Origin of the sequence: Allohoeflea poritis, from assembly GCF_027889715.1 — a bacterium.
GTDB lineage: Bacteria > Pseudomonadota > Alphaproteobacteria > Rhizobiales > Rhizobiaceae > Hoeflea_A > Hoeflea_A poritis.
Genome location: NZ_JAPJZH010000023.1, coordinates 1 through 56,497, shown reverse-complemented (window position 1 = coordinate 56,497; position 56,497 = coordinate 1). Strand labels below are relative to the sequence as shown.

At 60.8% G+C, this 56,497-nt stretch carries 53 protein-coding genes and 1 pseudogene (1 of these 54 cut by a window edge); 28 read left to right on the top strand and 26 right to left on the bottom strand.

Going from position 1 to position 56,497, the window contains the following annotated elements:
• Both OOZ53_RS24165 and OOZ53_RS24160 read right to left on the bottom strand, forming a co-directional pair.
• On the bottom strand, positions 1–54 hold the beginning of the coding sequence (locus tag OOZ53_RS24165; RefSeq protein WP_271092345.1) for an APC family permease. 1,194 nt of this gene lie to the left of the window's left edge; 54 of the gene's 1,248 nt are visible here — the first part of the coding sequence; it begins with the start codon at positions 52–54; its stop codon lies beyond the left edge, outside the window.
• 109 nt (positions 55–163) lie between these two features.
• Positions 164–1,813: an MFS transporter gene (locus OOZ53_RS24160; RefSeq protein ID WP_271092344.1), complete on the bottom strand. Its 1,650-nt coding sequence runs from the start codon at positions 1,811–1,813 to the stop codon at positions 164–166.
• Positions 1,814–2,052: 239 nt separating this feature from the next.
• Between OOZ53_RS24160 and OOZ53_RS24155 the strand changes: the two genes are divergently transcribed.
• Positions 2,053–3,702 (top strand): S1 family peptidase, encoded by a 1,650-nt coding sequence (locus OOZ53_RS24155; protein ID WP_271092343.1) that lies wholly within the window; start codon positions 2,053–2,055, stop codon positions 3,700–3,702.
• A 96-nt stretch (positions 3,703–3,798) separates the two neighbouring features.
• On the opposite strand, the gene OOZ53_RS24150 is transcribed toward OOZ53_RS24155, so the two are convergent.
• Positions 3,799–4,431 carry a cell wall hydrolase gene (locus tag OOZ53_RS24150; protein WP_271092342.1) on the bottom strand — a complete coding sequence of 211 codons (633 nt, stop codon included), beginning with the start codon at positions 4,429–4,431 and terminating at the stop codon, positions 3,799–3,801.
• Between the two features lie 286 nt (positions 4,432–4,717).
• On the opposite strand from OOZ53_RS24150, the gene OOZ53_RS24145 reads away from it, so the two are divergent.
• Entirely contained in the window at positions 4,718–5,467 is a 750-nt protein-coding gene (locus OOZ53_RS24145; protein ID WP_271092341.1) for a class I SAM-dependent methyltransferase, read from the top strand.
• Positions 5,468–5,541: 74 nt separating this feature from the next.
• The gene (locus OOZ53_RS24140; RefSeq protein ID WP_271092340.1) at positions 5,542–6,249 is read left to right on the top strand and encodes an NAD-dependent deacylase; all 708 of its coding nucleotides are present in this window, start codon (positions 5,542–5,544) and stop codon (positions 6,247–6,249) included.
• 60 nt (positions 6,250–6,309) lie between these two features.
• Here OOZ53_RS24140 and OOZ53_RS24135 read toward each other — a convergent pair whose 3' ends face one another.
• Together OOZ53_RS24135 and OOZ53_RS24130 are read right to left on the bottom strand one after the other, a co-directional pair.
• A complete protein-coding gene (locus tag OOZ53_RS24135; protein WP_271092339.1) occupies positions 6,310–7,794 on the bottom strand; it encodes a glycosyl hydrolase 108 family protein in 1,485 nt (494 codons plus the stop codon).
• Positions 7,795–8,028: 234 nt separating this feature from the next.
• Positions 8,029–8,814 (bottom strand): helix-turn-helix transcriptional regulator, encoded by a 786-nt coding sequence (locus OOZ53_RS24130; RefSeq protein ID WP_271092338.1) that lies wholly within the window; start codon positions 8,812–8,814, stop codon positions 8,029–8,031.
• 140 nt (positions 8,815–8,954) lie between these two features.
• Here OOZ53_RS24130 and OOZ53_RS24125 point away from each other — a divergent pair, with 140 nt between their 5' ends.
• Complete coding sequence (locus OOZ53_RS24125) at positions 8,955–9,389, top strand: hypothetical protein (RefSeq protein WP_271092337.1); 435 nt, start codon at positions 8,955–8,957, stop codon at positions 9,387–9,389.
• Here OOZ53_RS24125 and OOZ53_RS24120 read toward each other — a convergent pair.
• Positions 9,386–9,949: a TetR/AcrR family transcriptional regulator gene (locus OOZ53_RS24120; RefSeq protein WP_271092336.1), complete on the bottom strand. Its 564-nt coding sequence runs from the start codon at positions 9,947–9,949 to the stop codon at positions 9,386–9,388. The two genes, OOZ53_RS24125 and OOZ53_RS24120, sit on opposite strands and share 4 nt — an antisense overlap.
• Before the next feature lie 152 nt (positions 9,950–10,101).
• On the opposite strand from OOZ53_RS24120, the gene OOZ53_RS24115 reads away from it, so the two are divergent.
• The 4 genes from OOZ53_RS24115 to OOZ53_RS24100 are packed head-to-tail and all read left to right on the top strand — an operon-like array spanning position 10,102 to position 13,801.
• Positions 10,102–10,560, top strand: a complete 459-nt coding sequence (locus OOZ53_RS24115; protein WP_271092335.1) for a (2Fe-2S)-binding protein — start codon at positions 10,102–10,104, stop codon at positions 10,558–10,560.
• 1 nt (position 10,561) lies between these two features.
• Positions 10,562–12,802, top strand: coding sequence for a xanthine dehydrogenase family protein molybdopterin-binding subunit (locus OOZ53_RS24110; protein ID WP_271092334.1), 2,241 nt, complete (start codon positions 10,562–10,564; stop codon positions 12,800–12,802).
• Positions 12,803–12,813: 11 nt separating this feature from the next.
• The gene (locus tag OOZ53_RS24105) at positions 12,814–13,449 is read left to right on the top strand and encodes a hypothetical protein (protein WP_271092333.1); all 636 of its coding nucleotides are present in this window, start codon (positions 12,814–12,816) and stop codon (positions 13,447–13,449) included.
• Positions 13,450–13,459: 10 nt separating this feature from the next.
• A complete protein-coding gene (locus OOZ53_RS24100) occupies positions 13,460–13,801 on the top strand; it encodes a hypothetical protein (protein WP_271092332.1) in 342 nt (113 codons plus the stop codon).
• An 80-nt stretch (positions 13,802–13,881) separates the two neighbouring features.
• On the opposite strand, the gene OOZ53_RS24095 is transcribed toward OOZ53_RS24100, so the two are convergent.
• Positions 13,882–15,147, bottom strand: coding sequence for an SH3 domain-containing protein (locus tag OOZ53_RS24095; RefSeq protein ID WP_271092331.1), 1,266 nt, complete (start codon positions 15,145–15,147; stop codon positions 13,882–13,884).
• Positions 15,148–15,525: 378 nt separating this feature from the next.
• Here OOZ53_RS24095 and OOZ53_RS24090 point away from each other — a divergent pair, with 378 nt between their 5' ends.
• Complete coding sequence (locus OOZ53_RS24090) at positions 15,526–16,569, top strand: aldo/keto reductase (protein ID WP_271092330.1); 1,044 nt, start codon at positions 15,526–15,528, stop codon at positions 16,567–16,569.
• A 312-nt stretch (positions 16,570–16,881) separates the two neighbouring features.
• Here OOZ53_RS24090 and OOZ53_RS24085 read toward each other — a convergent pair whose 3' ends face one another.
• Positions 16,882–20,022 carry an efflux RND transporter permease subunit gene (locus OOZ53_RS24085; protein ID WP_271092329.1) on the bottom strand — a complete coding sequence of 1,047 codons (3,141 nt, stop codon included), beginning with the start codon at positions 20,020–20,022 and terminating at the stop codon, positions 16,882–16,884.
• 15 nt (positions 20,023–20,037) lie between these two features.
• A complete protein-coding gene (locus OOZ53_RS24080) occupies positions 20,038–21,141 on the bottom strand; it encodes an efflux RND transporter periplasmic adaptor subunit (protein ID WP_271092328.1) in 1,104 nt (367 codons plus the stop codon).
• Between the two features lie 308 nt (positions 21,142–21,449).
• Here OOZ53_RS24080 and pstB point away from each other — a divergent pair, with 308 nt between their 5' ends.
• Positions 21,450–22,286, top strand: coding sequence for a phosphate ABC transporter ATP-binding protein PstB (gene pstB / locus OOZ53_RS24075; protein ID WP_271092327.1), 837 nt, complete (start codon positions 21,450–21,452; stop codon positions 22,284–22,286).
• Positions 22,287–22,324: 38 nt separating this feature from the next.
• Here pstB and OOZ53_RS24070 read toward each other — a convergent pair whose 3' ends face one another.
• The 5 genes from OOZ53_RS24070 to OOZ53_RS24050 form a co-directional block, all read right to left on the bottom strand.
• Positions 22,325–23,878 (bottom strand): CYTH and CHAD domain-containing protein, encoded by a 1,554-nt coding sequence (locus OOZ53_RS24070; protein WP_271092326.1) that lies wholly within the window; start codon positions 23,876–23,878, stop codon positions 22,325–22,327.
• Positions 23,879–24,068: 190 nt separating this feature from the next.
• Positions 24,069–25,382 carry a TRAP transporter large permease gene (locus OOZ53_RS24065; RefSeq protein ID WP_271092325.1) on the bottom strand — a complete coding sequence of 438 codons (1,314 nt, stop codon included), beginning with the start codon at positions 25,380–25,382 and terminating at the stop codon, positions 24,069–24,071.
• A 4-nt stretch (positions 25,383–25,386) separates the two neighbouring features.
• Entirely contained in the window at positions 25,387–25,920 is a 534-nt protein-coding gene (locus tag OOZ53_RS24060; protein WP_271092324.1) for a TRAP transporter small permease, read from the bottom strand.
• A gap of 123 nt (positions 25,921–26,043) precedes the next feature.
• Positions 26,044–27,033: a TRAP transporter substrate-binding protein gene (locus tag OOZ53_RS24055; RefSeq protein ID WP_271092323.1), complete on the bottom strand. Its 990-nt coding sequence runs from the start codon at positions 27,031–27,033 to the stop codon at positions 26,044–26,046.
• A gap of 33 nt (positions 27,034–27,066) precedes the next feature.
• The gene (locus OOZ53_RS24050; protein ID WP_271092322.1) at positions 27,067–28,308 is read right to left on the bottom strand and encodes an NAD(P)/FAD-dependent oxidoreductase; all 1,242 of its coding nucleotides are present in this window, start codon (positions 28,306–28,308) and stop codon (positions 27,067–27,069) included.
• A 148-nt stretch (positions 28,309–28,456) separates the two neighbouring features.
• Between OOZ53_RS24050 and OOZ53_RS24045 the strand changes: the two genes are divergently transcribed.
• Complete coding sequence (locus OOZ53_RS24045) at positions 28,457–29,362, top strand: LysR family transcriptional regulator (RefSeq protein ID WP_271092321.1); 906 nt, start codon at positions 28,457–28,459, stop codon at positions 29,360–29,362.
• Positions 29,363–29,400: 38 nt separating this feature from the next.
• Here the strand turns inward: OOZ53_RS24045 and OOZ53_RS24040 are convergent, their stop codons facing one another.
• Positions 29,401–31,092: a thiamine pyrophosphate-binding protein gene (locus OOZ53_RS24040; RefSeq protein WP_271092320.1), complete on the bottom strand. Its 1,692-nt coding sequence runs from the start codon at positions 31,090–31,092 to the stop codon at positions 29,401–29,403.
• Between the two features lie 178 nt (positions 31,093–31,270).
• On the opposite strand from OOZ53_RS24040, the gene OOZ53_RS24035 reads away from it, so the two are divergent.
• Both OOZ53_RS24035 and OOZ53_RS24030 read left to right on the top strand, forming a co-directional pair.
• Entirely contained in the window at positions 31,271–31,969 is a 699-nt protein-coding gene (locus OOZ53_RS24035) for a GntR family transcriptional regulator (protein ID WP_271092319.1), read from the top strand.
• Between the two features lie 24 nt (positions 31,970–31,993).
• Positions 31,994–32,761: an aspartate/glutamate racemase family protein gene (locus OOZ53_RS24030; protein WP_271092318.1), complete on the top strand. Its 768-nt coding sequence runs from the start codon at positions 31,994–31,996 to the stop codon at positions 32,759–32,761.
• A 284-nt stretch (positions 32,762–33,045) separates the two neighbouring features.
• On the opposite strand, the gene denD is transcribed toward OOZ53_RS24030, so the two are convergent.
• Complete coding sequence (gene denD / locus OOZ53_RS24025) at positions 33,046–34,017, bottom strand: D-erythronate dehydrogenase (RefSeq protein WP_271092317.1); 972 nt, start codon at positions 34,015–34,017, stop codon at positions 33,046–33,048.
• Between the two features lie 81 nt (positions 34,018–34,098).
• Between denD and OOZ53_RS24020 the strand changes: the two genes are divergently transcribed.
• From OOZ53_RS24020 to OOZ53_RS24005, 4 genes are all read left to right on the top strand, one after another.
• Positions 34,099–34,632, top strand: a complete 534-nt coding sequence (locus OOZ53_RS24020; RefSeq protein WP_271092316.1) for a TlpA family protein disulfide reductase — start codon at positions 34,099–34,101, stop codon at positions 34,630–34,632.
• A 378-nt stretch (positions 34,633–35,010) separates the two neighbouring features.
• A complete protein-coding gene (gene rsgA / locus OOZ53_RS24015) occupies positions 35,011–36,108 on the top strand; it encodes a ribosome small subunit-dependent GTPase A (protein WP_271092315.1) in 1,098 nt (365 codons plus the stop codon).
• On the top strand, positions 36,098–36,871 hold the full coding sequence (locus OOZ53_RS24010; protein ID WP_271092314.1) for a VOC family protein: 774 nt from the start codon (positions 36,098–36,100) through the stop codon (positions 36,869–36,871). The genes rsgA and OOZ53_RS24010 overlap by 11 nt, the downstream gene beginning before the upstream one ends.
• Before the next feature lie 338 nt (positions 36,872–37,209).
• Positions 37,210–38,304, top strand: coding sequence for a CaiB/BaiF CoA transferase family protein (locus OOZ53_RS24005; protein ID WP_271092365.1), 1,095 nt, complete (start codon positions 37,210–37,212; stop codon positions 38,302–38,304).
• A gap of 62 nt (positions 38,305–38,366) precedes the next feature.
• On the opposite strand, the pseudogene OOZ53_RS24000 reads toward OOZ53_RS24005, so the two are convergent.
• A pseudogene (locus OOZ53_RS24000) lies at positions 38,367–38,909 on the bottom strand (cysteine hydrolase family protein); the annotation flags it as partial.
• 140 nt (positions 38,910–39,049) lie between these two features.
• Here OOZ53_RS24000 and OOZ53_RS23995 point away from each other — a divergent pair.
• Genes OOZ53_RS23995 through OOZ53_RS23970 form a run of 6 tightly spaced genes read left to right on the top strand, consistent with a single transcriptional unit; the run spans position 39,050 to position 43,627 of the window.
• Positions 39,050–40,108 (top strand): C4-dicarboxylate TRAP transporter substrate-binding protein, encoded by a 1,059-nt coding sequence (locus OOZ53_RS23995; protein ID WP_271092313.1) that lies wholly within the window; start codon positions 39,050–39,052, stop codon positions 40,106–40,108.
• A 48-nt stretch (positions 40,109–40,156) separates the two neighbouring features.
• Complete coding sequence (locus OOZ53_RS23990; RefSeq protein WP_271092312.1) at positions 40,157–40,630, top strand: OsmC family protein; 474 nt, start codon at positions 40,157–40,159, stop codon at positions 40,628–40,630.
• Positions 40,627–41,154, top strand: coding sequence for a TRAP transporter small permease subunit (locus OOZ53_RS23985; RefSeq protein WP_271092311.1), 528 nt, complete (start codon positions 40,627–40,629; stop codon positions 41,152–41,154). Before OOZ53_RS23990 ends, OOZ53_RS23985 begins: the two co-directional genes overlap by 4 nt.
• Positions 41,151–42,464: a TRAP transporter large permease gene (locus tag OOZ53_RS23980; protein WP_271092310.1), complete on the top strand. Its 1,314-nt coding sequence runs from the start codon at positions 41,151–41,153 to the stop codon at positions 42,462–42,464. Before OOZ53_RS23985 ends, OOZ53_RS23980 begins: the two co-directional genes overlap by 4 nt.
• Positions 42,461–42,859 carry a cupin domain-containing protein gene (locus OOZ53_RS23975; protein WP_271092309.1) on the top strand — a complete coding sequence of 133 codons (399 nt, stop codon included), beginning with the start codon at positions 42,461–42,463 and terminating at the stop codon, positions 42,857–42,859. Before OOZ53_RS23980 ends, OOZ53_RS23975 begins: the two co-directional genes overlap by 4 nt.
• A 3-nt stretch (positions 42,860–42,862) precedes the next feature.
• Positions 42,863–43,627, top strand: a complete 765-nt coding sequence (locus OOZ53_RS23970; protein WP_271092308.1) for an IclR family transcriptional regulator domain-containing protein — start codon at positions 42,863–42,865, stop codon at positions 43,625–43,627.
• A gap of 74 nt (positions 43,628–43,701) precedes the next feature.
• Here the strand turns inward: OOZ53_RS23970 and OOZ53_RS23965 are convergent, their stop codons facing one another.
• The 7 genes from OOZ53_RS23965 to OOZ53_RS23935 all read right to left on the bottom strand — a co-directional run bounded on the left by OOZ53_RS23965 (position 43,702) and on the right by OOZ53_RS23935 (position 48,150).
• On the bottom strand, positions 43,702–44,211 hold the full coding sequence (locus OOZ53_RS23965) for a helix-turn-helix transcriptional regulator (protein ID WP_271092307.1): 510 nt from the start codon (positions 44,209–44,211) through the stop codon (positions 43,702–43,704).
• 63 nt (positions 44,212–44,274) lie between these two features.
• Positions 44,275–44,553, bottom strand: a complete 279-nt coding sequence (locus tag OOZ53_RS23960; RefSeq protein WP_271092306.1) for a PepSY domain-containing protein — start codon at positions 44,551–44,553, stop codon at positions 44,275–44,277.
• A gap of 259 nt (positions 44,554–44,812) precedes the next feature.
• Positions 44,813–45,190, bottom strand: a complete 378-nt coding sequence (locus OOZ53_RS23955; protein ID WP_271092305.1) for a YybH family protein — start codon at positions 45,188–45,190, stop codon at positions 44,813–44,815.
• Positions 45,191–45,225: 35 nt separating this feature from the next.
• Positions 45,226–45,732: a nuclear transport factor 2 family protein gene (locus OOZ53_RS23950; RefSeq protein WP_271092304.1), complete on the bottom strand. Its 507-nt coding sequence runs from the start codon at positions 45,730–45,732 to the stop codon at positions 45,226–45,228.
• 65 nt (positions 45,733–45,797) lie between these two features.
• Positions 45,798–46,292 carry a nuclear transport factor 2 family protein gene (locus tag OOZ53_RS23945; RefSeq protein WP_271092303.1) on the bottom strand — a complete coding sequence of 165 codons (495 nt, stop codon included), beginning with the start codon at positions 46,290–46,292 and terminating at the stop codon, positions 45,798–45,800.
• On the bottom strand, positions 46,289–47,248 hold the full coding sequence (locus OOZ53_RS23940; RefSeq protein WP_271092302.1) for an alpha/beta hydrolase: 960 nt from the start codon (positions 47,246–47,248) through the stop codon (positions 46,289–46,291). Before OOZ53_RS23940 ends, OOZ53_RS23945 begins: the two co-directional genes overlap by 4 nt.
• Before the next feature lie 143 nt (positions 47,249–47,391).
• On the bottom strand, positions 47,392–48,150 hold the full coding sequence (locus OOZ53_RS23935; RefSeq protein WP_271092301.1) for a helix-turn-helix domain-containing protein: 759 nt from the start codon (positions 48,148–48,150) through the stop codon (positions 47,392–47,394).
• Positions 48,151–48,368: 218 nt separating this feature from the next.
• On the opposite strand from OOZ53_RS23935, the gene OOZ53_RS23930 reads away from it, so the two are divergent.
• On the top strand, positions 48,369–49,511 hold the full coding sequence (locus tag OOZ53_RS23930; protein ID WP_271092300.1) for a 2-methylaconitate cis-trans isomerase PrpF family protein: 1,143 nt from the start codon (positions 48,369–48,371) through the stop codon (positions 49,509–49,511).
• Positions 49,512–49,570: 59 nt separating this feature from the next.
• Here the strand turns inward: OOZ53_RS23930 and OOZ53_RS23925 are convergent, their stop codons facing one another.
• Positions 49,571–50,359 carry an enoyl-CoA hydratase/isomerase family protein gene (locus tag OOZ53_RS23925; protein WP_271092299.1) on the bottom strand — a complete coding sequence of 263 codons (789 nt, stop codon included), beginning with the start codon at positions 50,357–50,359 and terminating at the stop codon, positions 49,571–49,573.
• Between the two features lie 152 nt (positions 50,360–50,511).
• Between OOZ53_RS23925 and OOZ53_RS23920 the strand changes: the two genes are divergently transcribed.
• Entirely contained in the window at positions 50,512–51,252 is a 741-nt protein-coding gene (locus tag OOZ53_RS23920) for an SDR family oxidoreductase (protein ID WP_271092298.1), read from the top strand.
• Between the two features lie 105 nt (positions 51,253–51,357).
• Here the strand turns inward: OOZ53_RS23920 and OOZ53_RS23915 are convergent, their stop codons facing one another.
• A complete protein-coding gene (locus OOZ53_RS23915) occupies positions 51,358–51,885 on the bottom strand; it encodes a YHS domain-containing (seleno)protein (RefSeq protein ID WP_271092297.1) in 528 nt (175 codons plus the stop codon).
• 215 nt (positions 51,886–52,100) lie between these two features.
• Between OOZ53_RS23915 and ggt the strand changes: the two genes are divergently transcribed.
• The 3 genes from ggt (at position 52,101) to OOZ53_RS23900 (ending at position 56,425) form a co-directional block, all read left to right on the top strand.
• A complete protein-coding gene (gene ggt / locus OOZ53_RS23910; protein WP_425499230.1) occupies positions 52,101–53,696 on the top strand; it encodes a gamma-glutamyltransferase in 1,596 nt (531 codons plus the stop codon).
• A complete protein-coding gene (locus tag OOZ53_RS23905; protein WP_271092295.1) occupies positions 53,686–55,164 on the top strand; it encodes a hypothetical protein in 1,479 nt (492 codons plus the stop codon). The genes ggt and OOZ53_RS23905 overlap by 11 nt, the downstream gene beginning before the upstream one ends.
• A gap of 157 nt (positions 55,165–55,321) precedes the next feature.
• Positions 55,322–56,425, top strand: a complete 1,104-nt coding sequence (locus OOZ53_RS23900) for a calcium:cation antiporter (RefSeq protein ID WP_271092294.1) — start codon at positions 55,322–55,324, stop codon at positions 56,423–56,425.
• Positions 56,426–56,497: the final 72 nt, after the last annotated feature.

Here is a 56,497-nt window from a genome sequence, read left to right as displayed (position 1 = left end):
CCGCTTCAGCGATGTGTCAGGGCCGTCACCGGCCGAAACCGTATCGGGTGCCATCCGTCTAGGCTCTCTTCTGGCCTTGTGTATCGCGTCCCAGTATCGCAGGTCCTGCACATGCGCGTGTTGAGCGAAGTCAATCGCGTACACATTTGTCGTCTTTCGGCCGCTACTCCTCGGTGTGGAAAACGGTGAGTTGAACAATTGCTATGGTGATCAGCGGTGCGGCAACGGAGGTGACGGCGACGACGATCAGCAGCCAGCCGAGCGAACCGTAATCCGCGGATGTGACGATTTCACCGGTGGCGCGGTCGCGCACCTCGCGGGTGACGACGAAAATCTGGTTGAGATATTTGGTTAAAAGGCTGCTTGCCGACAAAGCGAGATTGGTGAAAGAGGCCATCACCGCGAAGAAGGTGGCCTTGAGTTCGAAGGGCGCGTTCTTGGCGATCCAGGCAAGCATCGGGATCATGGCGATCTGGCCGAGCGGCGATTCGATCGCCGTGTCGATGAGCGCGATGAACCGGGCGTCGACCACGCCGCCGGTCAAAGGCCCGGTCCAATGGTGAAGACCGTAATAGAGCCCGATATTGGGCAGAGACAAAACGCCTGCGGCGATGGTCAGAAGCACGACGATATCGGTGATCGTCTTCGTGGCGATCAGCGGGCGCAGGATGATCATGCCGGCGAGTGTCAGCATGGAGGCAATCAGGGAGAGAACCGAAAGGAACTGCTGGTCGAAGCCGAGAACGTCGATCGAGAACCAGGTGGCGCCGGCGCCCGGCAGCGGAACGGCGCGGAAGACGAAGATGATGATCGCCGTGCCGATCAGCGCCCGCGCATGAGCCTTGTCGAGCGCCGCGATCAGCTGCCGCATCAGAACAAGGACGATGGCCATGGAGCCGGCAAAGACGATCTCCTGGGAAAAGGCAATGTTGGAAAGCCCCACCAGGAGCGTCAGGGCGACGAAAAGGCCGCCCCCGATGAAATACCACCAGTTGGCCTCGACCTTGCCGACCGGCCGGTCGACGGCGGCATCGATTTCCTCGGCGCTCATGCCACGCCGGCGCAGCTCGCGCCGCCGCCGGGCCTTCATTACCGAGGCGAGAAAGACGCCCGACACCGAAATCGCCGGGATCGCCAGCGCGGTCAGGTAAATGCGCGCATAAACGGCCGCCTTGTCGTCCTGGCTCATCTCTTCGACGCCGGCGAACATGAAGATGTTGAGCGATGCGACGAAGACAAGACCGCCGATGAGGGCGATGCGGCCCAGCGTCTGCATGGCCGTGTGCAGCGCTTTGGTCTCAGCCTCGCCGAGGGGCGTTCCATCGAGCGCGTGACGCGGCACCGCCTCGACCGACATGGCATCGGCGACCGAATCCTGGATGACATAGCCGCTCGGGGCGAGCAGGACGCTCAGGACATACCAGGCCGATATCGGCATGATCGCGACCATGTCATCGGTGTAGGCGATCAGTGCGAACATGATCATCAGACTGGCGGTGACCAGCCCGGCGCCGAGAAAGATCAGCGCGCCCTTCCAGCGCCAGATGAGATCGACCAGGTGCCCCATCGGCATCTTCAGCGCCCAGGGAATACCGGCCCAGAAGGTCAGGCCTGCCAGGAAAGCCGCCGAAAGGCCGAGATATTCCTTGACGAAGAATGTGCCGACAATGGCCGTGAGGCCCGATATGCCGGCGGCGAAATAAACCATCAGCGGCGGCAGGTACGACCAGCGGAACTGACGGTAGAGATCGACGAACACAGCTTCCGCCAGACGGCGAAAATACGGCTTCTTGTGAACGGCGGTTTCGGACATTGTCTCCCCTTGCGACCATAATAGTGCATCCCCGCGCATGGCGGTGCATTGACGCCGGTCAATGAAGGTCCAAAGCGTGCGTATCAGGCCGAATTCCGGCCCTTCACCTTATTGTTCAAGTTGAACCGTTTGAGATCACCATATTGTTAGTGCCTGCAACCTTTTGAAATCATTGCGATGATACCGGCGGGTTCATGGGTGGAGTTCATATCCGGTGACAGGCGGATGCGCGTGTCCTGATGCGTTTGTTTAACAGCGCCTCGCTCTACGCTATGTTTGTTTTCATGACCGAGGATGAAAAAAAGACCATGGACGATCCGGCACAACCGCCGGCGACGGAATTCGGCGAGACGCAATCGGTCCTGGCGCTCGAGCATATGACCGGGCACTGCCGCGGGACCGTCACCTGGCTGTGGCAGCCCTCGGTCCATCTGCGGCTCGGGCCGTACGGCCACATGCATGTGGCCGAAGAGTTCGACGCGGCCCGTGAAGGCTGGGCGGCCCGGATATTCCGAGCCGAGAGCGGCTACGAGATCGAAACGGCCGAGGGCGCGGAACTTTGGGTCAATGGCGAGCCGGTCACGTCGAAAGGGCTCAACCAGCACGACACGATCGAGTTCGGCAATAACGGCCCGATGTCGCGTTGCCATATCTATGACAGCAAGCATCCGATGCGCGAGAGTGTCGGCGGCATCTTCGGCGATGCGTTCGCCTATTTCCGCAGCAGCCGCCAGCCATTGGCGAAGCGCCTTGCACGTACGTGCCGGCAGGCGGCTTCGGGACTTGCCGGCAAGACCACGATCCTGTTCCGGTTTTCCGTTGTGCTTGCCATCGTTGCCCTTGCCTGGCTGGTCTACCAGCAGGGCAAGATCAATACGCTGCAAAATACGCAGATTGAAAGCGGCGTGGCGGAACTGGAGAATTTCTCAAGCTCCTTGGCCCGTTCGCAGGAAGAGGCGCTACGGTCGGAGGATCTGGAGGCGCTGAGCCAGGAATTGCGCGGCCAACTGGCGACGACGGCCGAGCGCGTGACCGATATCGAGCGCCGCTCGGAAGCGAGCGCCAAGGTCGTTGCCACGTCGATGTCATCGGTGCTGTTCCTGCAGGGCGCGTGGGGATTCAAGGAAAAGGACGGCGACCGCATGCTGCGCATAGTCGTCGACGCCAATGGAAAGCCGATTCCGATGCCGAGCGGCCTGCCGTCCTTGTCACTCGACGGCACCGGGCCGGTGGCCGAGCGCCAGTTCACCGGAACCGGCTTCGTGATCGGCGACAACGGGCTGATCGTGACCAACAAGCATGTCGGCGCGCCCTGGGACTATGACGCCAATGTCAAGATGATGCTGGCGCAGGGCCTGGAGCCGGTGATGACGCGTTTCATTGCCTATATTCCGGGCTTGTCGGATGCCGTGCCGGTCGAACTTGTGCGCTCGAGCGAGACGGCGGATGTCGCGCTGCTGCGGCAGACAGAGCAGGTCTTCCAGACCAAGGGGCTGCGCCTCGCCGGAGCGCCGCCGGCGCCGGGAGACGAGATTATCCTGATGGGCTATCCCACCGGGCTGCGCTCCATGCTGGCCCAGGCCGGCGAGAGCTTTGTCGAGGCGTTGCGGGAAACCGGTGAAACCGGCTTCTGGAGCGTTGCGGAGCGACTGGCTGTGGCGGGCCGTATCATGCCGCTGGCAAGCCGCGGCATCGTCGGCGGCGTCTCGCGCGAGACAATCGCCTATGACGCCGAAACCACCCATGGCGGAAGCGGCGGGCCGGTGCTCGACGTCTATGGCAATGTGGTGGCCGTGAATACGGCGATCCTGCCCGAATATGGCGGCTCCAATCTTGGCGTTCCGGTCGCCAGAGTGCGAGAACTGCTCGATCAGGTGGCGTCGAACTGATCAGATCCCGTTTGCCGCAATCAAAAAGGCGCGCCGCGATTGCGGCACGCCCCTCAATTCATCTCAGCCGTCAAGATTTCGAACGGTGCCGTTCCGTTAGCGGCTGATCGAGGCCACCCTGGCCGGGCGATATCGGCTGACGACGCGCTCGCTGCGGAAGAAAACATGGTCGCCGACGCGGGCAAGGCGCTCGAGCTTCTTCGACCAGACCGGCCGCACGTCATGACGGTGATAGTGGGTCATGCCGCGCAGCATCGCCAGGGGCGTGCCGGATACCGTGGCGCCGTCCATGCCGGCATCGAATTTCGCGGTGAATTCCGCAACCTGCATTGAGCGCGCGAATGCCGCCGTGTTCTTCGGAAAGTCGCTGAGCCGGTCGCAGGCAAAGGAAAACTGGCAGCGGTTGCGCTTGTGGGCGTTCTGGTAGACGACGCCGCAGACCGTGTCCGGATAGGCGCTGGAGCGCACCCGGTTGAGGATCGTTATGGCGACGGCATGCTGCCCGGACAGCGGCTCGCCGCGCGCCTCGTGATAGATGGCGAGCGCGAGGCAGTATTTCTGCGCGCCGGGCGCCGAAAACCGCACCTCGGGCACGCGCGGCGTGACCATCAGGAAACCCGGCGAAGCCAGGGTCATCTTGAGCGCGAATACGGAGGCGGCCTTTGCCGGGCCCGTCAAGGCCAGCGCCATCAGCATCCATATCGCTATCGACGTGACTATACGAAACATCACAACATCCCTTCCTCGAGGGAGTGTGACGCAATCGAATCAAGATTCAGGTAAGTCTAACGTGTGGATTTTATTGAGTATTTTAATGGATTGTTAGGCATAAACGGCAGGGTTGGCCCGGGGCGGAGCGCTTTCCATCGACAGCTGGCGCGGACCAAGATCCGGCCTTTTCCGCCCCGCAGCCGCCGCAAGATTAATTCGCGGTAATGGTTGCCGGTTTTCGCTTGTAAACGCCCGTTTCGTCGCCATCTCACAGTCAAATATTGCGATCAATGGAGGATTGACGATGGCCGATTACGACCTTGACACCGATGCCTATCTCAACACGATCTCATCGGTCGACGAGCAGGACGATCTCGACATCTTCTCGACCCACACGCTGTTCGAGACGATGGGCGATCCCGCCGGCAAGTCGGTGATCGATCTTTGCTGCGGCGACGGGCGGTTGAGCTGGAAGCTGCTGGAGATGGGCGCGAAGTCCGTCATCGGCGTCGATATCTCGGGCGAGATGCTGAAACGGGCCGAGGAAAAGCGCAAATTGCTGCCGGTCGACGAGCAGGAAAGGATCGGCTTCGTCAGGGCGGATCTGCGCAATTCCGGGCTGACGCTGCCGCCGGTCGATATCGTCACCGGCCTTTATGTGTTTCACTATGCCGATACGCCGGAAGGCATCTGGGGCATGGGCCGTTTCATCTCCCGCAACCTGAAGGCGGATGGCCGCTGTGCGCTGGTGACCCTGAGCCCGGATCTCGACCCGGAAGGCGATCACTCGCTGGCGCAGGCCGAGGCGGGCATATCCATCCAGTACCAGAGCGGGCCCGAATCGAGGTTCCGGATCGGCGAATTCAGCTGTCCGGTCTGGCGCTGGGACCGAGACGTGCTGGAACGCGAGCTCGGCATGGCGGGACTGCGCGATATCGCCTGGGAAGGAACCGATCTTCCGGACAGCCGCCCGGACCTGCAGGCGCGCTATATGGAGTGGCGGAAGAACCCGCAATGCGTGGTCTTCTCGGCCCGAAGGGCACGTCTGATATAGAACGGAGGCTCCGGATCCTTGCCGGCAAAGGATTTCGACCTGGCGGCGGGTCGTTCTTCGCCTAAAGTCGCCGCATGGCACATCGATATGAACGCATCGTCATCCTGACCGGCGCCGGGCTTTCGGCCGAATCGGGACTTTCGACCTTTCGCGACAAGGACGGCATCTGGTCGAAGGTGCGCATCGAGGACGTGGCGACGCCGGAAGCCTTCGCGCGCGATCCGCAGGGCGTGCTCGACTTCTACAACGGCCGCCGCAACAATTCGCGGGGCGTGGAGCCCAATGCGGCGCATGCGGCGCTGGCGCGGCTGGAAGCCGATTATCCCGGCGAAGTGTTGACGGTCACGCAGAATATCGATCCGCTGCACGAGCGGGCGGGAACGACGAACCTCATTCACATGCATGGCGAGATCCTCAAGACTCTGTGCCATCATTGCGGCGCGCGCGGGCCCTATGACCGCGACCTTATGGTGCACGAAGCGTGTGGACACTGCGGCAGGGAGGGCGGCCTGCGTCCGGATGTCGTCTGGTTCGGCGAAATGCCCTACGAGATGGAGCGGATCTACGCGGCGCTGGGTGTGTGCGATCTTTTCATTTCCATCGGCACAAGCGGCAATGTCTACCCGGCCGCAGGCTTCGTCGCCGAGGCGCGCGGCGCCGGCGCCCGGACGGTCGAACTCAACCTCGAACCGTCTGAGGGCATTTCCCATTTCGACGAGGCCATCCACGGCAAGGCAACCGAGGTGGTGCCTGCCTATGTGGAGCGGTTGTTGGCGGGATAAGCCGGGGTCAATTCACCGATCGCCGCGCATACCATGGTGCCATTCCGCAAGATTTGCGCGTTAAAGCCTGGCAGCCTGAACATGCATCCAGTCGTAGTCCCTGGCCCGGCCAAGGCTTACCCAGCCTTCAGCTTCCCATAACTCCCAGAATTTGACGGCATCGGGTTTCGCCAGGCGTGCTAATCTGTGATCCCATTTCAGCCGGTTCCGCGCCGGATCGAAATCGATCGCGATGCCCCAGGCATGAGTCGAACAACGGCTGCCGCCCCTGATCTTGCGACAGTTGTAGCAACCTCCAAACAGGTTGATACCAAGCTCTTCAACACCATCGTCGTCGTAGTGCTGGTATACTTTATCAAGCACCCGGGCAGCACTGTCGTGAACCATTTCGTGAATGGAAAATCCGCTGATGGTCGTGTTCAAATCCCAGGCGATCCGCATCGGGAAGGGCAGTTCAAGACGTTTGAGCTTGACGGTACCTCTGCCACAACCTTCGCTATGGTCGTTTGGTGTGCATTCTTTGCCAAAGAAGTTCACCAGCTCATCCCGTCTCGGCCAGGTGTTCATCTCGGTGAGTACGGGTTCGAATGCGGGTGTGTCACCACCGCGCTCTAGTTCGTCACGCCATTTGTCCGGTGGCATGTTTCGAAGTATTCGGTTGAATGCAACAAAGGCAGCCTCGGTCAGTGGACCGAACAGTCCGTCGATGCGGCCGACGTCGATGCCTAGATCCCTGCACACCAACTGACCGATAGCAATTTTCTTTCTGGCGTTCGACCAGGTGTGCCAATTTCCGGAGACGATCGCCGAGTTTCTCTGAAGAGCCCGGTCAGCGGCTGCGAGAGACATGGGACCAAAGAGCCCGTCTATTTCGCCAGTATAGTCTCCCCAGGTTACCAATGCGGCCTGCAGCTCGTCATCTTCGATAACCGGTCGAATTACCGATGACACCGGGTCGGGATCGAGGCTGGTGCCCGGCATGCCCTCCGCATCGTAGCCATGCGCGAAGGTCCAGGTTCCACGCCTGTCGCGAAGTGCGACCGCCATCACGTCGTTCAGTCGATTGGTCCAGCCCTTGATGAACCTCACGGCATGCGGGCGGGTCAGATATCTCTGTTTTCTGGCATCGGCAAGACTCACGGCCAGTGCAATCAGATCATCTTCATTCCCCGTCGCCTCTTTGAGCGTGTTGATGTCGTTGTTTCCAAGTTTTCCGTTTTGTTCTACCCCCAACGCTTCTTCAAGAAACTGAACCATAGTTTTGGTGCCGTGGTTGACGGCACCATCCATGACAATCAGGTCGATCGGTTCGGGCAGTTTCCTTCCCTTGATGACATCGTAGTAGCGTGATCGAAAAATTTCCTCGGCTTCTTCTCGGGTTAAGTTCCTGACTTCTTTCTTGGAGACAGCAGGAACTCCCCGCCATTTGGCCAGGACCTTGTGTGTAATACCCATGTTGGTGGCGCCGCCCGGGTCGTCTGGGTGATCGACATATCCGCCCTCCCATCTAAACACGGTCTCCATAATCTCGTTGAATCGGCTCATGTTCAGCACCCCCTAAATGTGAGAAAAGCTTCTCAACTGAAAGTAATTTACTTTTGGATATCCGCACAACTAAAACAAGAAAAATTTTTTGTTTCGAGAAGCAAATTTTTGCGTGATCGGCGATTGTAAACTACTTGAGTATGTAGGTTATTTTGATTTGCGTTTGCTGCAGCGCTGAACACTTGATGCGGTTCAATTATACTTGAGCCGCTGCCGGACCTCGAAGTAAGCGACTTATTTTGCTTCGGCTTGAGATCTTGAGATGTCAAACAATGCTGTTCGCGTCTCGTCATCCGAGGGAAACAGCAGCTCGATGCGCAGTTCGGAGAGCGCGATGTCCTCTGCTGAGCCGAACTGGGCGATGGTGGAGAAGAATGACAGCACCTTGTCGCCTGCACGGTAGCGGGCCGGAATGATGGCGGGCAGCGGATGGTTATTGCCGCCGGTTCGCGGTCCCAGAGCCAACTCCAGCCTATCAACCGTTGCGTCGAGCACGTCATCGCCGCCGAGATGGGCGCTTTCGGTGCGCAGGCGCACAATCATGTGCTCGGCGACCTCGCGCCAGTTTTCCAGCACAGCCTGCATGCGTTTGGCATCGGTCAGCGCCTCCAGGAGGCTGTCGCCCTCAGAAACGCCGGCACCGCCAAGCAGCAGGCCGCCGGACCGGTTGGCCTTGACGACGGTCCAGTGGCGGTCGAGCGCCATGGCCGGGAAGGGATCGTGCCGCTCCAGCGTCCAGTCGACGGCGGCGCGCACATGCGCCATGTCGGCATCGTCGAGGTCGCGCTTTCGATAGGCCGGAGCGAATCCGGCGGCGCCGAGAAAGGCGTTGCGGGCGCCGTGCGGCAGTTCCAGCGATTCCGACAGGAGCCGGACCATGGAGCGGCTCGGGCGCGAGCGTCCCGTCTCCAGGAACGAGATATGCCGGGCCGAGACATTGGCGGCGAGGCCGAGATCGAGCTGGCTCATGCGGCGCCGGCCGCGCCATTCCTTCAATGTGTCGCCGAATGCGTTCTGCATGTTTCTGTTCCCAATGAGCGGTTCGGTCCGCGTTTCACTATAGCGGCATATTTACGTCAGACACTTACCTCCAAGGTAATTGAGACGCATCAGCCGGGCCGCTATCCCATTGCCCATGTCAATTGCAAGGAGATGAGGCAATGCATATCGAAACGGCTCAGAACTGGCTCAAGGCGGGTGCCGCGTTTCTCGTGGGATTCGGGCTTTTGGGGCCCATTGGCGCGTTTCCTGCCACTTCGGAGATCACCCGCTTTTTTGCCGACCTCGCCTTTTTCCCGCTCGACGGCACGCCGGAGCAACTGGACCCGGCAGCGCGGTTCTTCTGGGCGATAACGGGCGGCGTCATCGCCGGCTGGGGTGTCATGATCTGGATGGCGGCGACACGGCTGCTGCCGCGCGATCCGGCCCTGGCGCGCAGCATGATCCTGACCGCCGCCGCCACATGGTTCGTCATTGACGGGCTGGGCTCCGTGCTTTCCGGTGCGCCGATGAACGCACTCTACAATGTCGGATTCCTGGTGCTCTTCGTCGTGCCGCTGTGGCGGCCGGTCGAGACGGCACCGAACGCGGCTTAAATCTCACCGATGAGCGAAAGGGCCGCCTTGCGCAGGGAAGTAATCAGCTGCAGCAGATGCGGGCGGTCCTTTGCCACATATTTGAAGTTGGACGAAGCGTTCAGCACCATATCCGCCAGGTCCTGGGGCGTCATGTCGGCCCTGGTCAGCCTGTCCCTGTAGGGCGCAAGGAGAGAGGCCAGCACCTCTCCCTTGCGCTGCATGGCCTTGTCCTGCTCGGCCTTGCCGACGGTGTTGTAGCCGGTTACCAGGTCCTCGGCATCCGGCATCTGGCTCAGCATGTCGTAATAGGCGATGACGCAGTGCTGGAAATAGGCATCGAGCTTGTCGGCAATCGATCCGTCCTTGCCCCAGTCGGCCTCCAGCGCCTCCATGGTCCGGTCCGTCGAATAGCAGATCGCGGCCGCCAGGATCTCTTCCTTGTTGGCATAGCTTGAGTAGAGCGTCTGGCGCGAGATGCCGGCGGCCGTGGCGATGTCGCTCATGGTCGTGCGGCGCACGCCGTAGCGGGAAATCACCCCGATGGCGTTCTCGACAATATTTCTTTCCTTTTCATTCATTCGTACAACTTGACAAATTATGTTGTGTTGTCAATATCTATACAGCCGGGGGCCAGCAAGGTCGATCGGTCATTGGGGTCTTGGCGGCCCCAATTCGACCGATCGGCTTTTGAATAATCGGTTCCGCAGCCATCTGTAAAGGAGATTACTCCATGAAACTTACCGTGAACGGCCAGGACCATGAGGTGGATGTCGAGGAAGACATGCCGCTTCTGTGGGTCCTGAGGGACGAACTTGGAATCACAGGGCCGAAATATGGCTGCGGCATAGCCCAATGCGGTGCCTGTACCGTCCATGTGGACGGCGTGGCCGTTCGGTCTTGCCAACTCCCCGTCGGCGCGGTCGAGTATGAGGTGACGACCATCGAGGGGCTCGGCACGCCCGATGCGCTGCACGCGGTGCAGGCCGCCTGGGTGGAGCATCAGGTTGCCCAGTGCGGCTATTGCCAGTCCGGGCAGATCATGGCGGCGGCCTCCTTCCTTGAAACCAATGACGATCCGACCGACGCGGATATCGATGTCGCCATGTCGGCCAATCTTTGCCGATGCGGCACCTATCCGCGCATCCGCGAGGCGGTGAAGACAGCCGCCAAGAACCTGAGGAGTGCATGATATGGGACGCGTAACGACAATTGCACGCCGCACCTTCCTCATCGGTTCCGTGGCCGTTGCCGGCGGCGTCGCCTTCGGCGCATATATGTACAAGCGCCCCGGCGAAAATCCGCTCATGGCGGATCTCGAAGAGGGCGAGGCGGTCATCACGCCCTACGTCAAGATCGACGCCGAGGGCGTGACGCTGATCACGCCGCGCACCGATCTGGGGCAGGGTGCTTATTCGGTTCAGGCGGCGCTGATCGCCGAGGAGCTCGACATCGAACTGGACCAGGTCCGGGTCGATCCCGGCATGCCGAGCCCGGCCTACTACAATACGGCCTTGTCAGAGGAAGGCGCGCCGTTCCGCTCGACCGATGAAAGCTTCATGGCCGAATCGGTCCGCGGCGTCATGGACGTGCTGATGAAGTTCCTCGGCATGCAGGTGACCGGTGGGTCGACATCCGTTCCGGATGGCTATGAGAAGCTGCGCACGGCCGGTGCCGTCGCCCGTGAGACACTGAAGGCGGCTGCCTCGCAGAAGTCCGGGGTGCCGGTCGGTCAACTGAAGACCGCCAAAGGCGCCGTGCAACTGCCGGACGGTTCGCAACTTACCTATGTGGAGCTTGCCCCGGTGGCAGCGACCATCCGGCCGGTGACCAATGTCACGCTGCGCGATCCGAGCGAGTGGCGTCTGCTCGGCAAGCCGATGCGCCGTCACGACATCGTCGCCAAATCGACCGGCACGCTGCCCTACGGCGTCGACTTCAAGGTCGACGGCATGGTGCATGCGACCGTCAAGCTCAACCCGCGCCAGGGCGGAGCCATGAACGGTTTCGATGCAAGCGCGGCCGAAAATATGCGCGGCGTCAAGAAGATCGTGCCGATCACCGGCGGTGTCGGCGTTGTCGCGGACAACACCTGGCGCGCCATCCAGGCGGCAAATGCCATTGAATTCGATTGGGGTCCGGCACCCTATCCGCCGGAAATGGATGGTCATTGGGAAGCGCTCGGCAATTCATTCAATGACGAGCAGATCGAAGCCCGTAATCGTGACGACGGTGACGTCGAGACAGCGCTTGCCGGTGCGGACGTGATCGAGGCCGAGTACCGTGCACCCTATCTTGCCCATGCGCCGCTGGAGCCGATCAGCGCCATCGTCAAGGTCGAGGATGATCGCGTCGATGTCTGGACGGGCACGCAGATCCCGCGCTTCGTGCAAGGCAACGTGGCGAAGCTGACCGGTGTCGCTTTCGATGACGTGTATGTCCACGTGCTTTATGTCGGCGGCAGTTTCGGCCATCGCCTTGAGGACGAGGTGGTCAAGCAGGCGGTCGAAATCGCGAGGGAAATGAAAGGCACGCCGGTCAAGCTGACTTACAGCCGCGAAGAGGACATGATCCACGACTTTCCAAGGCAGATCGCCATGGCGCGGGGCCGTGGCGTCGTCAAGGACGGCAAGGTGGATACCTATGACCTCGGTATTGCCATGCCTTCCGTGATCGCCTCGCAGATGGGACGTCAGGGTCTTTCCCTGCCCGGGCCGGACACGCAGATTATCGCCGGCGCATGGGAGCAGCCTTTCGCGATCCCCAATTACCGGATGACCGGCTACCGTGCACCGGAACTCGCCCCCATCAGTTCCTGGCGGTCGGTCGGTGCGTCGAGCAACGGTTTCTTCCACGATTGTTTCCTCGACGAGCTCATCGTCGCCGCCGGCGCCGATCCGCTGGAGGAACGGATCCGGTTGATGTGGCATGACAACTCACGCAAGGTTCTCGAAGCGGTCGGCGAGATGTCGGGCTGGGGCAGCGACCTCGGGCCGAAGCGCGGCCGCGGCGTCGCGTTCTGCATGTCATTCGGCGTAGCAACGGCGGAGGTCGTTGAAGTCACCGACACCGACGACGGCATCAAGATCGACAAGGTCTTCGTGGCGGCGGAGGTCGGCCGTGTGGTCGATCCGGTGAACTTCGACAATCTCGTCAAGGGCGGTGTCATCTGGGGCCTCGGCCATGCGATGAATTGCGAGATTACCTATTCGGACGGCATTGCCGAGCAGGACAACTTCCACGCCTTCGAGGGCATGCGCCTCTATCAGTGTCCGGAAATTGAGGTTCGCGGTCTGGAAAACGGCAGCAAGATCCGCGGCATTGGCGAGCCTCCCGTGCCGCCGGCTGCACCGGCCCTGGCCAACGCGATTTTCGCCGCCACCGGCAAGCGCATCCGTGAAATGCCGTTTAACAAACATATCGATTTCGTTTGAGGACCGGTGCCGTGAGAAGAATTGTCGCTGCCATTGCGGGCATTGCAGCCCTGTCGTCGTTGGCGCTCGCCGCCGAACAGGTCGGCACCAACCGTGTGATCAACGATTTCGAGGAAGGTTCGGTGTCGCAGCAGGAGGGGCTGGCTAGCTGGCAGCTTTTCTACGAAGTCGCCTCGCATCCGCGCTGCTCCAACTGCCATGTCGGGGCGGACAACAAACCGATGTGGTCGGGGCCGAGCTACGGCAAGACCCGGCCGCACGGAATGAACATCAATGCGGGTGAAAGCCGTATCGGCGCCGAGACGCTGCCCTGTGGAACCTGCCATACGGATGCCGGCGGGATGGAAACCGTTTCCAACGACACGCCGCATGCGGCGCCGAGGGTCGCCATGGTCTGGCAACTGGCGCCGGTGGAAGCCGAGTGGTTCGGCAAATCGTCGGTCTATATCTGCGAGCAGCTCAAGGATCCGGAGCGCAATGGCGGCAGAACGGTTCGCGAGTTGGCGGAACATCTGGACCACGATCTGATCCTGCATTGGGCGTGGGACCCGGGCGGCAACCGCGAGCCGGCGCCGCATTCACTCCAGGAATCCATGGACGCGCTGATGAAATGGGCTGCCGCCGGCACGCCCTGCCCGACGGAATAGGGGACCGACCATGCAAGCATTTCCCGGCGCTCTTCGGCTTGGCGGCCAACTGTTGGTCCTCAACGGCATCCTGCACTGCATTGCCTGGATCGTCAGCGGCTGGAGCGGCGATACGATGCAGCTGATCCCGGTGGGGCTGGTCTATATCGCCTTGGGCGCAGGCCTTTATTACCGGATACGAACGATCCGCTATCTGGCCTTTATCGTTACGCTGGTCGGCGTCCTTGCCGCCTATATCTCGCTCGGCAGCGTCGCGGTTGCCGTGTGGCTGATGTGGGTCTTCATCGTCATCGATCTTGCGGTGCTGGCGATCCTGATTGCCAGTATCTGGCGCGGCCGCCAGCCGGCCTGATTACAACTCGTTCTAACGCAAATCCAGGCCGGCCGAAGGGCAATGTCCGCCCGACGCAACACGGAAGGGCAGAAGCGGCGTCAGCCCTTCTTGTCGGTGTATTTGATGTAGGTCTTGTAGATGTAACCCTTCTTGTCACCGTAGACGACGCGGCACCAACGGCAGTTCGTTTCCGCCATCAGCTCGGCGTTCTGCGGTACAATGGCCAGCACCTTGCTCTTGCTGCTTCGGCGTGCCCGCATATTCACCCATTTGGTGGCGCGGCCGTTCCGGTAGCCGAGCTTTTCGGCTTCCGAAACCGGGTAGGCCGCCACGGATTTGGCGGTTTCGCCGAATTCCTCATCCGCTTCCTGAGCCTTGGGTTTCGGCTTGAAGTCCGAATCCGCTGACGCCAGCAGCGAAGGCTGGCTGCTGCGCTCCGGCCGGATGATGAATGTCCGGTAGATGAAGCCTTTCTGACCCTTGTAGACGACCCCGCACCAACGCGTGCAGTTCTGGTCGGCAAGGATGCTGGCCTTTGCCGGGACAATATCCACAATCGGCGCGGTGTTGTTCGGCTCGGCCCGCAGATTGACCCATTTGCGGGCCTTGCTCTTGACCATGCCGGATCCGATCGCCGGTGATGCTTCAGGCAGAACCGGCTGACGCAGGACGTTGAAGTTCTCCGAGTCCAGCGCCGCCATCTTCTGTTCCATCTCGGCGATTTCGGCTTCGGTCTCGGCAACTTCGACCGCCACCTCGGGTGGAACGATCGATCCGGTTTCGGCCTTATCAACCCGTATGATGCTTTCTTCCATGAGGCTCGGCAGCGTCATCTTCTTCTTTTTCTTTGGCCGTTCGACCTCCTGCTTTTCAAGCGAGCCAAACGAACTGTCGAAGCGGGCCGAAGCAATGGTCGGCAACCGGTCCTGCGACTTGGGCTCCGCCGGCAGAAATGCCCGCGCGGATGCAATCTGCGTTCCGCTGGTGAAACCGGTCGTCGCGCTATCGGGTGCAACGGCCTCGGCGTTCAGCGCGCTGCCGGCCGTCGCTGCGGATGGCTTGTTTCCGGCTGTTTTGTCCGGTTTGGTCTGATCAATTGCGGCGGTCTGCTCCATGTCGGGCCCCGCCGCCGGGGTTGCTTTTTTGTCCAACGCGGCTGTTTCAACAGCTCCTGCCGGGTCTGCGGGCTGTTGCTGGCTGCTTTGCGTCGTGTTGTACAGAGCCGCTCCGAGCACTGCGCCTGCGGCACCGCCAAAAGCCGCGACCAGGGCAATCGCCATCAGGCGTGCCGGGTTGCGAGGCTTCGCGGCGCGCGCCGCGGGAGCGTATGGCCGGCGCTGTATCTTTCTTGCTGTTCTACCCATCAACTCTCACTCCAGTCACTGATTACCAGCGTGACGGTATGCTCTGACGAGCTACGGGCACCACCACGGACATGCATCTGACATCACAACTCCGTCAAAATTCGGGGCGGCGGCCCCGCGTGGTGGTCACATTCGGAGTCGTTTGAAAATCAGCCGTGAGAATCCCGCCGGCCTGCGCCGTATTTCGCAGACGTCAAAAACCGGCAAATAGACCTAAAGCTGGGCATTCAAAAGGGATCGCGGTTCTTTGCATCCGGTGAGACGGATCGCATGTCTTCTCTTTCTTTCCTTAAGGCGTTAAGGATCTGGCACCGACCCGACACCGGAGGCTGCCTGCAAGAGCAGACCGTCCGTCTTACCTTTCATTGGAGATTGCCCATGCGTTTCAACGAACTCGGCCGCACCGGTATCACGGTGAGCGAAATCTGCCTCGGATCAATGACCTGGGGTTCGCAGAACTCGGAAGCCGAGGCGCATGAACAGTTGGATTTCGCCGTCGGGGAGGGTGTCAACTTCATTGATACGGCGGAGATGTATCCGACAACGCCACGCCTGAAGGAGACGACGGGCCGGACCGAAGAATATATCGGCACATGGCTGAACGGCAGGGCTGACCGGGACAAACTCATCGTGGCGACAAAGATCACGGGAGAGGGGAACCAGGATGTGCGCGGCGGTGCCCGGGTGGACGGCGCCATGGTGCGGCAAGCGCTGGATGAAAGCCTTCGCCGGCTGCAGACCGATTATGTGGATCTTTACCAACTGCACTGGCCGAACCGCGGGTCCTATCACTTCCGCAAGTACTGGACCTATGACCCTACAACACTGCAACCCGAAGACATCGACCAGGAAGTGGCCGACCTTCTCGGCGAAATCGCGACCATGCAACAGGAAGGCAAGGTCCGTGCGTTCGGCCTGTCGAACGAAAGCGCCTGGGGGCTGATGAAATTCCTCGAGGTCAGCCGCAAGCACGGGCTGCCCCGTATCGCGTCCGTGCAGAATGAATACAGCCTGATCTGCCGGATCTTCGATCTCGACATGGCCGAGGTCAGCATCCATGAACAGGTCGGGCTGATGGCCTTTTCGCCATTGGCGGCCGGCGCTCTTTCCGGCAAGTATCTGGACGGAAACATACCGGAGGGCTCTCGGCTGTCCATGCAGCCCAACCTGAACGGCCGCTATGTTCCGCAATCCGAAAAGGTGATCGCGCTCTATGCCGACATCGCCGCGAAACACGGGCTGGACCTGGCGCAGATGTCCCTGGCGTTCTGCCTGAGCCGTCCGTTCATGGCATCGGTGATCATCGGGGCGACCTCGATGGAACAGCTTCGCACCAATATCGCCGCCAAGGACGTTGTCCTGAGCGATGACGTGCTCAACGAAATCCAGGCGGTTTATCGCGATCACCCGCGGCCGATGTGAGGCCCGGTCACCTAGAGCGAGTTGCGATTAGATTGATGCATTTGATGGCGGAAAATCGGTTCAGTCGGCTAGGCGCGTCGCGCAGCGCGATGCAGCGCATCGGGCAAGCGGCGCAACAACGCCGATGGGCCGATTTTCCCCACCCTCGAAAGGAAAGTAGATGTTGAAAACCAATGGCGAATGGGCCGGGCGATTTTGCCCCCTGGCGTCGTTGGCTCGCGTTTGTGGTGGGGTGACACCACGGCGCGCAACCCGCCTAGCCAGTGACCAAAATCGCCGCGGTCAAATGCGTCAATCTAATCGCAACTCGCTCTAAGTCGCCGTTTCCTCGCTCACGGTGGCCGGCGGCGTCTTGCCGCGGCGCTCACGCAGGCGCTGGATGGCCACATAGAGCACAGGGATCATCAACAGGCCGATCGTGCTGTCGATGACCATGCCGGTGAAGACCGGAAGACCGATCGAAATCCGGCTGGACGATCCGGCGCCGCTTGCGAAGACCAGCGGCAGGACCCCGATGATAAAGCACAGGCCCGTCATGGTCACCGGCCTGAACCGTGTGTGCGCGGCGCTGATCGCGGCCTCCACGATGCTCTCGCCCGCTTCGCGCCGGGTCCGGGAAAACTCGACGAGCATGATGGCCTTCTTAGCGGCAAGGCCGATCAGCAGCACGATGCCGATCTGGGCGTAGATGTTGTTGTTGAGAACGTCGATGAGAAAGAGCGGTATCAATGCTCCGCAAACGGCAAAGACGGTCGAGCACATGACCGATATCGGAAGCGCCCAGCTCTCGTATTGGGCCACGAGGCACAGATAGGCGAAGGTGAAGGCAAGCAGGAAAATATAGATGACGAAGGACCCGGCCTCGATTTCCTGCAGCGAGACCCCCGTCCATTCCACGCTATAGCCGTCGGGCAGGGTCTTCGCGGCAATCGTCTCGAACGCCTCGATGCCCTGGCCGGTGCTGTGGCCGGTGCTCGTCAGGCCCTGAACGGCAGCGGTTCGGACCAGATTGTAGCGGGTGATGGCCTGAGGTCCCAGGATCGGTTCGGTACCGATCAGCGTGCTCAGCGGGATCATGTCTCCCGAGGCGCCCTTTACGTAAATGTTCGCAATGTCGTCCAGCGTCTGCCGGTATGAGGCCTCTGCGGCGAGCACCACCCAGTAGATCTTGCCCTCGAGCAGGAAATTGTTGACGAACATGGAGCCCAGATTGGCCTGAAGCGCGGTGAATATGTCGCTGATGTTGACCCCGAGCGCCTCCGCCTTGTCGCGGTCGATGGAGACGTTGTATTGCGGCGAGCCCGTCGACAGCGAACTGAAGACCTGCAGGAATACGGGATCGGCGCTGGCGGCCGAAAGCATGGCGTTGGTGACCGATCCCAGATCCTCGACGCTGGCGTTGTTGTTGTCCTGGATCTGCGCGGAGATGCCGCCGGAAATGCCTAGGCCGTCTATCGGCGGCAGCGGGAAGACAAAGGAAATCGCTTCCTGAACGTCAGCTAGCTCCCGGTTGAGATTGGCGAGGATATTGTACCACTGGGTCTGGCTGGACTTGCGTTCGTCCCACGGCGCGAGCACCGCAATCAGCGTGACGTAGTTGGATCCGTAGCCGGAGATCAGGCTGAAACCGGACACCGAAATGATGTCGCTCACGCCTTCGACACCGCGCATGATCGTCGTCATCTTTTCCGCGACTTCGCGCGAGCGCTGCAGCGACGCACCATCGGGAAGCTGTGCATTGGCGAACAGCACGCCCTTGTCCTCAAGGGGAATGAACCCTGTCGGCGTCGTGCGCATCATGTAGACGGTCGCAACAATCGCGAAGACGAAGATCAGCAGCGAGACCCAGACATTCTTCAGAAGAATTCGCACGAGCCAGACATATCCGTCGCGCGTCTTGTCCACCGCCGCCGGTATCAGCCGCAAGAAGCTCTTCGGCTTTCGATTGCCCCGTTTCAGCAGGGTCGCGCACAGCGCGGGCGCGAGGGTCAAGGCGTTGACCGCCGAAAGGCTGAAGGCGACGGTGATCGTCAGCGCAAACTGCAGATAGATCCGTCCGGTTATGCCCGGGAAGAAGCAGACCGGTACGAATACGGCCAGAAGCACGAAGGTCGTCGCGATAATCGGCCCGGTCACCTGGTCCATCGCCTTGATGGTGGCTTCGCGCGGCTCCAACCCCTCTTCATCCATGATGCGTTCGGTGTTTTCGATGATGACGATGGAGTCGTCCACAACCAGCGTGATGGCGAGGATGATGCCGAAGAGCGTGATGAGGTTGGCGCTGAAGCCGAGCAGATAGAGAATTGCCAGCGTGCCGAGAAGCGAAACCGGGATCGCGATGGCCGGGATAAGCACCGCGCGCCAGCTCATCAGGAACAGAAACACGACGGCAACGACAAGCCCGGCGGTGATGCACAAGGTGATGATGATTTCCTGGATCGATGCGCGCACCGCCTTCGTCACATCGTACAGCAACTCGTATTCGACCCCGGAAGGAAAGGAGCCCTTCATCTCCTCGAGCGCGTTGTACACGCTGGTCGCCACGTCGAGCGCGTTGGCGCCGGGCGCCTGATAGACCCCGATCGACGTGGCCGGCCTGTTGTTGAGGGCAGACGATGCTGCGTAGGAGCGGGCGCCGAGTTCGACATTGGCCACGTCACTGAGCCGGACGAGCTGTCCGGACGCGTTGCCCGAGACGACAATCCTGCCGAATTCTTCGGCCGTCTTGAGCAGGCCCTGGGCGCGCAACGAAAACTGGAAATCCGTCGGCCCCGCAAATGGCGCGCCGCCGATCTGGCCCGCCGTTGCCTGCACATTCTGGGCGCTGATGGCGTTCGCGATATCGGATGCGGTGAGGTTGAGCGCGGTCATCAGGTCCGGGCGCATCCACACGCGCATGCTGTAGTCGAGCGGGCCGAACTGGGAGACACTGCCGACACCGGACAGCCGGGAGAGCGAATCCTGGATGTGCTGCGAGGCGTAATTGCTGAGATATATCGCGTCGCGCGTCTCATCCGGCGAAATCAGGTTGATGACCAGGAGCATGCTCGAGGATTGCTTCATGGTCGAGACGCCCTGCTGGGTCACGGAATTCGGCAGGAGCGGTTCGGCGAGCGATACCCGGTTTTGTACGTTCACCGCAGCGATGTCGGGATCGGTGCCGACCCTGAAGGTTATGGTCAGCGTGTAGTTTCCGGAATTGGAGCTGGTCGACGACATGTAGAGCATGTTGTCGACGCCATTGACCTGTTCCTCGATGGGTATCGCCACCATCTGCTCGACGAGGCTTGAGTCCGCTCCGGGATAGTTCGCCGTGACGACGACCTGGGGCGGCGTAACGTCGGGATACTCGGCGATCGGTATGAGAACGATCGCGATGACACCGACGAGGGAGAAAATCAGCGAAATGACCAGCGCGAATTTCGGGCGGGCGATGAAGAATCTCGACAACATGTTCTTCGCGCCCGCCTACTGCTTCAATTCGGTTGCGTTGACGGCAACACCGGGGCTGACGCGTTGCAGCCCCTGAACCACGACCTTCTCGCCCTCCTTCAACCCGGATGACACCTCCCAAAGGCCCGCGGTCTGGCGGCCAAGCTTCACATCCTGGCGTTCGATCTTGCCGGCGGAATCGACCAGATAGACGAAGTGCCCCTTGCTATCGAGCTGGACGGCGGATTGCGGCACGACAAGAACCTGCTGCGGTTTGGCTTCCGCCACGACCACGTTGACGAACTGGCCGGGTATGAGGATGTTGTCGGGATTGTCGAAGGTCGCGCGGATTTCGACCGTGTCGCTTCCTTCCTCGACCGCCGTACCGACATAGCTGACCGATCCGGTTGACGCATAGGCATCGCCATTCGCCATTGTCAGGCTTACTTTCAGCGCTGCAGAGTCGGCGCCGATCAGACCCTGCTCGCGGTCCGCGATCAGGTCTCTTTCGCCCATGTAGAAACTGACATAGATCGGATCGACACTGGTAATCGTGGCCAGCGTGCCGGAGTTTGAGTTGACGAGGTTGCCGACGTCGATATTGGATTTGCTGATGCGCCCGTCGATCGGCGCATGAATCTCCGTGTAACCGAGATTTATATTGGCCGTATCGAGGCTGGCCTTGGCCTGATCGACATTCGATTGATCCACGCCGACCGTGGCGGCTGCTGAATCATAGGCCGATTGCGCCACGTCGCCCTTGTCCAGCAGGAATTTCTGCCGTTCAAGCTCAACCGTGGAGTTCTTCAGCGTCGCCTGTGCGCCCTCCAGGGTCGCCTTGGCGCTGTCGACACTTGCCTCGTAAAGGCCCTTTTCGATGACGTAGAGAACGTCGCCTTTCTTTACCAGACCGCCCTCGGTGAAATTGCGCTGCTCCAGGATGCCCTCGATACGTGCCTGGAGATCGACCGTGCTGACGGCCTGAACCCGGCCGACATAGCTACCCCTGTCTCCGCTTTGCTGGCTTGCAACCGTTGCGACCGTCACATTTGGCTTGTCATTGGACGTGTCTTGCGCCGTACCGTGCGCCGGCGCCAGAGCAAGGACCACAAATGTGCTTAACCCTGCGAAAAACTTCATCTTTTGAGTTTCCCTTCGACTGAGTCCTCTGCCCGTGTGCACTATGGTCCATGAGAATCCAAAAGAAAAGCGGGTTCTCGGTTTTACTTCGATCGATCCCGGCATCAGGCGTTTGGGGCGAGAGTTTGCTGTGAATTACTTTTGTCTTCGCGCTTAGGTCCACGGTTTTGCTGGTCGGCTCGGTCCATTGTGAAGGTTTCATGAAATCTGGCGGAAGCTTGATCCATCGCAAGCCGGATCCCCGGTCCCGTTGTTAGCCAGAATGGGGCGCGGGACATGCCCGTTCCATGGCAATCAGGGGGACAATCATGCAGACCGTCGTTGCGCAAGGCCGCCTTATCGATCAACAGCTCCATGTGGGCAGTCATCCCGGTCACGACGTCACCCACCGCCTGAAGATCCGTGTCGACAATGTCAGTTTCTGGTATGGCGAAAAACAGGCACTCGACGGCATAACGCTGGATCTCTACGACCAGGAGGTCACGGCGTTTATTGGCCCTTCCGGATGCGGTAAATCCACGCTGCTGCGCTGCCTGAACCGGATGAACGATGAAATCCGGGAAGCACGGATGACCGGGCAGATCCTGCTTGACGGTGAGAACATCAACGCGCCGGATGTCGATCCGCCCTTCCTGCGGCGGCGTTTCGGATGGGTCGCGCAGAAGCCCAATCCCTTTCCGCGCTCGGTCTATTACAACATTGCCTATGGCGCACTTCTGCACGGCCTGGTGCGGCGGCGCGATGAGACCGACGCCCTGGTTCGGCGCTGCCTGGAGCGGGCCGGTCTCTGGGACGAGGTGAAAGATCGTCTGGACAAGCCCGGCACGGATCTTTCGGGCGGCCAGCAGCAGCGCCTTTGCGTCGCGCGCGCCATTTCGACCGATCCGGAAGTGCTTTTAATGGATGAACCCGGCTCGGCGCTCGATCCGGTCTCGACTGCGCATCTGGAGGAACTGATCGAGGAATTGCGCGAGCATTACTGTATCGTCATTATTACGCACAATATGCAGGAAGCGGCTCGCATTTCGCAACGCGCTGCCTTCTTCCATCTGGGCAAGCTGGTAGAGCAGGGCGACACAAAGGACATTTTCGTCCGCCCCCGGACGCAGCTTTGCCATGACTACGTTACCGGTCGTTACGGGTAAGGGGGCCGCGGTATTTCGGAGCGGGAGGCTCCCGCGCGTCAGCGCCAAAATTTTTTGCTCTTGCGCAGCTCGCGCCACCGGTCGTCCGCCTTGCGCATCTGTTTCTTCGCGCGTCCGGCGTGCCAGTCGCAGATCAGCCTGACGCTCTTGTTCAGATCAGACCTGTCGGGGTGGTCCGCGGCGATCCTTGCCGAGAGTTCGTCGGCCATCGCGACATCGTTCAGATAGCCGAACACATTCTGCAGGCCGCGCAGCCTGCGTAAGAAGTCCTTGGCATCCGCGCCGGGATAGATCGGCATCAGATAGTCGGTCGCGTAACGCATGGTCTTCAGCGTTTTGCGCATCTCGTGCCGCTCGGAAATCTTGTGGTCGGCGAATCCCCTGCCGCGATCCCTGACTTCCTGCCATGTGTTTTCGAGTGCCTCGGATGCGACCGCCTGGAATTTCCGGGTGGCGATGCGGTCGGGAGCCCTGTGAAGTGCCCGCTCCACCGCCTGGTCAAAGAGCATGCAGTTGAGTTTCAGCCGGGTCCAATCCTTGCCGGCTACGAGCGCGCGCACGTTCTGGCGCTCGCCGATGCGCGCCTCGGCCAGAAAATCGAGCAGGGCCTCGTGACACTTGTCCTTGCCAAGGGCGGCGATGGCCGGTTCGGCAATATCCTGCACAAGCACATCCGCATTGCGCAGGTGGCCGACGACACGTCCGAGATTCCGTGCAGCCTTCGACAGCCGCTTCAGGTCCTTGTCGGCGGCGACATCGGCGAAAATGCGAAGGCTTGTGCGCAGCCGGCGCAATCCGATGCGGAACTGGTGCGGCACTTCCGAATCGTCGAGCGCGTGCAAGATGCGCCAATTTCCGAGGATCTGCTCAGCCGCAGACCCGCCAATGGCCTTGAATGCCTGCTCCACCGACATGTCAGCGCGCAGCTCGGGCCGGTGAAGCGCAAAGGCGCCGCTCGCGGTTGGCGCGGGTTTTCGTTTGCCGAGGAGCGCATAGCCGCGTTCGGCCTTGCTGGCGCCCGAAGGCGACACGCATTCTCCCTCGAACAGTTTTTCGGAAATGGTCAGCAAAGTGTGCGCAAGACCGGATTTCAGCTCGATCTCGACCTCGTTGATGCCTTCCGACTTCTTGCCGCTCCGGACTTTTCCCTTGTCGATGGCAAGTTCGGCCGTGCCGATGTCGCTGCATTTCAACATGTGAATGTCGCGGTTGATATCGGTTTCGAAGACGGGGGCGAGGGTTGCCTTCGCAGCAAGCTTTTTCAGCCAGGGTCCGACCTTCGGGTCCTTGATCCGTTCCAGGTCGAGCTGCGGTTTGTCTACAGGCCCCTCGATCTCCTGCGGGCTGGCCAGGCCATTCTTCAGGCCGGTGCCGTATTTCAGGGTCTGGATCCAGCCCCGGCCATCCCAGCGCAAACGCAGCGAAGCGCGTTCGCTTCGAAGGCTGTGATCGGGGGTGTCAAAATATATGGAGCGCAATTCGCGTTGAACGGGCTTGCCGATCGTCATTTTCCGCAGCGCTGATTTCTCTCGCAGCCTGCGTACCGCATCGGTGCCAATCTCGAGTTTGACTTCAAGCTCTGTGCTGCTCATTCACGCTGTTACGAATTTATGACGATATCAACAGGCTGCCATGCCGTCCGCCAGGACGGCCAACACCTATCACATGTGGCGATTGGTCGTCGAGCACCTGAAGATCCAGTGCTTTTCCGGAACCGCCTTGATGCAAGCAAAAAAGGCCGGCGCACGGCACCGGCCTTTAAATTGCGGCGTTGCCGACCGGTCAGGCGTTGGGGCCCGGCCGCAGATTGTCGGGCAGGTAAGTGGCAAGCTCCGGAAAGACGATCAGCACGAAGACCATCAGCACCATGATGAGGAACATCGGGATCGCCGCCTTGGCGATGAAGTTCATCTCATGGTTGGTCATGCCCTGCATGACGAACAGGTTGAAGCCGATGGGCGGCGTGATCTGCGCCATCTCGACGACGACGACGATGAAGATGCCGAACCAGATCAGGTCGATCCCGGCCTGAACCACCATCGGTTCGACCACCGCCATTGTCAGCACCACGGAGGATATCCCGTCGAGGAAACAGCCGAGGATGATGTAAAAGACGAGCAACACCATCAGCAGTTCGAAGCGCGACAACTCCAATGTGGCGATAAGGTCGGCAAGGCCGCGCGGCAGGCCGGTGAAGCCCATGGCCAGCGACAGGAAGGCGGCGCCCGCCAGGATCAGTGCGATCATCGCCGATGTGCGGGTCGCGCCCATGAGGCTGGCGGTGAAGGTGCTCCAGGACAGCGATCCCTGGCTTGCAGCCAAGATCAGTCCGCCGATGACGCCGAAAGCCGCCGCTTCCGTTGCCGTTGCATAGCCGAGATACATCGATCCGATGACGACCACGATGAGCAGGATGACCGGCGCAAGGAAACGCGAGTTTCTGAGCTTCTCGGCCAGGCTCAGCCTTGGTTCCTCATTGGGCTCCCATTTCGATGAAACCTTCGAATAGATCGCCACATAGCCCATGAACATCAGCGCCAGGACGAGACCCGGCAGGATGCCGGCGAAAAACAGCTTGGTGATCGATTCGTTGATGGTCACCCCGTAGACGATCAGCGTCAGGGAGGGCGGGATCATCAGGCCGAGCGTCGCGGCGCCGGTGAGCGTGCCGATGACCATGGTTTCGGGATAATTGCGCTTGCGCAGCTCGGGAATGGACATCTTGCCGACGGTGGTGAGCGTGGCGGCGGACGATCCCGAGACCGCGGCAAAGACGGTACATCCGACGATATTGGTGTGCACCAGACCGCCCGGCAGGCGCGCCATCCATGGCGCGAGACCGCGGAACATGTCCTCGGACAATCGCGTGCGGTAGAGGATTTCGCCCATCCAGATGAAGAGCGGCAGGGCGGTCAGGGTCCAGGACGACGAGCTGGTCCAGATCGTTGTGACCATCACATCGCCGACGGGCCGGGTCGTGAACAGTTCCATGCCGACCCAGGCAACACCCATGAGAGCAAGGCCCACCCACACACCGGTGCCAAGCAGCAGGAACAGGACGAAGAGGAACAGGACGATGACTGAAAAATCTTCCATGGTTCTACTCCCCGTGGCTCTGCTCGACCAGATCGGTCTCGATCCGGTGGTCGCCGACAAACACCACATGGACAAGGTGGTCGGTCAGCGCGATCGCCAGGATCACGGCGCCGATGACCATCGACATTTGCGGGATCCACAGCGGCGAGGCATCCTGGCCCTGGCTGACCTCGTTGAACTTCCACGACCAGTAGACGAAGCGATAGGCGTAGTAGGAAAAATACCAGGCGGTAGCCGCACCGATGCCGAAGCACCAGATTTCAAGCAGTCTTCGCACACCGTCCGGAACTGCATTCAGGACAATCGAGACGCGGATATGGGCGCCGCGGTGCAGCGCATGGGCAAAGGCGAAGAACGATGCGGCGGCCATGCAGTAGCCGGCATAGTCCGGCGCGCCGGCGAACACTTCCCCGGTCCAGCGTGCCAGCATCTGGATAACGATCAGCATCAAAATGGCGATGAGAAAAAATGCCGCAAGCACTCCGGACGCCAGATAGATGAAGTCGAGGCCGTTGCGCAATTGTCTGAGTGCGGCCATTTACCCCTCCATTTTGTTCGACAACGGCACTGTTCCTCCTAAACGATGCCGGGACGCCCGCCGCAAGGAAATGCGACGGGCAGATTTGTTGATCAATCGGCCGGGATGCGGCCGTGACCAAACCTACTGCATGGAATTGTAGGCGTCGATGATGGCCTTGCCGTCTTCGCCCGCGTTTTCAAGCCACTCGGCGGCCATGGTCGCACCGATTTCCTTGAGTTCGCCCTGCAGGCTCTCGCCTGCCGGCCCGACCGTCATGCCGCCGGCGCGAAGACCGTTCAGCGTGAACTGGGTGTATTCGACCGCACGCCATGTTCCGGCATATTCGGCGAGTTCCGCGCAGCCCTTGATGATGTTGTGCTGGGCCTCGTCAAGACCGTTCCACACATCCTTGTTGATCATGACATAGTTGCGCGGCAGCCAGGCGTCGACTTCATAGAAATGCGTCAGGCTCTCCCAGACCTTGCGGTCATAGCCGGTGGAACCGGACGAGACCATTGCATCGGCAACGCCGGTGGCGAAGGCCTGCGAAATCTCGGCGGCCTCGATCTGAACCGGCAGCATGCCCGTCAGTTCGGCAAGCCGTGCCGTGGCATTGTTGTAGGAGCGGAACTTGATGCCTTCCATGTCGGCGACCGAGTTCACTTCCTGCTTGAAGTAAAGGCCCTGCGGTGGCCAGGGTACGGAATACAGCAGCACAAGATTCTGCTCGTCGAGGATCTTTTCCATCGTCGGCTTGGCTGCTTTCCAGAGCTTGGCGGCATCGTCGAACGAGGTCGCCAGGAACGGAACCGAGTCAACGCCGAAGACGGCGTTCTCGTTCTGGTGCCCGGACAGGAGACGTTCGCCGATCGGCGCCTGGCCGGTCTGGATGGCGCGCTTGATGTCGGCGCCCTTAAAGAGCGAACCGGACGGGTGGGTGACCACCTCGATGGCGCCGCCGGTGCCGGTCGTGATGCACTTGGCGAATTCAGCGGCCGTCGCCGAGTGGAAATTGGTTGCCGAATAGGCAAGCGGCATATCCCACTTTTCCGCGAAGGCTGCGCTTGCGGTAACGGCGAGTGCTGCCGAGACCATCAGCGTTGCTGCGTGTTTCTTGATTGATGCTTTCATTGGGTCCTCCCGGTTTGAAGCATTTGACGGTGGTTAAAATCGGTTCGGGTTGTAGACGGACAAGTCGATATTCGGCCTGTCGCCCGCTATGAGGCCGGCGACAAGCCGCCCTGTCTTGGGCCCACCCGTAAGCCCAATGTGATGATGCCCGAAGGCAGTATACACGCCGCTCTGCCCGATCTCGCCGATCAGTGGCAGGCTGTCCGTCGGCGCGGGCCGGTGGCCGAGCCATTCTTCGCTGTCGGCATAGGTCAGTTCGGGAAATGTGTTTTCGACTGTCTTTCTCAGAAGCCTGAGCGGAGCCTTCGAAGGGCCGGCTTCAAGACCGCCGAATTCGACGACGCCGGCGCAACGCAGTCCGGCGTCCATGGGTGTCGCCACGAATTTTCCCGCCGCGACCATGGCCGGGGATTTCGGGCCGTTTGCCGGTTGCTTGAACACGATGTGGTAGCCGCGTTCCGATTCCAGCGGCACTTTGAGCCCGAGCTTGGCGGCAAGCGGTTTCGACCAGATTCCGGCGCTGAGGACCACATGGTCGCAATCGAAGCGGCCCTGATCCGTCAGGACGGCCCGCACGGCGCCGCCGCTGAGGTCGAAATCCTTGACCTCCGCGGTGACAAACCGTCCGCCCATGCCCTTGAAGGTTTCGGCGAGCGCGGCGACATAGCCGCCGGGATCGGTAATGTAGCCATGATCGTGCATGACGGCGAGCAGCCCGACCGCCGGGCCGAACGCGGCGTCGTATTCCTGTACGCTCCCGCCCTCCAGGATCTCAGGCTCGAAACCGGCGGCCCGGCGCAGTTGCCAGGTATAGGCGTCGGCGTCGAAGGCCGCCCGGTCCGCATAGGCGAACGTGTAGTCCGAGGGGATCATGTAGCGGCTTGCGTCACCATCCTCAGAAAGCGCTTTATGTTGTTCGACGCTGTCGCCAACGATCGGCGTCAAGCCATTGGAGATGCGGCGCGTATCGTTGTCGTTGGCGTGGCGAAGATAACGCAGCAGCCACGGCGCGAGCCGGGGAAGATAGGACCAGCGCAGGAAGAGCGGGAATGAGGGGTCGAGAAGCAGTTTCGGCCCCTTGAAGGCGAGGCCGGGCGCCGTCACCGGAACGACCGAACAGGACGCAAGAACACCCGCATTGCCAAAGGACGTGCCCTGGCCGGGCGCGGCCCTGTCGATCAGCGTGACCTGCAGCCCCGACCTTGTGAGCCAGATCGCCGCGGACACACCAACGATCCCGGCGCCGATGACAACGATGTGCTTGGCTGCGCTCATGCTGCTCCCGTCAACTCAAAACCATCTTCGCGGCTTTTGCCGCCCGAGCCGGATCGCCTTGCTTCAAAGGCACAGATTGCCAGCCGAAGTTCATCATTTCAAATACAAACATATGTACAACCCATAACTTCAGGTGATATGTTCCCGCATGTCGCTTCGCTTCCGTCAGTTGCAGGCTTTTCACGCCATCGTCGAAACCGGCACCGTGACCGGTGCCGCCGAACAACTCGGCATCTCGCAGCCCGGCATCTCCAATCTCCTGTCGCAACTGGAGCGACAAACCCGGTTGAAACTCTTCGAGCGCTCCAAGGGCCGGCTGGTGCCGACACCGGAGGCCGGTGTGCTCTTCCAGGAAGTCGACACGGTGGTTCGCGGTCTGGATCATGTCGCGCAGGCGGTATCCGACCTGCAGAACAAGCAGGCGGGCCAGTTGCAGGTGGCTTCGCCGCATGCCCTGTCCTTCGGCTTCATGCCGAAACTGATCGCGCGCTTCGCCGCGGACCGGCCCGACATGTCGATTTCCTTCCAGTCGCAATATTCGACGAAGATCCAGGAATGGGTTCTGGCGGGTCTCTTCGAGATCGGTGTTTGCGAGATGCCGCTCACCTACGATGCCTTCGACAGTCATGTCGTCCAGGTGGAGACCCTGCTTGCGCTTCCCGAGGGCAGCCCGCTGGCGCGGTACGATGTTCTGACACCTGATCTGCTGGCCCCCGAGCCCTTCATCGTGATGGGACCGGACCACATGACCCATCGGCGTACGCGCGAGGCGTTTCAGCATGCCGGCGTGCCCTGGCACACCAAGGTGCATACGCATCTTTTCAAGAATGTGCTCAGCTTTGTCCAGGAGGGTATGGGTGTTGCTCTGCTGGATCCGTTCTCGCTGAATTTCGATCACCAAGGCGGCTTTGTCACCCGACCTTTCCGGCCGGCGGTGCTTCTCGATCTGGCCGTGATTACGTCGCGGGCCCGGCCGCTGTCGTCGCTGGGCAGCCAGTTTCTGGACGTGCTGCTGGACGAACTGCGGCTTTACGCCGCCACGCGGCGCGGATAGCCGGAAAGTATCGAATAGCAGGTCGATGAAACGTCGCATTATCCCATCCAGCGCCGCACCGGCGCGTTGGCTTCCTCGAGCGGCTGGCAGACAATGTCGACCAGTGAAGGGCCGTCATGATTGACCGCCTGCCGAAGAACGTTTTCAAGGTCCTGGGGATCGTCGACACGCCATGATTTGACACCGTAGGCCGCAGCCACGGCGGCCTGGTCCGTGCGGTTGAAATCGACATTGTAGTAGCGTGCGTCCGTGTCGGCGTACTGGCTGGCCTTGATCCAGCCGAAATTCGCATTGGAAAAGACGATATAGGTTATCGGCGCGCGGGCGCGGCAAACGGTTTCCAGTTCACCGCAGGTAAAACCGAAGGAGCCGTCGCCCATCATTGCGACGATCTTGCTGGAGGGGCGCCCGTACCACGCGCCAAGTGCCGCCGACAGGGAATAGCCGAGCGCGCCGTGGGCGCGGTTTGTGATGAAATAGCGTCCCTCTTTCGGCTGACGGAAATAGGCCGAGTAGTAGGGACAGCTTGTGCCGGGATCGGACAGAACGGTCGCGTCTTCCGGCAGCACTTTCATCATTGCGTCGATGACCCGCTCCGGCCTGATGGGACGCTCGTCGCTCTGTGCCAGCCGATCGAAAATCGCGAATTTGCGGCGCTTGATATCGGCAATGACTTCCGCGCCGCCGAAAGTGTCCGAGCCCTGGCCGTGCCGGTCGAGTTCCGCGTTGACGGCGGCCAGCGACAATTTCAGATCGCCGCAGACGCCGACCTCGGCCTGGTAGTTGGCGCCGATCACCATCGGGTCGCTGTCGAAATGCACGATGCGGGCGCCGGGCTTGGGTGCCTCCCAGCGTGATGTTGTGGTGGAGCCGGCGCGGCAGCCCATGAAGACCACCAGGTCGGCTGCTTCCATCAGTTCCCAGGTCTCGTCGGTGCCGCCGTTCGAGCCGACTACGCCAAGGCTATTGGGGTGGGTGTCGGCAAGCGAACCCTGGCCCGAGATCGATGTGGCGACGGAAATGTCGAGGCGAGTGGCCAGGCGGTCAAGCTCATCCATGGCGCCGGCAATGACGATGCCGCCGCCGCAGACGATGAGCGGATTCTTCGCCGAAAGGATCGCATCGACGGCTGCTTCGGCAGCACCGGGCTCCGGCGCGGCGCGATAGGCCGGATAGCTTTGCAGCTTGCCGTCGGCCCAGACATCGTCGGTGTCCACCGCGTCATACTGGATATCGTAGGGCAGGCCCAGATGTGCCGATCCGGGCCGCCCTGTGGTCATGGCCCGGAAGGCGGCGCGCACCATGCGCGGAATGTGATCGGCGTGGCGGATGACCGTGTTCCATTTGGTCAGCGGCCGCATCAGGGCTTCCTGGTCGAGCTCGGTCAGTGGGTATTTGCCGTAGGAGGCGACCGATATGTCTGTGGTGATGCCAAGCACCGCGTAGGAGGATTCGCTGGCCTCGATGAGACCCGGGATGATGTAGGTCGCGCCGCCGCCGGACGGTCCTTCGCACACGCCGACACGCCCCGTCACCCGCGAATAGGCGTCGGCCATATATGTGGCCGAGCGCTCGTCGCGCGTCAGCACATGTGTGATGCCGTGGTTAAGCCGGTAGAGCGCATCGTAGAAGGGCAGGGTGGTGTCGCCGCAGAGCCCGAATATGTGCCGGACGCCGTGCGCCTCCAGCATGCGCACCATGGCTTCGGCGCCGTTGAGGGTGTTCGTCACGCTTCGATTTTCCTTTTTCGCTCCGGCGGCAGATCCACCTGCGCAGGCCATTGCTGGATTTCATACAGAATTGTATACAGCATAAAATGCAGATGTGAAGACAAAAAAATTGCGACGGGCGCGAAAATATGTCATCCCAGCATGGTCCCCACGGACGATGACCAGCGAGGTGTCGGAAATGAGCAAGGCGAGCAGCAGCGTCGACCGGGTCTATGACCGGGTCAGGCACATGGCTGCGAACTTTGAATTCAAGCCTGACGAGCGCATCAATGAGAGCGCTTTGTCGACCGCGCTGGGCGCCAGCCGCACGCCGCTGAGGGAGGCGCTGAACCGGCTTGTCGCGGAAGGATTCCTGACTTTCCAGAACGGGCGCGGGTTCTTCTGCCGTTCGCTCAGTCCCGAGAAAATCGTCGATCTCTACGAAGCCCGCCAGGCCATCGAGTGCGAGGCGCTCAGACGGTCTGTTGAGCGGGCGTCGGATGACGAGATCGCAACGGTCCTTGCCTATCTTGACGACACAGAACCGCATTACAACACCAGCGATTCGACGGTGGAGGTTCTGGAGATGGACGAGGATTTCCATATCCGTCTTGCGCAGCTGTCGAAGAACTCCGAACTCGTGCGGCTGCTGCGCAACATCAATGACCGGATACGGTATGTCCGGCTGGTCGATCTGAAGATGATCCTGGCCAAGAAGCAGATCGCCAGGAACAAGGGCGCGAAGCTCTCGGCGCACAGGATCATTCTCAATGCGCTGGCGGCGCGGGATGAAAAGGCCGCCGTCGCGGCAATGCGCGGCCATATCGAACGCAGGCGCGAGGAGGCAACGGAAGCCGTCCGCATCGCCTATTCGCAACTTTACGTCCCGGCGGACTGATCCGCCTTTTCAGGGAGAATATGCATGTCCGTCGAATTCGGTGGAAAAACGGTCTATGGCGCCACGATCGGCATCATGATGCTTGAAACGCAGTTTCCGCGCATTCATGGCGACATCGCCAACGCCTATACTTGGCCGTTTCCGGTGCAGTACCGGATCGTGCGCGGCGCGACGCCCGACAAGGTGGTGCGCAACAATCCGCTGGAGCTGGTCGATGATTTCATCGCCGCAGCCAAGGATCTCGTCGCCTCGGGTTGCGACGGGCTGACGACCAATTGCGGTTTTCTCGCTCTCATCCAGGACAGGGTCTCGGACGCGGTGCCGGTGCCTGTTGCGACGTCGTCGCTCATGCAGATCCCGCTGGTCCAGCAGATGCTGCCGCGCGGCAAGCGCGTCGGCGTCATCACCATCTCGGAGACCAACCTGTCGGAGGCCCATCTGTGTGCCGCCAATGCGCCGCTCGACACGCCGATTGTCGGCACCGACAAGGGCCGCGCCTTTACCCACGGTATCCTGGACGATCAGCCGAGCATCGATTTTGCCGACTGCCGGCTCGACCTGCTGGATGCGGCGCGCGCGCTGGTCACGTCGCATGACAATATCGGCGCCATCGTGCTCGAATGCACCAACATGACGCCCTATGCGCGGGACATCAGGAAGTTGACCGGGCTGCCGGTCTTTTCGATCTACAGCTTTGTTCGCTGGTTTCACCAGGGGCTGGTGCCGGACCGGTTCGAACTGACGCTGGACGATCCGACCCTGAACCTGACCGGACGCCAGAGCGAGTTGTGATTAGATTGACGCATTTGACCGCGGCGATTTTGGTCACTGGCTAGGCGGGTTGCGCGCCGTGGTGTCACCCCACCACAAGCGCGAGCCAACGACGCCAGAGGCCAAAATCGTCCGGCCCATTCACTTTTGTTGTCTAATGGCTTCTTCCTCAAAAGGGTGGGGAAAATCGGCCCATCGGCGTCGTTGCGCCGCTTGCCCGATGCGCTGCATCGCGCTGCGCGACGCGCCTAGCCGACTGGACCGATTTTCCGCCATCAAATGAATCAATCTAATCACAACTCGCTCTAGCCCAGCTTCCCGCCCATTTCCTCTTCGATGTGGGTGCGGATGATGTCGTCGATCGAACTGTCGGCGGTAAATCCCAGTTCGGTTGCCCTTTCGGCATTGAAATCGCGCGGCCAGCCGCTGACGAGACGATTGACCAGTTCGTCCGGCTCCTCGCGGATGAGCGCCGAACGCTTCTCGCCCGAGACCCGGTCGAGCGCTTCGATCATCTCGGCGACGGTGACCGATACGCCGGGCATGGTCAGGGCGCGGCGCGGCCCGACCGCCTGTGTGTCAATCGCCGCTGCATGGACGAGGAAGCCGGCGGCTGCGCGCGGGCTGACCATCCAGTGGCGCACCTCGCGCGAGACGGGCAGAACGGCCTCCTGACCCGCAAGCGGTTCGCGAAGGATGTTTGAAAAGAAACCGGACGCCGCCTTGTTGGGCCGACCGGGTCGAACCACCACGGTGGGCAGCCGGATGGCCAGACCATCGAAAAAGCCCCTGCGGCTGTAATCCGACAGCAACAGTTCGCAGCAGGCTTTCTGCGTGCCGTAGGAGGACAGCGGCGCGTTGAGGAATTCGTCGCCGATTTTCTCGGGGAAGGGCGCGCCGAACACGGCGATCGAGGAGGCGAAAACCAGGCGCGGGCTGTCGTTCAGGGCGCGGACGGCTTCGAAAAGACGGTGCGTTCCTTCAAGATTGATGCGGTAGCCCTTGTCGAAATCCGTTTCCGCCTCGCCGGAAACGACGGCCGCGAGGTGGAAAATGACGTCGGGCCGCCCGGTAACAAGACGTTCCGCTTCGCCCGGATCGGACAGATCGCCGACCCCGGTCTCAACGACCCAGGGTGCATCGGGTTTTTCAGGCTCGACAATGTCGTAGAGCAACATGGAATCGATGGCTTTGCCGGCGAGGCCGCGATCTGCGCAGAGCCGCGCCACGAGCTTGCGGCCGACCATTCCGGCGGCGCCGATAATGAGGATCTTCATGGTGTCTTCCTTTGGCCGATCACGCGGCTTTTATGCTGTTTTGATTTGAGCCGGCGCGGGCGCGGCCGGTAGGGTTGCTTCATGAAACGGATCATACTTGCCATTGTTTTCGCCGCAACCGCCCTGGCGGGTGCTTCCGCATCCGACCGGCCGGCTTCCTGGCAGGATCTGCGCGCGCTTGTCGACAACGCACCTTCCATTGCCGCGGGTGCGGATTTCGATCCGGCGCGACAAGGCCCGGTCATTGTTACCTTCTTTGCGTCCTGGTGCCCGCCCTGCACGGATGAGTTCCGGCATCTCAACAGTCTTGCGGCAAGCGGTGAATATGATGATGCGCAGATCATCGCCATCAATCTTTACGAGGATTTCGGCGGGGTGAAGAACCCGCAGCGCATGGCCCGCTTCATCGAGCGCACGGCGCCGCAGTTCCCACTGCTGAAGGGGTCCGATGATATCCGCGAGGCCTTCGGCAATATCGACCGCATCCCGACGGTTGTTGTCTATGGCCGCTCGGGCGATGAAGTCTGGCGTTTTGTCCACGAACGCAACGCGGAAAAGACCCACGCTACCGAAGCCGATCTTGTCGAGGCGCTGGAGCAGGCGCGGGCGCGATAGCCATTGGAAATTTCGTCGACCGTTCGCAACCGGCAAGGTCGTTGAGAACCGGCCTGTGGCAGCCGGTCGGATGTTGCTTTCATTGGCGGACCTGGCAGTATGGCAAGTTGCCGATCCACCATAAAATGTTTCAATCCGGGTCAAACAGGCCCTGAAGGCGGTTGATTATTGGGCGGGAAGTTACTACCTCCCTATTCGTTGAAATGGAGATTTCATGCCCCGGTAAGGTAGGGAGGCAAAAGCCCTCCCGAGGCAAATCACGAACCGACACACGCTGCCTGTGAATGGTCGCGAACGCTTGTGGTTTGCAATTTCACGACACCTTACCGCTGTAAGCCCGGGCCGTGCCCGGGCCCGAGACATGGAAATCCATCCACAATGACTCGTGACTATTCCCGCTTCTTTCCGTCCGGTCTGGCTGAAGGCAGATCGAAACCCCTCCCGTCGCCCCTTGAAACACTGGGTTGGCAGCCATTCTTTTCGCGACAGACAGACATTGACGAACTGGTCGACACGCCGCCGGTCCGAATTGTCGAAGTGCATCGCAATGCAATGCACGTCTGTGGCGAAGGCATCGATCAGACGATACCGCCGAGGCCGGATGCAACCGTCGGCGATTGGTTGATGCTCGATCGTGACCGGTTGAAGTCCAGCCGGCTTCTGGAACGAAAGAGCCTCATCAAGAGACGCGCTCCCGGAACGGGCCGACAAGAGCAACTGATCGCCGCCAATATCGACACGGCCTTCGTCGTGACGTCCTGCAATCAGGACTTCAAAGTCGGACGCCTGGAGCGTTATGTCGCCCTGGCTTTTGAATCCGAAATCACACCGGTCATCGTCTTGACCAAGACAGACCAATGCCCGTCTCCCGAACGTTATATAGAACAGGCCGGAATGGTCTCGGAAAGGGTTGCGGTCGTCGCGCTCGATGCGCGCGGCGGCGAGCCGTCGGAAAAACTTGCCAGCTGGTGCCAACCCGGCGCCACGGTTGCTTTTCTAGGATCGTCCGGCGTCGGAAAATCCACCTTGACCAACGCATTGTCCGGCACGCAATCGATTGAAACGCAGCCGATACGGGAAGACGACGCCAAGGGTCGGCATACGACAACGCGGCGGCAACTCCATTCGATGCCCAATGGCTGCCTGGTGCTGGACACACCGGGCATGCGCGAGCTGCAATTGACGGACGCGGCCTCCGGAATTGAGGATGTCTTTGCGGATATTCACCTTCTGGCGACGCAATGCCGGTTCAAGGATTGCCGGCATGAAACAGAGCCGGGTTGCGCTGTCTTGCGGGCGATCGAGGAGGGTACGATCGACGCCGCGCGTCTCGGCCGCTGGCGCAAACTCGTGGCGGAGGATGCATTCAACTCGGCCAGCCTGGCCGAACGCAGAGCCAAGGACAAGGCCTTCGGAAAGATGGTCCGCGATGTCATGAAGCAGAAAAACAGATGGGCGCAGCGCGATGACGACTGAAAAAGCCGGCCATATCGTCTGGCACGATCTCTTCACGCCCGACAAGGAACGCTCGATGGCGTTCTTCGAACGTATCGCCGAGTGGGCATTTGTGACGGAACGGGCCACGGACTTTGCGTGGGGTGGCGGAGAAAGAGACTTTGTCCTGGCCTTGAGAGACAATGAGGCTGGCGCGGGTTTCGCGGAGACGCCCGAAGGGGTACCAAGCGGCTGGATTGCCTATGTCGAAGTGCCTGATGTCGACGCCGCGGCCGCGCGCGCCGAAACATCCGGCGGAACGATTGTCCGGCAGCCGTTCGAAGTTCCCGGCGTCGGACGCAATGCCCTCTTGCGCGATCCGCTTGGCGCGCTTTTCGGCATTTCTCTTTCCCGCCATTCATATCCTGTCCCGCGGCGGCAATTCGGCATCGAGATCTATGTTTCGGGTGCCGCTGCGTTCCCGGCCGCCTTTTATGCGCAGGTCCTGGGCTGGAATGCGGAGTCAGCAGCCGCCGCCACGCCGACGGCCGGCATGATAACCGGACCCTCGGGCGAGGCCGTTGCGGTGCATTTGTCCGGTGTGGCTGCACCGGATGCACCGGCGAGATGGACGCCGCGCGTCCGTGTGTCGAAGCCGGACAAAGCGCGGCGTCTGGCGGAGGACCTCGGTGCGGTGTGCCTAAAGGGTCCAGTTGCCGAAGCGGCGGCGGAATTCGGTTTCTTCATGCAGGATCCGGTCGGTGCCTATTTCTGGCTGACCCGTTCCGAAGGGGAAGCGCCGTGAGCGACAGGCCGCAAAAGCAGTCCTGAATGCCAGCCCCGAGCGGTGCGGGCCAAGTGTATCGGATCGCGAAAGGGCTGCGCGGCTCCCGGAATGAGGGGCCGCGAGGTGAAGCTTGTCCGCTTGTTGCAGAGACAGTTTTGTGCTCTTGTCATTGTCATTTCGCTTGGCGAAATATCGTTTTGAAAATCATTGCGCCGCTTCGGTTTGTTTGCAACCCTTGCTCCGGAACGGACCGCCTGCATCGCCGATATTGCGCGAATCTTTGCGGCAAATGATCAAATGGGGGATGTGCTGTGTATGACCTTTTGAAAGGCGTTCGGGTTCTTGACTTGACTTCGGTGGTCCTGGGACCGTTTGCCACCCAGTATCTCGGGGATTTCGGGGCCGATGTCATCAAGGTCGAACCACCGGGCGGGGATATCTTTCGACATGTCCAGCCTTCCCGATCCAGAGGTATGGGTGCCGGGCATCTGGCGTTCAATCGCAACAAGCGCGCGATTGGTTTGAACCTGAAACAGCCGGAGGATCGCGCCCGCCTGACAGCCCTGTTGGAGGCGGCGGATGTCCTTGTTCACAACATGCGGCCCGCAGCGGCAAAGAGGCTTGGGCTGGACCCCGAAAGCCTGCGTGAGGCCTATCCGCGGCTCGTCTATTGTGTCTCAACCGGCTATGGCAGCCGTGGACGGTTTGCGGACCGGCCCGCCTATGACGACATCATACAGGCCGCCTCGGGCATTGCGCATCTGAACGCCGATTCGAGTGGCAACCCGCGTTTCCTGCCCACGATTCTTTGCGACAAGATTGGCGGACTTCATCTGGCTATGGCGGTGTTGGCTGGCGTTGTAAGGCAAACAAAGACCGGCAAGGGATGCGTGGTCGAGGCGCCCATGTTCGAAGGCCTGGTGTCGTTCCTGCTTGCGGAGCATCTCGCCGGCGAAAGGTTCAGGCCCGCCAAGGGGAGCATGGGATACAACCGGATCATTTCAGAACACAGAAGGCCGTATGCCACCAGGGACGGTTACGTGGCCGTGCTGCCCTATGATGGAAGGCACTGGATGCGTTTTCTTGAGGCCATTGGCAGGCATGAACTGGCGCGAGCGGACTGGGTGCAGGATGCGGCGCAGCGGTCCGAGCGTGTGGGTGAGCTTTATGCGGTCATTGCCAGGGTCATGCCGGAAAGAACCACGGCAGACTGGATATCGCTGCTGCACGATCTCGACATTCCTTGCACAGCCGTCAATTCGCTCGATGATCTCCTGAGCGATGCGCATTTGGCGGATGTCGGTCTGTTTCAGGACATAGAGCATCCGAGCGAAGGCTCGCTACGGGCGATCCGTACGCCGTTCTGGGTGGAGGGGGCCGAGGATCTTCCCGACGACCCGGCACCCGATCTGTTGCCGTCGGATGCCGATGTCGCCTGGGCAGAACGGTAAGTTTCAAACCGGGGGCATGCGTCCGGTCTGGCGCCAAGCGCCGCCACGACATCATCCGTGGTGGTTACGTAGCAAAGCGTCGGCAGCATCTTTTCCATCGCCCATTTGTGGTTTTCTTCATCATTGCCCGCACAGCAATCGCTGACGACGAAAACGCGGTAGCCGATATCGGTGGCGTGGCGGGCGGTGGCTTCGACCACATAGTTGGTCCAAAGCCCGAAGATGATCAGCGTATTCACATCCGCATTGTTCAGCGCCTGGCCAAGGTTGGTTGTCAGGAACGGATCGACGCAGGTTTTGTTGAGCACCAGTTCGCCCGGCAGTGCCGCGACGCTGTGGTGCAGTTGCGCCCCTTCGGTGCCGATGACCATCGATTTCTGACTGCGGACCATGATCCAAAGCGGGCTGTCTTTGGGGATATCCTTGAAATCCTGCCGCACCGAAGCGGTGATATGGATGATTTCCGACCCGGCATTGCGGCCTGCATCGAGAATCGCGGCCATCCGGTCGAGCATACCGGAATCAAGAACGCCCTTTGTATTGTTTACCAGGTCGTTTTGCACATCCAGCGAGATAATCGCAGTGCGCTTCGGGTCGAGTTCCATGAATTTCTTTCCCTTCTGAACAGGCGCTTGCCCTTGGTCTGAATATTGGTTTCCGGGGCAGGGTTGCAAACTCGGTTTTCAAATGCAATAATTTTTTGAAATAGTATTTCGCAGAGCGAAATTATCGGGAGGAAGCAATCGTGAATCTTTTCAAATCAGGCATCGCGGCTTTGGCCATGGCATCGTTTGGATTTGTCGCCCAGCCGGCGCAGGCCGAAACCTTCAACATCAACGTCGCATCCGGTTCGCCGCCGGTCGTGCCCTGGGTCAAGCTGATATCCGACGTGTTCATTCCTGAAGTGAATGCGCGCATTGGCGATGAGCACACGATCAACTGGATCGAATCCTACAGCGGTACGGTGGCCAAGGTGGGCGGTGTGCTCGAGGCGGTGGAATCAGGCCTCATCGAAATGGGACAGGTCTATGCGATTTTCGAGCAGGACAAGCTGATCCTGCAGAACATCACCTATATGACGCCCTTCGGCAGCGATGATCTGGAACTGGTCACCCGGATGATCGGCGAATTGCATGACGAGCATCCCGCGCTGAAAAAGGCCTGGGAAGACAATGGACAGGTGTTTATCGCGCCGATCGGGCTCGACACGCATTACATTGCCACGAATTTTCCGGTGACATCGATTGACGACCTCAAGGGGCGGAAGATCGGCGGAGCGGGCACGATTGCCAACTGGCTGAACGGGGTCGGTGCCACCGCGGTCGACGGCAATTTTTCGGTTCACTACAACAACATTCAGACCGGCGTTTATGACGGCCTCCTGAATTTCTCATCCGGCATCTTTCCCAACAAGCTGCATGAGGTCGCCCCGATGCTGACGCGTGTCGATTTCGGTGCGCAATTCGTAGGCGCCCTGACGATCAACAAGGATACCTGGGACAGCTTTCCGGAGGAGGTGCAGACCGCCTTTCTGGAAGCCGGTGAGATCTATCGCCTGAAAGTATCGGAAGCCTTGCAGGGCTTCGCCAGGATGGCTGAGGGCAAGATGGTGGAACAGGGCGCGATGCAATCGCGCCTGCCTGAGGAAGAGCGGACGCGCTGGGCACAAGCCTTGCCGGACCTCGCTGCGGATTGGGTCGTCCGCGCCGAGGCCAAGGGTTTGCCTGCCCAGGAAATCCTGGACGCATGGATTGCCAAACAGGCGGACAACGGTGTCGCGCTTGTCCGCACGTGGGGCCAATAGTCTTCCTCCTGTCCCGGGCGCAGAGCCCGGGACGTCCCCGAGAACCAAGTGAAAGTTGGAACAATGGCTGCCGCACCCATGCAGATCCCAATTCGTGTCTCCGCGAATATCCCGAATGCGACCCGCGCCGATATCGCCGCGCGCGAGTTCACGTTGATCTGCGACGAGCCCCCCGAGCGGCATGGCAACAATGAGGGGATGTTGCCGCTGGAGGCGTTTCTGGCGGGCTATGTCGCCTGCAGCAATGTCATCATGAACATGATCGCTGCGGAACTGAAAATCTCGTTCTCCGGCATGACTTTGAAGGCTGTGGGATATCTCGATCCGCGCGGGTACACGGGCACCGAGAAGCTTGCGGCACCTTTTGTACGGCTTCGTTTGACGATCTCGGGCAGGGTCGGAGGGCACACCGAGCGGCTTGACGATTTGAAGTCACAACTGCGCTGGCGATGCCCGGCGGCCGCCACCTTCATCTCCGCCGGTACCGAGGTCGAAGAGATCTGGGAGTTGGTCGAGGCATGAGCGAAGCGCCCAAAGCTTCCTGGTTGGGTCGGCTCATGGCGGGTCTGAGTGGCATCGGGTCGGTTCTCATTCTGGCCATGGCGGCCTTGATTTGCGCCGATATTGTCAGCCGCAGCTTTCTGGGAAAGCCGATCGCGGGCGTCGCCGAAATGATCAGTCTTTCCATCGTTGCCGTGGTTTTTTTGCAGGTGGGGCAGACCGTGCGCGCGCATGCTTTGGCGCGCACCGAATTGCTGACAAACGGGCTGCGCAACAGATCGCCGCGGATTGAAGCGCTCCTTCAGGCCGTATATGCGCTTGTCGGCGCGTTGTTCTTCGCCGTGCTGGTCTATGGCGTGAGCTTCAAACTGCGTGACGCCTGGACCGCCGGGGAACATGCGGGCGTCTACGGGCTCTTCGTGGTGCCGGTTTGGCCGGTCTATGCGGTGATCGTCCTTGGCAGTTTTGCAGCCGGCATACAGTTTCTCATTCACATGGTGGGCTATCTGTCCCGTGCCTTTTCGCAGGAAGGTGCGCGACCATGAGCGGGTTGGAGCTGGGGCTTTTATCCGTCGGCGCCATTGTCGGACTGATCTATCTCGGCATGCATGTGGCGATTGTTCTGGCTGCCGTCTCTTTTGTGGGTCTGTGGATATTCAAGGGCAAGTTCGCGCTGTCGGTCACGCTTCTGACGCAGGCGGTGACCGAGTCGATCTCATCCTATGTCTTCGGCGTTGTCCCGCTGTTCGTCCTGATGGGGCTCCTTGTCGGAAAGGCGGATATCGGCCGCGACACTTTCCGCGCAGCCAACCATTTTCTGCACAGAATTCTCGGCGGGCTGGGCGTTGCCACGGTCATTGCCAACACAGCTTTTGCCGCTGTCACCGGAATTTCCATCGCTTCCGCTGCTGTCTTTACCCGCGTTGCGGTGCCGGAAATGCTCCGTCTCGGCTATCAACGGCGTTTTGCCGTCGGCGTGGTCACGGGCAGCTCGGTTCTCGGCATGCTGATTCCGCCCAGCCTTCTTCTGATTGTCTATGCGCTGGTCGCCGAGCAATCGGTCGGGGCGATGTTCGTCGCCGGCATTGTGCCGGGGCTGCTGCTGGCGGCGGTTTTCTGCGTGATCATTGTCGGCATGGCGCGGTTCTCTCCGCGCCGCGTCTTCAGCGAACGGACCGAAGCGGATGATCGCGAAGAGCTGACAAATCTTGAGGCCCTGATGCTGCTCCTGCCGCTGATCGTGCTGATCGGTTTGGTTTTGGGCGGCATTTACGGAGGGTTCTTTACACCGACCGAAGCGGGTGCTGCCGGTGTCGCCGGTGCGCTGGTCATTGCGCTCCTGCGCCGTCGGTTGAACTGGTCTTCCTTTTGGGAAACCCTGCTGCAGGCCGGACAGATCACGGCCTCGATCTCGCTTCTGGTGATCGGAGCGACGGTCTACAGCCGCATGGTGTCGATCATGGGCCTGCCGAACGCCCTGGCCAACACGGTCTCGGCGGCCGAGCTGTCCTTTCTTGCCCTCATACTGATCTACATTCTCATCGTTATCGCCCTCGGGACGCTGATCGACGCGATTTCGATCATCCTCATCATGATCCCGATCTTCCTTCCGCTGGCCAGTGCTTTCCCGGCGGCCGATCCAATCTGGTTCGGCATACTCACCGTCATTGCGGCCGAGATCGGCCTGTTGACACCGCCCATGGGTCTGTCGGCCTACGTGGTCAAATCCAGTCTTGATAATCCCGATATCACGCTCGCGGATATCTTCCTCGGCACCATGCCGTTCGTGTTCGGCATGATTGCCATAATCCTTCTCATCGTCGCCTTCCCGCAACTAACCCGGGTGTTCCTATGACTGACCGAGTCTCCGTTCCGTACCGTTTTATCGAGCATCAAAACGACCTGGCCAAATATGGCCCTCCCGGCCATGCGGGAACGGTCAATATTCGCCTTTGCGAAAAATCCTTCTGTGAGGGATTCGAAATGGTGCTGGGCGAAATCGCACCGGGAGGGGAGGCGTACAAGCACCATCACGAGACGGAATATCAGGCGATGTATGTGCTCCAGGGAATCGCTCAGGTCGCACTGGCCGATGAGCCCGCCATTGACTGTCCACCGGGAACGATCGTACGGCTGCCCCCGAAACTTGACCATCATGTCTTGTCGCTGGGGCCGGAACCTTTGAAAATCTTGATCATTTACAGCCCGCCGCTTCCCGTGCGAAATGACGTCCCCGTAAAGGACGCCTGAGAATTGGAAAAGAAGAAGAGTTACCCGCCGATCAATGCCCTCGTTCGAGGCTTGAACCTGCTCACCGAAATCAACCGGTTGGGGGTGGCGAGCGTAGGGACGCTTCACGGTGCCACCGGCATCTCGAAATCGACCATCGTGCGGAACCTGGAGACTCTGGAGTATGCGGGTTTCGTTGCCCGTGACCGGAAGACCGATGGCTATGTTGTCACGGCCAAGGTGCTGACACTCAGCTCGGGATACGATCAGGGGCAGCGCCTGGTGGCCTTGGCAACCCCGGTCCTGAACGAGTTTCGCACCATGATGCCCTGGCCCTCCGATCTGGCCGTGTTTGACGGCGAGGCAATGGTCATCCTGGAAACCAGCCGCCCCCCGGGCGCCCTTGCGCTGAACCGGCCCGTCGGCTCGCGCCTTTCCGTGACAGACTCAGCGTTGGGCCGCGCCTATCTCGCCAAAGTTGACGCCGATAAAAGGTCACAAATCCTCGATGCCGCCTTCGTTGGCGCAACTGATGCCAATGCGCGTTCCAGACTGGAGAGCGAACTAAGGCGCTACAGCGAGCAGGGATTTTCCGAGAATGATCAGAGCCTTTCCGAGAGCACGCGCGGCGTCGGTATTGCAATCATGCTGGACGGCGAGGTTGTCGCCTGCATCAATTCCATTGTTCTGACGGAGGCGATGAGCATGAAAGATGTCATCAAGCGATGCGTTCCGCCTTTGCAAAACGTCGCATCGAAGATCGAGCAGCTACTCATCGCCGATCAATAGACCACGTTGTTTTGTTTGAATGCCGAACGTTGTCAGCTTCCGCGGTCAAGACTGAAATCGATTCGCAGCCTTGCTCAGATCGTCGAAGGCGCGGACGGATTCACGAGATTATCGGCCATCAGGTCGTCGAGGAAGACGCTCAAGAGCTGAACACGCCCCGACACGCCGGCCTTGCGATAAACCGAGGCGCATTGCGCCTTGATGGTGCCCTGCTTCGTTTCCCGCAGGTTGGCCATTTCGGCTATGGAGAAACCCTTGATAGCCAAAATCGCCACCTCCCGTTCGGCGCTGGTCAGGGACCAGGCATCAAATCGTGCCTCCATCACCTCGGTAAATGCGCCGGAGGCTACCTTGATCTGGTCTTCCAGGCGGTCGTTGCGTTTCATGATCTGGCGCAGCTCATTGACCGAGAAAGCCAGGCTGAAGAAGAGCGCGATGGTGACGATGGTCTCGACAAGGTCGCTTTCCGCGAGCTGGTTGACGGATTGCGGCCAAAACAGGTCCCAGGCGATATCCATCAAAAAATATGCGCAGCAGACTGCCTGCAGCCAGAACAGGATCCACAAGACGGTGGTGCGAGACATGGGCGGGCTCATCGGTGGGCAGGCGACGCGCTGATCCTTGCCGGACCGGCGCATCGCGATTTCTTAGCTGTCTTTCGAGTCGTCCTCGTCGTCCAGCTCGACTTCCAGGACATTACCATCCTTGCTCGAGACCTCAATCTCGTAGGCTTTGCCGTTCATGGTCGCCTCGACCTCAATCTCGCCGTCCTCGATCTCGAATTCGGTTACGGCGTAACCCCGCGCTTCCAGCTTCGCGCGGATATCGGCCTCGGAGGTGCCGAGCGAGTCGCCAGGGGCGACCTGCGCCAGTGCGAGGCCCGGAACGATAAGGGTTGCAAGCAGAGTGATTTTTCCGAAATTCATGATGTGTTTCCATTTCAAGGTTTTGATTGCCGCCTGTTGCGGTTGCCTTGATCTGGTGGGTGCGGCCGTGAGGCGAAATTGGACTTCCGTGAGAAACGGAACGGCTTAGGCCGAAAGTTTATCGGATTTCAGGCCAGCCCACCTTTGATTTCCGAATACAATTAGGGGGCCGCAAGAAGATTTGTCATGGGGCAATTGAGGCTTGAAAAAAGCGGCGGCAACGCATGTGCGCCGCCGCCGGATTGATCCGTGAAGGAACCTAATCCGCATATTGCAGGGACATCTTCGTGATCTTGCCGTCCTTGTCCCACCAGTAGAAGTAATGGACGACCCATGTAGCCCAGTTGACCTCCGTTTTCGCATAGCCGTCGCCGGCTTCCAGGATCTCGCGATGTCTGAAGGAATCGCCGCCCTTGATGACTTCGCGCAGGGCCCAGGTCCGGATTGCGTCCTGACCCTCGAAGGTGCGGCCGACATCGATCATCACAGCGTCTTCCGCAAAGCAGGCCATATACGCGTTTATGTCCTTGCTGTTGGTCGCGGTCTGGTAACAGTCGATCGCCGTCGGCAGGGGATCATTCGCAAAGGCAGAGCTTGCTGCGAATAGCGCGGCACCCAGTATCAAGGCCCGAAACATGGCTGTCTCCTTGTTCCCGAATTCCAGTGCTGCGCTCAGTCGCCCTTGGCGGCGCGCTCGCCGGCAATGCCGACCAGACCGCGGTCACCGGTCTCCCACAGGGCCGTCATGGTCATGGAGGTGACCAGCCAGCGGTCCTCCGTTTGCTTGAGCTCGTAGCTGTAGCGACCGCCCAGCGTCCAGAGCTTGTCGTCGATGCGGTGCGTTGCCGTGAAGTCCGCCTCGGCGGTCGCGTTGTCATCGTCGATGGATGTGATGGTGTGGTTGGTGACCATGTGATGCGTGCGGTCGAAACCGGGCAGAAAGCCCGACCAGCCGGCCACCAGCTCATCGGCGGGCTGCGTGACGGGATCACCGCCCCACAGGCTGGTATAGTCCGTGGTCACGGTTTCGTCGAAGGCGTCGCGGACACGGCTCCAGTCGTGGCGGTCGGCGCCGGCGGCAATGTCCGTAATCGAACGGCTGATTTCGGCCTGATCGGCCAGGGCGACGCCGGCAACGATAGTTGCCGCCGCGGCTGTCGCGATGAGTTTCGCAGCCATCTTATGTACTCCTTTTTTGGAAGCCTGTTCAGGTGTTGCGGGCCGGCAACCGGCCCGCAATGCGATCAGTCGGCCAGCCGCTGCGGAACCGGCGCAAGCCGGTATTGCGACCAGAAGAACGTGTTGGCGGCGTCCTGATCTGCGGAAAGGTTGGTCGCCTCGACGATCTTGCCGTCAACGATGCGGTAGACCAGTGCCCATACGGTATCGACATTGGGCTTGCCTTCCGCATTCGACCAGCCGCGATGTATGTCGACGACATAGGTCTCGTCCGCGCCGAAATAGATTGGCTCCGCCTTGAAACCGGCGACGCCAAGCCGGGCGAAAAAGGCCAGAACCTCGTCGCGGCCACGCTTCGTTCCCGACAGCGGGTGACGGCCGGGAATGTGCCATTTCACATTTTCGTCCATCACGGCGGCAATGCCGTCGAGATCGTTCGCGCCATAGGCGGCGAAGAAATCCTGGACCACCTTGATATTGTCCTCGGGCGAAGCGGCCATGGCTTTGCCTCCTGTCAAAAGCGCTGCGGCCAGCACGACGGATTTGACGGCGCGGCTCATTGCGCGTCGCCTTCGGAGAGGAAGGTGGCGATCGTGTCCGCGGCGCGTTCGACATCCTCCGGATTGTCGTAGAAATCGAACTGGCTGACACCTTCGAGCCACTGCATGGTCGCGTCGCCGGCAAAGTCCTGGAGGAACGCGCGCACGCCCTGCGGGATGGCCGCGGCCTCCGAGTGAACGACGGCAAGCGGCTTGTCGAGGCGCTGCGGATTGTCAGCCGGATGATAGGTCAGCCAGCCTTCCCAGCCGGCATTGTTCCACTTGTCGTCATATTCCGGTATCGCGCCGCGATCGGCCTCGTAGTAGTAGCCGCCAATGGGCATCAACACGCCTTCAGCACCCTCGGGGCCGGCCGCGGGGATGATCTCGCCGCCCTTGGCCTCGGCAGCGCGCGAGACCTCGATCAGGCCGGCGACACCTTCCTCGCCGCCATAGACCGTTTCGACGATCTCGTGGTTCTGCAGCCAGGGTGCAACCAGGCCGACACGCTGGACGAGCGGGTTGCCGGCGACGGCGTCAACCATGTAACCGGACGAGGCGCAGATGCCGAGGCCGTGGATCTGCGAGGCATCAATCTCCGGAAGGCTGGCGACATATTCAAATGCCTTGCGAATGTCGGCGGTCTTCGCCTCAGGGCTTTCCACGAAGCGCACGTTCTGCGGCAGGTCGCCGGATTTGCCCCAGCCGCGGAAATCGAAGGTGAAGGCGGCAAAGCCGCGCTCGACCATCTCGCGGGCGTAATTGGCCGGCATCTGTTCCTGAACCGATGTCCATGCGCCGGTGACGACGACAACCGGAAGCTTGTCGCCGGGTTCATGGTCCGAGGGCAGATACAGGGTGCCGGAGAGGCGAGAGCCTTCGTTCTCGAAAGAAACCGTGCGGGTCTGGATGTCTCCGGCAAGTGCGGAGCCGGCGAGCAGGGCCGTCGTGACTGCTGTAAGGACAAGCGATTTCATCATTGTTCTCCTTCAACGCACCGGGGGTTGCGTGGCGGGGATGGTGCCCGGTGCCATGAGACCAAGATGGGGGAGGAGACGGCCGGAAAAACGCGCGAAGATTGCGCTTTGCTATGCGAATCTTGCTTTATGGCCTTGCGCGTTTATTGCGCCCGGAAATCGCCCGGGGTCATGCCGGTGGCGCGCTTGAAATGCTGTCCGAAGCGGGACACGTCGTTGTAACCGGTCCGGAAGCAGATGTCGGAAATCGTAAGACCGGTTGTCTTCAGCAGCACTTTTGCCAGTTCAATGCGTTCGGCAATCACATATTGCAGCGGGCTCTTGCCGGTGGCCGTCTTGAATGCCCGGCTGAAATGAAAGCCGCTCATGGCCGCCAGGTTCGACATGGATTCCAGCGTCAGGTCCTCGGCCAGATTGTCATGGATGTATTCCACCACCCGGCGCAGGCGCACATCCTCGATCGATCTGATCCGGCCTTCGACCGTCTGCAGCGTGTTGGTGAGCTGCACCGCCAGGGCCCGGTGCATGGTTTCCCGGTAGAGCGTTCCACCCTCGTTGAATTTCTCCGCACCCATCGCAAGTTCAAGCGTCAGGGGATCGATGTCGCCGACCACGGGCGCAATGGTGGTCGGGTCGGCCATGCCGACTTCCGAAAGCACGCGGGGCGCGACTTCCACCATCATCACGTCGAGCGGAATATCGTAGGTACAGACACCGGTGGCTCCCGGCGGCAAAATCCAGCCCTGATCAGCCTTCAGGGGAATGCCCTCGGTTTTGTCGGCGCCGAGACCGAGCCGGTGCGTGGGCTGATCGTTGCGGAACACGCCGATCGTCAGGCGCTCCAGTTTGAACGCGCCGCCGCCCGCCGGAAAGTTGGTCAATGTCGCGCTCAAATCCGCCATATAACCGCTCTGGTCCGGTTTCGCCCTTTCGCCTTATCTAAATGGAACCCGGGATATCATCTTACAAGGAAGGCGGCCTCTTGTCCCAAGTTCCGCCGCTTATACGCTGCAACAGTCCGTTTGCCGCTGAATTGTCTCCATGTCCGATTTCGGTGCCGTTCCAGACAGGTTATGATGGCCTTTTTTAAGCACGGAACCGCACGGAGTTTTCGCGAAACATGCCACTGCAAGCGACCAGATGTGTATTCATGCGAGGCGGCACGTCGAAGGCGCTTATGTTCCATGTCGGCGACCTGCCGTCCGATCGCGAAAAATGGGTCGATATCTTCCTTGCCGCCATGGGTTCGCCGGATGAATACGGCCGCCAACTGGACGGTATGGGCGGCGGCATTTCTTCATTGTCCAAGGTCTGCGTCATCGGACCGCCAACCCATCCCGAGGCCGATGTGGACTTTCTTTTCTGTCAGGTTTCACCGGACAAGGCGAGCGTCGACTATGCCGGCAATTGCGGCAATATGACTTCGGCGATTGGACCGTTTGCGGTCGATGAGGGCCTTGTCCCGCATCCCGATAACGGACCGATGACGGTGCGCATCCACAACACCAATACGAAAAAGATCATTCACGCCCATTTCCAGGTTTCGCATGGGCGCGCTGAAGTCGATGGCGATTTTCGGATAGACGGGGTTTCCGGCAGCGGATCCCCGATCCGGCTTGACTTTCTAAACCCTGGTGGTGCCCGAACGCGTGGCATTCTGCCGAGCGGAAAGGCGGCCGAAATGATCGAAACAGACGGCGATGCTTCGGTCGAGGCAAGTCTCGTCGACGCAGCCAATCCGAGCGTTTTCGTGCGGGCATCCGATTTCGGCCTCTCGGGTGCCGAGAGTCCGGACGAGATCGAGCGTGATGCCGGCTTGCTCGACAGGCTGGAGCGGATCCGGCGGGCCGCCTCCGTGCGCATGGGCATGTCCACCGATCTTGCAGAAGCTGAAGTGCAGGCCAGCCAGCCAAAAATCGCGTTGCTCGGTTCTCCTGCGGAGGCAGAACTGTTGTCGGGGGCGGTGTTGCAGGCGGCAGATCAGGATATTCTTTGCCGCATGATCTCGATGGGCCGCCCGCATCGGGCCATCCCGATCACGGGCGCTCTTTGCCTTGCGGCCGCGTGCCGTATCCCGGGCACAATCGCTGCCGAGCTTGTTTCGGGCGGCAGGGGCAATGAAATCCGCATCGGACACCCGTCCGGCGTCACGCTGGTCGACGCCGAGATGCGCCAAACACCGGATGGTGTGCACATCGAGCGGGCGACGCTCTACCGCACCGCGCGACGGCTTTTTCAGGGCGAAGTCCTGTATCGCGGCTAGCGTGCCTGATCACTCAAGACCGCTTGCCGAAATCAACCGGAAAACCGTCATTTGATGTCTCAGTGCCCCTTGAATTCCGGTGTTTTCTTGCCGAGGAAGGACTCCAGGCCGTGCGGGCCGTCATGGGTGCGCATCATTCCGGATATGCCCTGCGTTTCCCGCTCAAGCTGCGTTTCGAGCGTGTCGGAATAAGCGGTCAGCAGCAGCCGCTTGAGACCGCCAAAAGCCTTGGTCGGGCCGCTTGCGAAATTGGTTGCCACTTCTTGCGCCTCCTCCATCAGGCGTGCGGCCGGAACGACCTTGTTGACCATACCCCAGTCGCAGGCTTCCGCCGCCGTCAGCCGGCGATTGGTGAACAGCAGTTCCTTGGCCCGCAGGAGGCCGACATGCTTGGCAAGGAAATAGGTGGATGAGCCGTCCGGCGTCAGCCCCGATGCGGTATAGGCCGAGACGAATTTCGCCTCCTCGGCGGCGAGCACATAGTCACCTGCCAAGGCCAGGGAAAAGCCGGCGCCGGCCGCCGTTCCGTTGACCGCGATCACCACCGGCGCGTCCATATGCGCAAAGCGAGTGATTGCCGAATGCAGCACGCTTGCCATGCGGATCAGATGCGCCGGCTTGTCGTCGCCGCGCTCATGCATTTCCTTCAGATCGCCGCCGGCGCAGAACATTGTCCCGGTGCCGGTTATGAGGACGGCGCGGACCTCCCGGTCTTCCGAGCACCGCACCGATGCGTCCATCAGTTCCATCGCCATCGTCGCATTCAGCGCGTTGGCGTCATCTGGCCGGTTGATGGTGATCGTTGCGACGTTGGCTTCAATTTCCAACTTGATGGTCTCGAAAGTCATGTCGGGCTCCGGGAGATTTTCGTTACGAGCGAAAGTAATCGGGTGCACACTGGCAGAGGCCGCCGCTCGTCTCAAGTGCAGTCATGGCTGGCCGCGGGGCGCATCGATGCTTTACTGTCGTCCAAGGTATGCTTTTCATATCGGGAGGATTTATGCCGGACAACAAACCTGTCGCGCTCATTGTCGGCGCCGGAGATTTCATCGGGGCGGCGATCGCCAAGCGCTTCGCCTCGGAAGGCTTTGCCGTGTGTATCGGACGCCGCAATGAAGACAAGCTCGCGCCGCTTGTTGCGGAAATCGAGGCGTCGGGCGGCACCGCGCATGCGTTCAGGCTCGATGCGCGCGATGAGGATTGCGTCAAGGACGTCTTCGCCGCCATCGAACGGGACATCGGCCCGCTTGAGGTGGTTATCTGCAATGTCGGGGGCAATGTGCGCTTCCCGGTACGCGAGACCACCAGCCGGGTTTTCCGCAAGGTCTGGGAAATGGCCTGTTTCGCCGGTTTCCTGTGCGGCCGCGAGGCGGCCGATTACATGGTTCCGAGGAAGAAAGGCGCGATCTTCTTCACCGGCGCGACGGCCAGCATGCGCGGCAACAGCGGCTATGCCGCTTTCGCCAGCGCCAAGGCCGGGCAACGGGCGCTTGCCCAGAGCATGGCGCGCGAGCTGGGGCCGCAGAACATCCATGTGGCGCATCTTGTCATCGATGCCGGCGTCGATACGCATTTCGTGCGCGAGCGCATGCGCGAGGCGGGTCACGATCCCGATTCGCTGCCACCGGATACGCTGATGAACCCGGACTCGGTCGCGCAGGCCTATTGGAACCTATACCGGCAGTCGCCCGACGCCTGGACGTTCGAAATGGATATCAGGCCGTTTGGGGAGACGTGGTAGCCATCACAGCCCGCTCTCGACAAACCGAAGCCCCCGGGAGGGGATCCGGGGGCTTCAAGTGCTCGCCGAGGAGGGTCGGCTGGAGCACCTCGGGAACCGGAACGGTCAGTTGGTGACCGGTCCGATTACGCCGTCATATTGCGGAATTTCGCGATCCGAGGCCGCATTGGCTTCCAGCGTGTTCCAATTGGTGGTGGCGGTCGTGATATTGCCGGGCACATCCTCTTCCCAGAAACCGACGACATTCTTGGTGATGTTGAGATAGAGCTTGCCGTCGACAATGCGCCAAAGGTGCGGATTGGCCGGAACCTTGCCGCCCTGGGCCACGCCGTAGGCGCAGTGGCCGTCATATTGCGGGGCGTATTTGTCCGGGTTGGCGGCGAATTTGTCGCGGTTCTCGGCGCTCGAGAACGCCCATTTCGCGCCATTGTGCTCGACGGTGTAGGCGGCATTGCCGCGAACGGCGGCCGGCTGCGCAGAGCCGATCGGGTTCTGGTCGAGATCAAAATAGGCAACGACGTCGTAACCGGATACCGCGTAGCCGGAGCTGTCTACATATTGGTCGCCGGCAAAGGCGGGGAAGGCGCTACCGGCAAGCAGGGTCAGGGCGATCGCAGTTGTGCGTAAGGACATGGTGTGTCTCCCGTTGGATGTTCCGCCGATATAACTACGGCCCACAGGGGCGGATTGCCATTCACGGCTATACACACATTCGTTAGGGCCGCGTGTGCCGGTGGCGCCGGCCGCGTGCTTGACAAGCGCCCGCATAAGGCGGAGTTAAAGGCTGCCTTTGCCCGCGCCCGCACAGGCGTCTGATTTTGAACATCCAATTTCACGTGGGGGTGACTTTGAGAGATTTGTCGCGTCCGGGGCGCTCGCCGGTTCACAGCACGAAGGCCATGGCGGCCACGTCCCATCCGCTGGCCACACAAGCGGCCATCCGCATCATGCAGCAGGGCGGTAATGCCATGGATGCGGCCATCGCCGCCTGCGCCGTTCAATGCGTCGTGGAGCCCGGATCGACAGGGATCGGCGGCGACTGCTTCTGCATGTATTCCCCCGAAGGGTCAGCCGAGCCGATCGCATTTAACGGGTCCGGAAAGGCCCCGGCGGCGGCCGATCCCGAAACGTTGCAGGCGCAGGACGTCACCTCGATCGAGCGTCATTCGCCGCATGCGGTGACCGTGCCGGGCGCCATCGATGCCTGGACGCGTCTGCAGGCCGACCACGGGCGCCTGCAACTGGGCGAGGTTCTTGCTTCTGCGATCGAATATGCGCAGGACGGCTTCCCGATCTCGTCGCGCGTGCACCGCGACTTCGCCGGCCAGGCGGAGTTCCTGCGCAGCGATCCGGTTACCGCCGGCATTTATCTGAACGAGGGTACGGCGCCGGAGGTCGGTTCGGTGCTCACACTGCCGCTGCTTGCCAATTCGCTGAAGGCGATTGCCGAGGGCGGCCGAGACGCGTTCTACAGCGGTTGGATTGCCCACGACATTGTCGAGCACCTGCAGAGCCTTGGCGGCTTGCACACGATGGAGGATTTTACCTCGGCAGCCGGCGAGTATGTCACACCGATCGCATCGGAGTTCCGGGGACGGACGATCCACCAGTGTCCGCCGAACGGGCAGGGCGTGATCGCGCTGCTTCTTTTGAACATGATCAAGCAGATGGACATCGATCCCGGCGGCCCGCTTACGGCCGACCGGATCCACCTGGAGATCGAGGCATGCCGGCTGGCCTATGCGTCGCGCAGTCACTATGTGGGCGATCCGGCGTTCAGCGATATTCCGGTCGAGCACCTTTTGTCCGAGGACTATGCCCGCAAGCTGGCCGGCGAAATCGATCCGCAACGCGCGACAAGCGTGGCACCCGACATAACCCTGCCGCGGCACCGCGACACGGTCTACATCTCCGTCGTCGACGAGGACCGCAACGCCTGCAGTTTCATCAATACGCTGTTCTTCGGTTTCGGAAGCGGCATCACCGCGCCGAGTTCGGGTGTGGTGCTGCACAATCGCGGGCAGGGCTTTACCCTTGAGGCGGGGCACCCGAACCGGATCGCCGGCGGCAAGAGGCCTTTGCATACGATCATACCGGCAATGGCGACGCAGGACGGGCGTTCCAGTCTCTGCTTCGGCGTCATGGGCGGGCAATACCAAGCCTTCGGGCATCTGCAGTTCCTGACCCGATATCTCGATTTCGGTTGCGATCTTCAGGAAGCGATGGACCTGCCGCGCTTCATGGCCGATCCCTTTACCGGAGAAGTGGAAATGGAGAACGCGATCGGCGATGACGTTCGCGCTGAGCTCGTGCGGCGCGGGCACACGATTGTCGATCCGGCCGCGCCGGTCGGCGGCTCCCAGGCGATCGCCATCGACTGGCGCAACAATGTCCTGACCGGGGCTTCCGATCCGCGCAAGGATGGATGCGCCATTGGCTACTGAGCATCAAGGCGAAGCGGTGTCCGACCTGCCGGTCGCCCGCATGCCCGGTGCTCCGTTTGCCATCATTTGCTGTACGCTGTGCCTTGCGGTCATCTGGGCAGCATTGAGCGACCATGGTCCGGCGCACGGCGCTTCCGCAATCCTTTTCGTGCTGTTCTGCGGTTTCGGTATCAGCCGGTTCGGCACGCGCGAGCGCGTGCTGATGGTAATCGCGCTGCTGGTCTCGGGAACGGCGTTCCTTATGCGAGGCGGGGAGGCGCTCGAACCGGTCGTGGAGGATATGTCGCGGGCGGCCTATCTCGCCGCTTTCATGATGCTGATCCTCACTCTGCGTGACGGTGCGTTCAGCTCCCGCTCCGTGCTGGGAATCGGGCAGTATCTGACCAGCCAGCCGCCGGGCCGGCGCTATTTTGCTCTCCATATCGGCGGTCACTTCCTGGGAACGCTGCTCAATTTCGGCGCGATCAGCCTGCTCGGACCGCTGGTTCTGCGTGGCGTGCGGGCAGCCGAAGCGGAGGGCGACCCGCCCGGGCTTTCGCGGATACGCCTGCGGCGGCAGATCAGTGCCCTGAGCCGCGGGTTCTCCTGGTTCAATATCTGGGCGCCGACGGCGATTGCACAGGCGGTGGTGTTGACCACCGTTCCGGGTTCGCGGGCCGGCACCATCGCGCTGGTCGGCATCATCATCGCCTTCATCGTGCTTTGGGTCGGATGGGCGGAGGACCGTGTGACGGGCCATCGCGCGCGCATGCGGTTTGCCGAAAGCGGGTTTCGCGTCGATCTTTCGCAGGCGCCGCCCTTTCCCGTACAGTCGCTGCTGCGGTTCCTGAGCGTCGGAGCGGGGCTTCTGGGCCTTGCCTGGCTCGTGTCCCGGTTGAGCGCGATTCCGTTCGTTTCGGCCATCATGATTTCCGCCCTTCCGCTGACGGTCCTTTGGATGATTGCGCAATCCGTCACCGGCAGCATTGCCGATATTGGCACATTGCGGCAAAAGATCTGGCAGCTTCCGCGGGTTGCCATCCCGTCGGGAAGCCCGGAGGCAGCCACGCTCGGACTCGCCGGTTATATCGGTATTCTGGGTGCGACACTTGTCGACAGAAGCTGGTTCGCCTCGTTGCTTTCGGGAACGCATCTCAGCCCGGCCATCGTCTATGTCATCGTTTCGGGGCTCATTCCGCTCGCTTCCTGCATCGGTCTTCCGCCGATGATGCTGGTGACTTTCCTTGGCGGCCTGCTCGTCTCCATCCCGGAACTCGGGCTCGATCCCAGCATGCTCGGCCTGTCGCTGCTCGTCGGCTGGGCGCTCAACCTCACCGGTTCGCCCTTTGGCGCAACTTCGTTGCTCCTGTCCCGTGTCGCCGGCATCTCAGGCATAACGCACGCCTGGCGATGGAACGGCACCTTTACGGTATTGTCGTGGATTGTCGCGGCCATTGTCATCTTCATCGCGAGCCGGATTTTCGCCTGACCCCGGATGGCGAAGCTGCCAGATTCGGGCCGCAATCGCGCGGTATCGAGCTTTCCGAATATGGCGACGGGCAAAATGAGCCGGCATTGTAACGAAAAATTTCAATGCTAAATTGTCGTCAACCGGAACGCACTTATCGGGGCCGATCCCGCTCTACATGTTCAAATTCATCCGCACCGAATTCGCTCTGATCCTGGGTTTCGTTCTCACGGCCCTTGCTTACGGGCCGTTTGCACCGCTGTTCGGCGATTCGTTTACGCCGCCGGTTTTCGCGGTGCTTTTCGCCGTGCTCTTCTGCACCATGCTGCTTTTGTCCTTTTCGGCCGTGCGGCACGCGGATCATCTCGCCGAATTGCTGGGTGAGCCCTACGGCACGCTGATCCTCACGATAGCGGTGATCACCATCGAAGTGGCGCTGATCTCGGCGATCATGCTGGGCGGCCAGGCACAGCCGACGCTGGCGCGCGATACCATGATGGCGGTGCTGATGATCGTCATGAACGGCGTGGTGGGCCTGGTGCTGCTGGTCGGCGGTTTCAAGCACAGCGAACAGGAGTTCAATCTGCGCGGTGCGAGTGCCTTTCTGACCGTGCTGGTCACGCTTGCAACGATGACGCTGATCCTGCCCAATTTCACCGAATCGACGCCCGATCCAAGCCTCAGCCGGATCCAGTCGGAATGGTTCGCCTTCATCACCATCGTGCTTTACGTGACGTTCCTCGCCATACAGACCGTCCGGCACCGGTCTTTCTTCGTCCAGCCGGGCGATGAAGACGGCACTGCGGATCATCACGGCGTCTCGGGCGGCGGCTCGGTGCCCTATCACGCGGTCCTGCTGGTGCTGACGCTGGTTCCGGCCGTGCTCCTGTCCAAGAAACTTGCCGTGCTGGTTGATTTCGGCATCGGGACCTGGCAGTTGCCGGCCGCCCTTGGCGGTATCATAATCGCGGCGCTGGTGCTGGCGCCCGAAGCGCTCGCCGCCTTCCATGCCGCCCGGCAGAACTATCTGCAGCGCGCGGTCAATATCTGTCTCGGCTCGGCGCTGGCGACCATCGGGCTGACCGTGCCGGCGGTGCTGGCGATCTCGATCTTCTTCGACAAGGAAATCCAGCTCGGCATCGGCAATACGGACATGACGCTGCTGCTTTTGACCATGTTCGTCAGTGCGCTGACCTTTGGCGGCACGCGCACCAACATGTTGCAGGGCGCCGTCCATCTCGTCATCTTCGTGGTCTATATCGTTCTGATCTTCAATCCCTAGGCTGAATCGACATTCATCGCATCCATAGGATTGCGGCGGCGATATGTATGAAGCTGAGGAAATGGCTTGCGC

Excerpts from the sequence above, each read along its gene's own strand:
- OOZ53_RS23930 (WP_271092300.1), top strand. The coding sequence starts at position 48,369 with ATGCCACTGCAAGCGACCAGATGTGTATTCATGCGAGGCGGCACGTCG.
- OOZ53_RS23950 (WP_271092304.1), bottom strand. The coding sequence starts at position 45,732 with ATGGCTGCGAAACTCATCGCGACAGCCGCGGCGGCAACTATCGTTGCC.
- OOZ53_RS23975 (WP_271092309.1), top strand. The coding sequence starts at position 42,461 with ATGACTGACCGAGTCTCCGTTCCGTACCGTTTTATCGAGCATCAAAAC.
- rsgA (WP_271092315.1), top strand. The coding sequence starts at position 35,011 with ATGACTCGTGACTATTCCCGCTTCTTTCCGTCCGGTCTGGCTGAAGGC.
- OOZ53_RS24140 (WP_271092340.1), top strand. The coding sequence starts at position 5,542 with ATGGCACATCGATATGAACGCATCGTCATCCTGACCGGCGCCGGGCTT.
- OOZ53_RS23960 (WP_271092306.1), bottom strand. The coding sequence starts at position 44,553 with ATGAATTTCGGAAAAATCACTCTGCTTGCAACCCTTATCGTTCCGGGC.
- denD (WP_271092317.1), bottom strand. The coding sequence starts at position 34,017 with ATGAAGATCCTCATTATCGGCGCCGCCGGAATGGTCGGCCGCAAGCTC.
- OOZ53_RS24055 (WP_271092323.1), bottom strand. The coding sequence starts at position 27,033 with ATGAAAGCATCAATCAAGAAACACGCAGCAACGCTGATGGTCTCGGCA.
- OOZ53_RS24145 (WP_271092341.1), top strand. The coding sequence starts at position 4,718 with ATGGCCGATTACGACCTTGACACCGATGCCTATCTCAACACGATCTCA.
- OOZ53_RS24160 (WP_271092344.1), bottom strand. The coding sequence starts at position 1,813 with ATGTCCGAAACCGCCGTTCACAAGAAGCCGTATTTTCGCCGTCTGGCG.
- OOZ53_RS24050 (WP_271092322.1), bottom strand. The coding sequence starts at position 28,308 with ATGAGCGCAGCCAAGCACATCGTTGTCATCGGCGCCGGGATCGTTGGT.
- OOZ53_RS24100 (WP_271092332.1), top strand. The coding sequence starts at position 13,460 with ATGCAAGCATTTCCCGGCGCTCTTCGGCTTGGCGGCCAACTGTTGGTC.
- OOZ53_RS24020 (WP_271092316.1), top strand. The coding sequence starts at position 34,099 with ATGAAACGGATCATACTTGCCATTGTTTTCGCCGCAACCGCCCTGGCG.
- OOZ53_RS24010 (WP_271092314.1), top strand. The coding sequence starts at position 36,098 with ATGACGACTGAAAAAGCCGGCCATATCGTCTGGCACGATCTCTTCACG.
- OOZ53_RS23935 (WP_271092301.1), bottom strand. The coding sequence starts at position 48,150 with ATGGCGGATTTGAGCGCGACATTGACCAACTTTCCGGCGGGCGGCGGC.
- OOZ53_RS23920 (WP_271092298.1), top strand. The coding sequence starts at position 50,512 with ATGCCGGACAACAAACCTGTCGCGCTCATTGTCGGCGCCGGAGATTTC.
- OOZ53_RS24090 (WP_271092330.1), top strand. The coding sequence starts at position 15,526 with ATGCGTTTCAACGAACTCGGCCGCACCGGTATCACGGTGAGCGAAATC.
- OOZ53_RS23980 (WP_271092310.1), top strand. The coding sequence starts at position 41,151 with ATGAGCGGGTTGGAGCTGGGGCTTTTATCCGTCGGCGCCATTGTCGGA.
- OOZ53_RS24070 (WP_271092326.1), bottom strand. The coding sequence starts at position 23,878 with ATGAGCAGCACAGAGCTTGAAGTCAAACTCGAGATTGGCACCGATGCG.
- OOZ53_RS23955 (WP_271092305.1), bottom strand. The coding sequence starts at position 45,190 with ATGTTTCGGGCCTTGATACTGGGTGCCGCGCTATTCGCAGCAAGCTCT.
- OOZ53_RS24035 (WP_271092319.1), top strand. The coding sequence starts at position 31,271 with ATGAGCAAGGCGAGCAGCAGCGTCGACCGGGTCTATGACCGGGTCAGG.
- OOZ53_RS23925 (WP_271092299.1), bottom strand. The coding sequence starts at position 50,359 with ATGACTTTCGAGACCATCAAGTTGGAAATTGAAGCCAACGTCGCAACG.
- OOZ53_RS24110 (WP_271092334.1), top strand. The coding sequence starts at position 10,562 with ATGGGACGCGTAACGACAATTGCACGCCGCACCTTCCTCATCGGTTCC.
- OOZ53_RS23985 (WP_271092311.1), top strand. The coding sequence starts at position 40,627 with ATGAGCGAAGCGCCCAAAGCTTCCTGGTTGGGTCGGCTCATGGCGGGT.
- OOZ53_RS24085 (WP_271092329.1), bottom strand. The coding sequence starts at position 20,022 with ATGTTGTCGAGATTCTTCATCGCCCGCCCGAAATTCGCGCTGGTCATT.
- OOZ53_RS24030 (WP_271092318.1), top strand. The coding sequence starts at position 31,994 with ATGTCCGTCGAATTCGGTGGAAAAACGGTCTATGGCGCCACGATCGGC.
- OOZ53_RS24065 (WP_271092325.1), bottom strand. The coding sequence starts at position 25,382 with ATGGAAGATTTTTCAGTCATCGTCCTGTTCCTCTTCGTCCTGTTCCTG.
- OOZ53_RS24045 (WP_271092321.1), top strand. The coding sequence starts at position 28,457 with ATGTCGCTTCGCTTCCGTCAGTTGCAGGCTTTTCACGCCATCGTCGAA.
- OOZ53_RS24130 (WP_271092338.1), bottom strand. The coding sequence starts at position 8,814 with ATGCAGAACGCATTCGGCGACACATTGAAGGAATGGCGCGGCCGGCGC.
- OOZ53_RS24155 (WP_271092343.1), top strand. The coding sequence starts at position 2,053 with ATGCGTTTGTTTAACAGCGCCTCGCTCTACGCTATGTTTGTTTTCATG.
- OOZ53_RS24120 (WP_271092336.1), bottom strand. The coding sequence starts at position 9,949 with ATGAATGAAAAGGAAAGAAATATTGTCGAGAACGCCATCGGGGTGATT.
- OOZ53_RS23940 (WP_271092302.1), bottom strand. The coding sequence starts at position 47,248 with ATGAAATCGCTTGTCCTTACAGCAGTCACGACGGCCCTGCTCGCCGGC.
- OOZ53_RS23965 (WP_271092307.1), bottom strand. The coding sequence starts at position 44,211 with ATGTCTCGCACCACCGTCTTGTGGATCCTGTTCTGGCTGCAGGCAGTC.
- OOZ53_RS24095 (WP_271092331.1), bottom strand. The coding sequence starts at position 15,147 with ATGGGTAGAACAGCAAGAAAGATACAGCGCCGGCCATACGCTCCCGCG.
- OOZ53_RS24150 (WP_271092342.1), bottom strand. The coding sequence starts at position 4,431 with ATGTTTCGTATAGTCACGTCGATAGCGATATGGATGCTGATGGCGCTG.
- OOZ53_RS23915 (WP_271092297.1), bottom strand. The coding sequence starts at position 51,885 with ATGTCCTTACGCACAACTGCGATCGCCCTGACCCTGCTTGCCGGTAGC.
- OOZ53_RS24135 (WP_271092339.1), bottom strand. The coding sequence starts at position 7,794 with ATGAGCCGATTCAACGAGATTATGGAGACCGTGTTTAGATGGGAGGGC.
- OOZ53_RS23900 (WP_271092294.1), top strand. The coding sequence starts at position 55,322 with ATGTTCAAATTCATCCGCACCGAATTCGCTCTGATCCTGGGTTTCGTT.
- pstB (WP_271092327.1), top strand. The coding sequence starts at position 21,450 with ATGCAGACCGTCGTTGCGCAAGGCCGCCTTATCGATCAACAGCTCCAT.
- OOZ53_RS24080 (WP_271092328.1), bottom strand. The coding sequence starts at position 21,141 with ATGAAGTTTTTCGCAGGGTTAAGCACATTTGTGGTCCTTGCTCTGGCG.
- OOZ53_RS24125 (WP_271092337.1), top strand. The coding sequence starts at position 8,955 with ATGCATATCGAAACGGCTCAGAACTGGCTCAAGGCGGGTGCCGCGTTT.
- OOZ53_RS24060 (WP_271092324.1), bottom strand. The coding sequence starts at position 25,920 with ATGGCCGCACTCAGACAATTGCGCAACGGCCTCGACTTCATCTATCTG.
- OOZ53_RS24115 (WP_271092335.1), top strand. The coding sequence starts at position 10,102 with ATGAAACTTACCGTGAACGGCCAGGACCATGAGGTGGATGTCGAGGAA.
- OOZ53_RS23945 (WP_271092303.1), bottom strand. The coding sequence starts at position 46,292 with ATGAGCCGCGCCGTCAAATCCGTCGTGCTGGCCGCAGCGCTTTTGACA.